Source organism: Klebsiella michiganensis (genome assembly GCA_000963575.1).
Taxonomy (GTDB): Bacteria; Pseudomonadota; Gammaproteobacteria; order Enterobacterales; family Enterobacteriaceae; genus Cedecea; species Cedecea michiganensis_A.
Genome location: CP011077.1, coordinates 1,901,354 through 1,959,024, shown reverse-complemented (window position 1 = coordinate 1,959,024; position 57,671 = coordinate 1,901,354). Strand labels below are relative to the sequence as shown.

Here is a 57,671-nt window from a genome sequence, read left to right as displayed (position 1 = left end):
TCCCTGAAGGAACTGCAAAGAATGTGCGACACGCTTTCGCACCATCACGATCCGGCGGCGCGGGAACTGGCGGGGATTATCTGGCGGCTTTACTGCTCGCTGTCCCAGCTGGAACAGGCACCGCCTGCCGGCACGCTGGCAGGCGGTCAGTAACGATTAAGGCACGTCGTAGCCGAGCGCGGCCTTACGAATGCGGAACCACTGCTGGCGAGTCATATTCAGAGACAGCGAGTGAATGGCAGAGCGCACGCGTTCGATTTTGCCGGAACCAATGATCGGCAGCAGCGAGGACGGCAGACGCATCACCCAGGCGTAAACTACCTGCTCGATGGTGTCGGCCCCGAGTTCTTCCGCCACTTTCTGCAGTTCGGCGCGCAGCGGCTGGAATTCATCGTCGTTAAACAGACGGCCGCCGCCAAGGCATGACCAGGCCATCGGGCGAATGCGGAGCTGCTGGAGCTGATCCAGCGTGCCGTCCAGCAGCAGCGGCTGGTGCACCGGCGAAAGCTCAACCTGGTTTGTTGCCAGGGTAAACGGCAGACGAGACTGCAGCAGCGAGAACTGAGCCGGGGTAAAGTTAGACACGCCGAAATGGCGAACTTTGCCGCTGTGATGCAGCGCGGTGAAAGCTTCTGCCACTTCGTCGGCGTCCATCAGCGGGTCCGGGCGGTGGATCAGCAGTAAATCCAGGTAATCGGTGGCCAGTTTTTTCAGCGAGCTTTCTGCGCTGCTGATGATGTAGTCGCGATCGGTAATGTAGTGGCCAAGGGCATTTTCTGGCTTAGCGGTGGTGGCAATCCCGCACTTGGTGACAATCTCCATTTTGCTGCGCAGATGCGGCACCAGGCGCATGGCCTCGCCGAAGGCCGCTTCACAGGCGTACCCCCCGTAAATGTCAGCGTGATCCGCCGTGGTGATCCCCAGCTCAACGTGCTCTTCAATAAAGCTCGCCAGCTCGCGCGGGGACATGTTCCATTCCATCAAACGCCAGTAGCCCATCACCAGACGTGAAAACTCCGGGCCCTGCGGGGCAATCGTAATACGCTGTACCATAAAAAATAACCTCAAAAAGGGAAAAAACTGCCCCGAGTATAACGGCGGTAAATGATTAAAACAGTGAGGGCTGCTCAGGTTCTTCAGGAGAATTTGGCTTGTTTGCTCGTAACTTGCGCAATAAGCGCTGGCGGCAGAGGCGCAATACGTCCTGCTTTTGGGCGTCGCTCATTTGCTGCCACTGGAAGCGTTCGTCCCGGCTGCGCATGCAGCCACGGCAGAAGCCGCGTTCATCCGACTGGCAGATCCCGCGGCAGGGGCTTTGAATGGGGAAGAATTCTAGCTGTTCAGACACTAACCCGCCTCATTAATGACTTTGCATCAATTGAAGCCTGACTCTGCCCCGGATGCAAGCGGGACGGCTAAAAAATCGCCCCTCAGCGAAAACCGTCTTAAAATTAAGGTTCAGCTAATCTTCTCTCTCTACGCTAGCGAATATTCTGTTTTGTATTCACGGCTTATATGAATTTCCTAAAAAAGTTACAGTGTAACGATGCGCAATTTAACCTCTGTTGTGCCTTTTTCTTTACGCTGATCAATTCTCTGTTTATCCACCGCAGCTGGCAGTTGATTGCCCCGGACTCCTTCCATAGCTGGTTGTTTGCAGCTTCGGTGCCGGTGGTGCTGTTCTGCGCCTGGCTGACGATTTTCAGCGTGGTGAACTTGCCGTGGCTGCGCAAACCTGTGCTGGTGCTGCTGGTTATCGGCTGCGCTGCCAGCAACTATTTTATGTTCACCTACGGGGCCGTCATCGATAAAAACATTATGGTGAACGTGTTTGAAACTAACTCCCAGGAAGCCACCGCGCTGGTTACGCCTCAGTTGGTTAGCTGGCTGGCCCTGCTGGGTATCATCCCCGCCCTTTTGCTTTCTCTGGTGAAGGTTCAGCCGGCGCGCTGGTGGCATACCGTGCTGACTCGTCTGGTCAGCATTCTGGCCGGGCTGCTGGTGATAATCCTCGTCGCCGCCGTGTTTTACAAAGACTACGCTTCGCTGTTCCGCAATAACAAAGGTGTGGTGAAAATGGTAACGCCGGCAAACTACATCAGCGCCCTGAGCCGCTACAGCAAAGAGCGCTGGTTCGCCGGGGACCAGACGCTGATAAAAATTGGCGAGGATGCGCAAAGAGGCCCGTTAATTAAGCAGCAGGCCAGGAAAACCCTGGTGGTGCTGGTGGTCGGTGAAGCGTCAAGAGCCGAGAACTACTCGCTGGGTGGCTATCCCCGTGAAACAAACCCCCAGATGAAAAAACAGGGAGTGATCTACTTCCAGAAGGCTTCGTCCTGCGGAACGGAAACCGCAGTTTCTGTGCCCTGCATGTTCTCAGACATGCCGCGGAAAACCTACGATGCCGATCTCGCCCGGCATCAGGAAGGCCTGCTGGATGTGCTGGCACACGGCGGCGTGAACGTGCTGTGGCGGGATAACGACGGCGGCTGCAAAGGCGCCTGTGACCGTATTCCCCATACCGATATGACACAGTGGCAGCTGGACGTGTACTGCACAGACGGCGCCTGTATTGACGATGTCCTGCTCCACCGCCTGGACAACGTGATTGACGGCCTGCAGCGGGATACCGTCCTTGTGCTGCATTTGATGGGTAGCCACGGGCCGGCCTACTACCAGCGTTATCCGGCCGCTTTCCGCCGCTTCACGCCAACCTGCGACAGCAACCAGATTCAGGACTGCGACCGGCAGGCGCTAATAAACACCTACGACAATACCATCCTGCACACCGACGATGTGCTGAGCCGCCTTATCGACAAGCTAAAACAGCATCAGGCTAAGCTGAACACGGCGCTGGTTTACCTGGCAGATCACGGTGAATCTCTCGGGGAAAGCGGGATTTATCTGCACGGCACGCCGTATATGCTTGCGCCTTCGCAGCAGACACATATTCCGCTGCTGTTTTGGCTGTCAGAGGATTACCAGCGAAACTTTGCGCTGGACCGCGAATGCCTGGCGCACAAAGCCGCCAGTGATGCGGTGTCCCAGGACAATTTGTTTTCCACGCTGCTGGGCATGATGAATATTCATAGCTCGGTTTATCAAAAGGATACGGATATTCTTGCCGACTGTCGCAAGGGGTAATGAGATGGCGGCCACAAAAAATTGGCCGCGCCCTCTTGCATTAGACCGACTGGTCTACTACATTTGGCCACATGAATCGACATCCTGACCACGACACTCGCGAACATCTTCTCACCATTGGTGAGCGGCTGTGCCTTGCCCGGGGCTTTACCGGCATGGGATTAAGCGAATTGTTACGCACCGCAGAAGTGCCCAAAGGCTCTTTCTACCACTACTTCCGCTCTAAAGAAGCGTTTGGCGTGGCGATGCTTGAGCGCTATTACCAGGCCTCCAATCTGCGTGTGGCGGAACAGTTTTCGCACGGTGAAGGCAATTATCGCCAACGCCTGCTGAAGTGGTACCAGGATATGCTGAGCTACTTCTGCCAGAGCGGGAACCTGAGCAACTGCCTGATCGTGAAGCTTTCAGCAGAAGTCTGTGACCTTTCGGAAGATATGCGTGGCGCGCTGAATAACGGCGGGTCGCAGCTCATCTCCCGGCTCGCGGATGCGCTGGAAAGAGGCCGCAGCGAAAAAAGCCTGAGTTTTGAAGGAGACCCGCTTGAACAGGCCATGGTGCTGTACTCCCTGTGGTTAGGGGCCAGCCTGCAGGCAAAAATTTCCCGCAGCGCGCAGCCGCTTGAAAGCGCGTTAGCGCACGTACGAACCCTATTGGCAGAACCTGTCGCCTGACAGGTTTTTTATTTACTAAATTACTAGACGACCGGTCTACTTGAGGAAACACCATGTCAGCAGATAAACTGTTTACGCCACTCAAAGTTGGCGCGATTACCGTACCAAACCGTATTTTTATGGCTCCGCTGACGCGCCTGCGCAGTATTGAGCCAGGCGATATCCCAACCCCGCTGATGGGTGAGTATTACCGCCAGCGCGCCAGCGCCGGGCTTATCATCAGCGAGGCAACCCAGATGTCCGCTCAGGCTAAAGGGTATGCCGGCGCGCCGGGCCTGCATAGCGAAGAGCAAATCGCCGCGTGGAAAAAAATCACCGCGGGCGTGCACGCTGAAAAAGGCCACATGGCCGTGCAGCTGTGGCACACCGGCCGTATCTCCCACTTTACTCTTCAGCCTGGCCAACAGGCTCCGGTCGCGCCTTCCGCGCTGATTGCCGGAACGCGCACCTCGCTGCGTGACGAAAACGGCAATGCCGTTCGCGAAGATACTTCGATGCCACGCGCGCTGGAACTGAGTGAAATCCCGGGCATCGTGGACGACTTCCGCAAAGCGATTGGTAACGCTCGCGATGCAGGTTTTGACCTGGTTGAGCTGCACTCTGCCCACGGCTACCTGCTGCACCAGTTCCTGTCTCCTTCTTCTAACCACCGCACCGACGAATACGGCGGCAGCCGCGAAAACCGCGCTCGCCTGGTGCTGGAAGTGGTTGATGCCGGGATCAAAGAATGGGGTGCCGATCGCATCGGGATCCGCGTGTCTCCTATTGGCTCGTTCCAGAACGTCGACAACGGCCCGAACGAAGAAGCCGATGCGCTCTACCTGATTGAAGAATTGGGCAAACGCGGTATTGCTTATCTGCATATGTCCGAGCCTGACTGGGCCGGTGGCGAACCGTACACCGAAGCATTCCGTGCCAAAGTCCGTGAGCGCTTCAGCGGCGTGATCGTTGGCGCTGGCGCTTATACCCCGGAGAAAGCGGAAGACCTGATCGGCAAAGGCCTGATCGACGCGGTTGCGTTTGGCCGTTCATTTATTGCTAACCCGGACCTGGTGGCCCGCCTGCATAAAAATGCCGAACTGAACCCGCAGCGTCCTGAGTCCTTCTACGGCGGTGGCGCGGAAGGCTATACCGACTACCCAACGCTGTAACTCCGCAGTACCTTTCATTGAAAGCGGCGCGCAAACGCCGCTATACTCAACGACTCCAGAAATAACTGTCTCATTCGACGAGGATTTTATGCGTCTACTTCATACCATGCTGCGCGTTGGCGACCTGCAACGCTCTATCGAGTTCTACACCAAAGTACTGGGCATGAAACTGCTGCGTACCAGTGAAAACACTGAGTACAAATACTCTCTTGCGTTTGTCGGCTATGGCGATGAAAGCGACACGGCGGTTATCGAGCTGACCTATAACTGGGGCGTGGACAGCTACGAGCTGGGCACCGCTTACGGCCACATCGCGCTGAGCGTTGATAACGCCGCCGACGCCTGCGAACGCATTCGCAACAATGGCGGGAACGTCACTCGTGAAGCTGGCCCGGTTAAAGGCGGCACCACCGTTATCGCTTTTGTTGAAGATCCGGACGGTTACAAAATCGAGCTGATCGAAGAAAAGCATGCGGGCAAAGGCCTGGGTAACTGATTTTTAAGAGATCGGCGTCAAACATGGGGCGTGTTGTGCGCCCCTTACTGCAACACTCCCCGAAATTTGCCATAATGCGCGCTGCATTTTCCCCGTATTAAGAGAATCTGATGTCAGACAACACGCAATTGCATGGCCTGTGCGACCGTTTTCGTGGTTTTTATCCGGTAGTTATCGATGTTGAAACCGCAGGTTTTAACGCAAAAACCGATGCGTTACTGGAAATCGCCGCCGTTACCCTGAAGATGGATGAAGACGGCTGGTTATCCCCCGATGAAACACTGCACTTCCATGTCGATCCGTTTGAGGGCGCAAACCTTCAGCCAGAAGCTCTGGCGTTCAACGGAATTGACCCGCATAACCCCCTGCGTGGTGCCGTCAGCGAATATGAAGCCCTGCACGCCATTTTCAAAACCGTGCGCAAAGGCATTAAAGACAGCGGCTGTAGCCGGGCGATTATGGTGGCGCACAACGCCACGTTTGACCACAGCTTTATGATGGCGGCGGCAGAGCGAGCCTCTTTGAAGCGCAATCCGTTCCATCCGTTTGTGACGTTTGATACCGCGGCCCTGAGTGGCCTCGCGCTGGGGCAAACCGTGTTGGCTAAAGCCTGCATCGCCGCTGGTCAGAAGTTTGACAGCTCCCAGGCCCACTCCGCCCTGTACGACACCGAGCAAACCGCGCTGCTGTTTTGCGAAATCGTCAACCGCTGGAAGCGCCTCGGCGGCTGGCCGCTGCCGTTGGCCAACGAGCCTGAATCTGAAGCATAAAAAAAGCGCCCGATGGGCGCTTTTTTTATGCTGGCGAGATTACTCTGCGCCTGGTTCTTCAGATTTGTGCTTCTCTGCGGTCTCTTTGATAAGCGCCTGCAGTTCGCCGCGTTGATACATCTCAATGATGATGTCGCAGCCGCCGACCAGCTCACCATCAACCCACAGCTGTGGGAACGTTGGCCAGTTAGCGTATTTTGGCAACTCGGCGCGGATATCCGGGTTCTGCAGAATATCCACATAGGCGAAGCGCTCGCCACAGGCAGAAAGTGCCTGAACAGCCTGAGCGGAGAAGCCGCAGCTCGGCAGCTTCGGGGAACCTTTCATATAGAGAAGAATCGGGTTCTCAGCGATCTGGCGTTGAATTTTTTCAATAGTGCTCATTGTCTTGCTTCCTCAAACCTTGATACGGCAATAGCCTGCCATTGTAGCCAGTTGCACCCTGCGTAGAAAACACCATTTTTACCAGGGTTTATCTTCCGTCCCAGGCGTGCAAACATGCTTTAAGAATAACACTTTTACGGCGCGCGAAAATGAGCAATTTGCTTCATTCGAGATCAATTAAACAGCTTATAACCTCTGGGAATGATTAATTTTTTAGCTATAGCTTCCACTTTTGGCCGTTAAATAGTATTTGCCTATTAACATTATCGGCTTTTATGCATTAGAATCGTCGGGTTTCGCAAAAATCATACGCAGGCATGATGGTTAGCATCTTGCCTTCATTTATCAGGGGATTGACGAGTGGCGCGGATAACTAAAATCTCTATCACGCTATGTGCTCTGCTATTTGCTTTGCCCTATACACCTTTGGCGCAGGCGTCTGAGCACGTCCGCCACCCTGTTGCACAAAGAGGCCAGACGGCGAAAACAACAACGGGTAAAAGCAACAAAGGCAAAGAGAAAGCAAAACCTAAGGTCAGCACAGCCTCCACAAAGAAGTCCGGTAAAAAAAATGCCTCATCGGCAAAAGCCAAAGTGGCAAAGCACACTACCTCAGGCAAAAGCAGTACCCTCGCTAAAACCAGCAGCAAAAAAACCTCTCAGAAATTAGCCATACAGCCAACCGTTTCCAGCCTCGCCTACACTGAAAAGTGCACCCATCGTAAAGGGCATAAAAAGCAGTGCGTTAAGGTGAAGTCTGAAAAAAATCTGACCATTGCGCAGGCCCATAAAGTCCGGGTACAGAAAGCGCAAAAAACGGCAATGAACAAACTGATGGGGCAAATTGGTAAACCGTATCGCTGGGGCGGCACTTCCCCTCGCACCGGTTTCGACTGCAGCGGGCTGATTTATTACGCTTATAAAGATCTGGTGAACATCCGTATTCCTCGCACCGCCAATGAGATGTATCACCTGCGTGATGCCTCTTCCGTTGACCGCAGCGAGCTGGAAAGCGGCGATCTGGTCTTCTTCCGCACCCAGGGCCGCGGGACCGCCGATCACGTTGGTGTTTACGTTGGCAACGGGAAGTTTATTCAGTCCCCTCGCAGCGGACGCGATATTCAGATCACCTCCCTGAGCGAAGATTACTGGCAGCGCCACTACGTGGGTGCCCGCCGGGTGATGACGCCAAAAACCATTCGTTGATCCTGCCAGCGCCCTCTCGGGGCATTCAGACTGGTTAACATGTTAACAGCCCGGCAGTGGGCTGTTAACAGCTGCTGACCCAGAGGGAAAAGCGTGGTTTTTCCCTCTGGATGGTTATCAGCCGAAAATCAATGAATGATTTCCCCTGTCTATTGTCACGCCTCATCTCGTATTTTTAATATCGCTGGTAGCGTGTCCACTGTCTGACGGTTCGGCAACGGCCTGTTTTATTTTGTTGTTTCATTTCGCTTTTTCACTCACCTCTAATTTGCTAACCTTATAACCACACAAATTGTAGTTATATTGTGAAACAAAATAACAAGGAGTGAAGCAATGTCGTTCGAACTACCCACCCTGCCCTATGCCAAAGATGCGCTGGCGCCGCATATCTCAGCCGAAACACTCGAATACCACTACGGCAAACACCACCAGACCTACGTCACTAACCTGAACAACCTGATTAAAAGCAGCCCATTTGAGGGCAAAACGCTGGAAGAGATCGTGCGGACGTCCGACGGGGCTATCTTCAATAACGCAGCCCAGGTCTGGAACCATACTTTTTACTGGCACTGCCTGGCGCCGAATGCCGGTGGGGAGCCAACAGGCGAAGTACTGGCCGCCATCAATCATGCTTTTGGCAGCGTTGAAGCCTTTAAAAAGCAGTTCACCGAAGCGGCAATCAAAAACTTTGGCTCCGGCTGGACCTGGCTTGTGAAGAACAGCGATGGCAGCCTGGCTATCGTTTCTACTTCTAACGCAGGAACTCCGCTCACAACCGGGGCAAAACCGCTGTTGACCGTGGACGTCTGGGAACATGCTTACTACATCGACTACCGCAACGCGCGCCCGGTTTATCTCGACCATTTCTGGGCGCTGGTTAACTGGAACTTTGTTGCGCAAAACCTGGTAGGCTGATGTTTAGGGGTTAGTCACGAAGAGGGAAAACTACGCTTTTTCTTCTTTAATATGATAAGAGAAGGGCCGCTTTTCGCGGCCCTTTGTAAATCAGTGCAGAACGGCGGTTAGCGCCCCGGCAACAATCAGACTCAGTACGATAACCGTAGTCACCACGGAAAACTTCAGATCGGTACTCATCGTAAGCTCCTTTTATTTCCCTACAAAGTGTATGTGGGGTGATTTTCCCACAATTAGCGATAAAAATCCTGCTGGATTTGCACAGATATCGGTTTTCCCTCTTCCACTTTGCCCCGGGATAAGCCAAAATCCTTCGCTAATTTACCGCGTATCGCCCGGCAACGCCCTCCTCCCGCTGTATGTCGCATCCCCGACAGGCCTGCAACCAACGTGTTGCCCCAGGAGTTAGCGAAGGCAAACGTTTAACACATGAGTTATCAGGAGTTTACGATATGGTCTGGAGTGACATCTAATGGCAACGATTAAGGACGTAGCGAAGCGCGCAAACGTTTCCACTACCACTGTGTCACATGTCATTAACAAGACCCGTTTTGTGGCGGAAGAGACGCGCAACGCCGTCTGGGCGGCCATCAAAGAGCTGCACTATTCGCCGAGCGCCGTGGCGCGCAGCCTGAAGGTCAACCACACCAAATCTATCGGCCTGCTCGCCACCTCAAGCGAAGCCCCTTATTTCGCGGAGATTATTGAATCCGTTGAGAACAGCTGTTTCGCTAAGGGCTACACCCTGATTCTGGGCAACGCGCACAATAACTATGAAAAGCAGCGCGCTTACCTGTCCATGATGGCGCAAAAACGCGTGGACGGGCTGCTGGTCATGTGTTCCGAATACCCCGACACGCTGCTTTCAACCCTGGAAGAGTACCGCCACATTCCGATGGTGGTCATGGACTGGGGCGAAGCCCGCGCTGATTTTACCGACTCTGTCGTCGACAATGCCTTCCACGGCGGCTACCTCGCGGGCCGCTACCTGATTGAGCGTGGTCATCGCGATATCGGGGCTATCCCGGGCCAGCTGGAACGTAATACCGGCGGCGGCCGCCATGCGGGGTTCCTGAAAGCGCTGGAGGAAGCCAATATTAAAGTGCCTGATAACTGGGTGGTTCAGGGCGACTTCGAACCGGAGTCCGGTTACCGCGCCATGCAGCAGTTGCTTAACCAGCCGCATCGCCCTACCGCCGTTTTCTGCGGCGGCGATATTATGGCGATGGGTGCGATTTGCGCCGCAGACGAAATGGGGCTGCGCGTACCGCAGGACATTTCTATCATCGGCTACGATAACGTGCGCAACGCCCGCTACTTCTCACCGGCGCTGACCACTATTCACCAGCCGAAAGAGCGCCTGGGGGAAACGGCCTTCAACATGCTGCTCGACCGTATCATTAATAAGCGCGAAGAGTCGCAGACGATTGAAGTCCATCCGCGTTTGATTGAGCGCCGCTCGGTGGCCGACGGTCCGTTCCGCGATTACCGCCGCTAAACCTCTTCAGGGGCCGGGAATGCGTTACCCGGCTCCTGCAGCCACTCCTGATTCATCGTCTCACTGTCGCCTAAATAGTCCAGCAGCCAGCTCAGCGCGGGCGAGGCATCATCCTGCCGCCACGTCAGGCAGCAGGCCGCGTCCGGGAACGGGTTTTCAAGCCGCAGCGCTTTCCAGTCGCCCTTTACCAGCCACGGCCTGGCAATGTGCGTCGGCACCATACCAATGCATAATCCTGCCGTCAGGCAATCCGCCCCCGACGCCCAGTCCGGCACCACCACGCGGCGCTGGTTGTCCAGCAACCAGGTAATCCTCTTGGGTAGCGACCGGGACGTATCTTCCAGCACAAGGGATGGCCAGGGGCGAATGTCGTCATCCAGAATGATACCGGCCTGTTGCGCAAGCGGATGGCTGGCAGAGACCACGCAGCACCAGCTCAGGGTGCCCATGTCCCTGAACGCGTAGCGCCCCCCGACCGGGATTGCCTGCGTTGCGCCAATCGCGGCCTCAACCCGCCCGTCCGCCAGGGCATCCCACACGCCGTTGAACACTTCCTGGGAGACCCGCAATTCGATATCCGGAAAATGACGATAAAAATCCAGCACCAGCTGGCGGGTTCGCTCAGGTTTAACGATATTGTCTACCGCAATCGACAGGTGCCCTCGCCAGCCGTTGGCTATCTGCTGGCACTGCTGACGCGTTGTCATCATTTTTTTGATAACAGACCGACCTTCTTTGAGAAAAAACGCCCCGGCGGCGGTCAACTCAACGTCCCTGTGACGCCGTTCAAACAGCGGCACGGCCAGCCACTCCTCAAGCTGGCGCACCGTGTAGCTGATGGCAGAAGGCACGCGGTGAAGCTCCTGGGCCGCACCGCTAAAGCTGCCGTTTCGAGCCACGGCGTCAACCACTTCCAGTGAATATTCAGACCACATTTTTCTGCCTGCAAAAAATTTGAATGCAATTTGCAAATATTAGCGTTTCACAAGCGGTTTTGCACTCCGTAGACTCCAGCCCCGTTAACCTGCCATCAAAATCAAGAGTGAAATATGCAACCATCAAAGGGATTTCTTATCTGGCTCGCGGGGCTGAGCGTGCTGGGCTTCCTGGCCACCGACATGTACCTGCCTGCCTTCGCCGCCATTCAACAAGATCTGGGCACCACCGCCTCCGCGGTTAGCGCCAGCCTGAGCCTGTTCCTCGCCGGCTTTGCTTTTGCCCAGCTGATGTGGGGCCCACTTTCCGACCGCTTCGGGCGTAAACCTGTGCTGTTGATTGGCCTGGCCATGTTTGCCGTCGGCTGTATCGGGATGCTTTGGGTGCAGGATGCCACCACGCTGCTGGTGTTACGCTTTATTCAGGCCGTGGGCGTCTGTTCCGCGGCGGTTAGCTGGCAGGCACTGGTGACCGACTATTATCCCGCCAACCGCGCCGGCCGCATTTTTGCCACCATCATGCCGCTGGTCGGACTTTCTCCGGCGCTGGCCCCGCTGCTCGGCAGCTGGCTACTGAATCATTTTGAATGGCAGGCCATTTTCGCCGTGCTGTTCGCCGTCGCTTTGCTGCTGATGATCCCCACCCTGCGCCTCAAGCCCCGGACTCAGCACCACGAGCAAACCGAAGACAATAAGGTCAGCTTCTTCTCTTTATTACGCTCCCGCGTTTACGGCGGCAACGTACTGATTTACGCCGCCTGCTCCGCCAGCTTTTTCGCATGGCTCACCGGCTCGCCGTTTATTCTGAATGATATGGGCTACAGCCCCGCGGCGATTGGCCTGAGCTACATGCCGCAGACGGTCGCTTTCCTGGTGGGCGGCTATGGCTGCCGCAGCGCGCTGCAAAAGTGGAGTGGCAAACAGCTGCTGCCGTGGCTGCTGGCCCTGTATGCCCTGAGCGTGGTTGCAACCTGGGGCGTGGCAGTCAGCGGCCATGCTAACCTGACGCTGCTGCTTATTCCGTTCTGTGTGATGGCCGCGGCGAACGGCGCCATCTACCCCATCGTGGTTGCCTCAGCCCTGCTGCCTTTCCCACAGGCAACCGGGAAAGCCGCAGCGCTGCAAAATACCCTGCAGCTTGGGCTTTGCTTCCTGGCCAGCCTGATGGTCTCCTGGCTGGTGACAACCCCGCTGCTGACCACCACCAGCGTGATGCTGGCGACAATCCTGCTTGCTGGCCTGGGCTATGCCCTGCAGCACACGGTCCGCCGTGAAGCGCAGAACAAGAGCCACAGCGAACTGTCACGCGCACAGTAACCTGCATGATAATGTGAATATTGTGTGATTAGCTTGCTAACAATATTCCATTGAACCATCATTTAAACGGGCTTATAGTAATTGCGGTTCTACTATAAGCCTTATCAATTTTATTTTTGCGGGAGCCGGAGCGCTTCCGTTTTTCCATGGATGGCCTTTCAGTAAGGGAGAATCCCCCCTTTCTCTGTTCTACGTCGGATATCAGGCACGCGGAATTTTCCGTGAGAGTTCTCACAAGCCGTGAATAGCGTCTACGCTGTTTTAAGGTTCTGATCACAACAAGGTGATGGAGAAGCTATGAGTTCATCGTGTATAGAAGAAGTGAGCGTACGAGATAACGAATGGTATCGTATCGCAAATGAAATGCTAAGCCGGGCAGGCATCACCCTCAACGGCCCAAACCCCTTTGATATTCAGGTCAAAAACCCAGACTTTTTTAAACGCGTTCTGCAGGAAGGTTCTCTCGGCCTTGGCGAAAGCTATATGGACGGCTGGTGGGAATGCGAACGGCTGGATATCTTTTTCACCAAAGTCCTGCGCGCCGGGCTGGAAAACCAACTGCCCCACCACTTCAAAGATACCCTGCGCATTGCGGCAGCAAGGCTGGTTAACCTGCAGTCTAAGAAACGCGCCTGGATAGTGGGTAAAGAGCATTACGATCTTGGCAACGATCTGTTCAGCCGGATGCTGGATAAGCACATGCAATACTCCTGCGGTTACTGGAAAGAAGCGACAAATCTCAGCGACGCGCAGGATGCCAAGCTCAAAATGATCTGCGAAAAATTGCAGCTAAAACCCGGTATGAAGCTGCTGGATATCGGCTGCGGCTGGGGCGGTCTGGCCGAGTTTGCCGCACGCAATTATGGTGTATCCGTCTTTGGCGTGACTATCTCCGCGGAACAACAAAAAATGGCGCAGGAGCGCTGCAAAGGTCTGGATGTCACCATCCTTTTGCAGGACTACCGCGACCTGAACGAACAATTTGACCGCATTGTTTCCGTCGGGATGTTTGAACACGTCGGACCCAAAAATTATGCCACCTACTTTGACGTTGCCGACCGCAACCTCAAGCCGGATGGCATTTTCCTGCTGCACACAATAGGTTCTAAAAAGACCGACAATAATGTCGATCCGTGGATTAACAAGTACATTTTCCCTAACGGTTGCCTGCCGTCGGTGCGGCAGATTGCCGATGCCAGCGAGCCACATTTCGTGATGGAAGACTGGCACAATTTCGGCGCCGACTATGACAAAACGCTGATGGCCTGGTACGAGCGTTTTCTGGCGGCCTGGTCTGAAATTGAAGACAACTATTCTGAGCGCTTTAAAAGAATGTTTAGCTACTACCTGAATGCCTGCGCCGGGGCTTTCCGGGCGCGAGACATTCAGCTCTGGCAGGTGGTTTTCAGCCGGGGCATTGAACACGGGCTGCGCGTACCTCGTTAAAAACAAACCCGGTGAATGCCGGGTTTTTTCATTTCCAATTGTCTCTCCTTGCGCATCAATGTGATTTACCTCACAGGTTTGGCCCTGCCTAAGCGTAGCGGCTTGATCTGCTTAACAGATATCATTTCCTGCGATAGAAACCGGTTTCATCAATCACAGACAATCATGGCATTAGCTGCATCAATGATTGCCTGCCGGAGATGGCAGGTCAGACCGTGAGGACAACGATGAAATACGCATTTCCTGAGCATTTCTGGTGGGGCAGCGCAGCCTCAGGCCCACAAACCGAGGGCGAAGCGCTGAATTTTGGCAAGTCTGAAACCATCTGGGACAGATGGTTCGCCGAGCAACCTAACCGTTTCCACCACGGCGTCGGGCCGCAAAACACCTCAACCTTTTATCAGCGCTGGAAGCAGGACATCGCGCTGCTGAAAAAGCTCAACCACAATACTTTCCGCACCTCGATTTCCTGGGCCCGTTTGATCCCTGACGGCACAGGCGAAGTAAATCCGCTGGCGGTTGAGTTCTACAATCGGGTGATTGACGAGCTGTTAGCTCAGGGCATTAAGCCGTTTATCAATCTGTATCACTTTGATATGCCGATGGTCATGCAGGAAAAAGGCGGGTGGGAAAGCCGTGAAGTGGTTGACGCCTACGCAGCCTACGCCAGGACCTGTTTCGAGTTGTTTGGCGACCGCGTGAAGCACTGGTTTACCTTCAACGAGCCGGTTGTGCCGGTTGAATGCGGCTACCTGTATGACTACCACTACCCTAACGTGGTGGACTTCAACCGCGCGGTGACGGTCGCTTACCATACCATGCTCGCCCATGCGAAAGCGGTAAAGGCTTACCATGCCCGCAACGATGACGGCCAGATTGGCATCATTCTTAATCTGACGCCGTCTTACCCTCGCTCACAAAACCCGGCCGACGTCAAAGCGGCAAACCTGGCCGACCTGATGTTTAACCGGAGCTTCCTCGACCCGGCGCTGCGCGGTGAATATCCCGCGGAACTGGTCGCATTCCTGAAAGAACACGGTAAGCTGCCTGCCTGCCAGCCTGAAGACAAAGCCCTGCTCGCCGCAGGCGTCGTAGACCTGCTGGGGATTAACTACTACCAGCCGCGACGCATTAAGTGCCGCGATACGCTGGTTAACCCGGAAAGTCCATTTATGCCGGAGTGGTTCTTTGAGTCCTACGAAATGCCGGGCCGCAAAATGAACCCGTACCGTGGGTGGGAAATTTACGAGCGTGGGATCTACGATATTCTCACCAATCTGCGTGAGAATTACGGCAACCCGGCCTGCTATATTTCTGAAAACGGTATGGGCGTTGAAAACGAGCAGCGCTTTATCGACCACGGCCAAATTAACGATGATTACCGGATTGATTTCGTCCGCGATCACCTGAAGTGGCTGCATAAGGGCATCAGCGAGGGCAGCAACTGCCTTGGTTACCATATGTGGACCTTTATCGATAACTGGTCATGGTGCAACGCCTATAAAAACCGCTATGGTTTTGTGTCGCTGGATCTTAATACCCAGCAGCGCACGATTAAGAAAAGCGGCGAGTGGTTTATGAAAACTGCGGCCGAAAACGGGTTTAACGAAGAAAATTAAGAAAAAGAAACGGGGCCAAATGGCCCCGTTTGCTGTTGCTGACCTGGCGGAAAAAAGCGTGATTTTTTCCTCCAGGTGTTTATCAGCCGAAAATCAATGAATTGATTTTCCTTATTTTTTAACGAACCCTCTGGTATTCCTTCTCTCGCCAGAGTTTTTCAATCGTCTGAAGCGGGGCCAAATGGCCCCGTTTGTTATCAATCAAAAACGTTTATTCGCCGTCAGGGATCGCCGCCGCCATGGCAGCTTCGCGGCTAGCCAGCACACGCTCAACGGTGTCAACTATCGCCTGCGTCTGCGGGTCAATTTCAATGTTCACACGCTGGCCCAGCTTTTTAGCACCGAGCGTAGTACGCTCAAGCGTTTCAGGGATCAGGTGCACACAAAAACGCGTCGCGGTCACCTCGCCCACCGTCAAACTAATCCCGTCGATGCCGACATAGCCTTTATAAAGGATATATTTCATCAGGGTTTTATCCTGAATCTTAAACCAGATCTGGCGGTTATTTTCTGAGGTCAGAATCTTTGAAATTTCGGCCGTGGTCATAATATGACCCGACATCAAATGCCCGCCAATTTCGTCGTTAAATTTAGCTGCGCGCTCAACGTTCACGCTGTCGCCCACGTTTAGTTCACCGAGGTTGGTGATGCGCAAGGTCTCTTTCATTAAATCAAAGCTGACGCGATTGCCGTCGATTGCCGTTACGGTCAGGCAGCAACCGTTATGCGCCACCGAGGCCCCGGTTTCGAGATCTGGCAGCATTTCAGTTGGCATATCAATAACGTGAGTGCGGAAATTCGGTTTCTCATCAATGGAAACCAGGGTCGCCGTGCCCTGCACAATACCTGTAAACATCTAAAAACTCCTGGCAATTCGCAGACGGTTAACTACCGCCATTAACAGACATTTTCGCACTTTAGCAGTTGGAAAATCAGCTTGCCAGTGCGGGGCGTGCGCTGGCTCTATTTTTGACTGGCGTATAAATAAACTCCCGCTACAATAGACTGGCTATTTCCCCAGTTCATCTTCTTGCTGCCTGTTTTGGCGGCTTTTTTAGTCTCTCATACATATAAAAATAATCAGGTGTAAACATGCAGAAGTACCTCACCGAAGCTCGCCAGCTCCTTGCCCTGGCGATACCTGTCATCGTCGCGCAGGTAGCTCAAACTGCAATGGGATTCGTCGATACCGTGATGGCCGGCGGCTACAGCGCTACCGACATGGCCGCCGTGGCTATCGGCACCTCTATCTGGCTCCCCGCCATTCTGTTTGGCCACGGGCTGCTACTGGCCTTAACGCCAACCGTTGCGCAACTTAACGGTTCAGCCCGGCGCGACCGCATCGCGCACCAGGTTCGCCAGGGATTCTGGCTGGCGGGTATGGTTTCCGTGCTGGTGATGGTGGTGCTGTGGAACGCAGGTCATATTATTCACGCGATGCACAATATCGATCCTGAGCTGGCGGATAAAGCCGTCCGCTATCTCCGCGCGCTGCTGTGGGGTGCGCCGGGCTACCTGTTCTTCCAGGTGGGCCGTAACCAGTGCGAAGGGCTGGCTAAAACCAAACCGGGTATGGTGATGGGTTTTATCGGCCTGCTGGTGAATATTCCGGTTAACTACATCTTTATTTATGGCCATTTTGGTATGCCCGAACTGGGCGGCGTGGGCTGTGGCGTCGCGACGGCGGCGGTGTACTGGGTAATGTTTTTCAGCATGCTGTCCTACATCCGGAGAGCTCGCTCAATGCGCGACATTAAAAACCAGGACAGCTTCAGTAAGCCGGACTGGGCGGTGGTCAAACGCCTGAGCCAGCTTGGGCTGCCGATTGCCCTGGCGCTTTTCTTCGAAGTCACGCTGTTTGCCGTGGTCGCCCTGCTGGTTTCCCCCCTGGGCATCACCGACGTTGCCGGGCACCAGATTGCCCTCAACTTCAGCTCGTTGATGTTTGTACTGCCGCTTTCTTTGGGGGCTGCGGTGACCATTCGCGTGGGCTTCCGTCTTGGCCAGGGCTCGACCCTGGACGCACAGATTGCCGCCCGCACCGGCGTTGGCGTGGCGATTTGTCTCGCCATGTGCACGGCGCTGTTTACCGTCATTTTCCGGGAACACATCGCGCTGCTGTATAACGACAACCCGGCGGTTGTGGCGCTGGCAGCACACCTTATGCTGCTGGCGGCGATTTACCAGATCTCCGACTCCATCCAGGTGATTGGCAGCGGCGTTCTGCGTGGCTATAAAGATACGCGCTCGATCTTCTTTATTACCTTTATCGCCTACTGGGTACTCGGCCTGCCAAGCGGCTATATTCTGGGGTTAACCGACTGGGTCGTCGAACCGATGGGCCCGGCCGGGTTCTGGATCGGTTTTATTATCGGCCTGACCTCCGCCGCGATTATGATGATGTTGCGTATGCGCTGGCTGCAGCGTCAGCCGTCCGCGACCATCCTTCAGCGGGCTGCACGTTAATTAAACATCAGTAGCCGCATCAGCGGCTACTTTCTCCCCATTCTGCGCAGATGCTCGGCAATCGCGTGAAATCTGGAATAAAATTGCGAGTTTCCCCTTGCAAGCCCCGAGGTGTATCGCTAATATTCGTCCCCGCTGTCGCCAAGACAACAATGCGTTCATAGCTCAGTTGGTTAGAGCACCACCTTGACATGGTGGGGGTCGTTGGTTCGAGTCCAATTGAACGCACCATTCTCAAATATATCAGTGCGTCCGTAGCTCAGTTGGTTAGAGCACCACCTTGACATGGTGGGGGTCGGTGGTTCGAGTCCACTCGGACGCACCATATTTGCTAAAAGAATGCCCTTCTTCTCCATTTGCTTTTCTTCAACCTGATAAATTCCCGCACTGTTTTTTGCACCTAATGCTGTAGCGAAAAAAACGTCATTTTTAGCGTTTTGAGCGTCAGGCGGTGTTTTGGGATGCGAAAGCCGGAAAGGTTGCATATCATAAAGCGAGTTATTCACTAAACCACGACAGGTGACTTATGGAAATCGATCTCGATAATCTGGTGTTTTCCGGGTTAGATGAAGCCGAAGCGCGCAACGCCGAGCGCCAGGAAGACGCAGACAAAAAGGCTCAGGCCGTTGTGGCCGATGATGACTGCGGCGACGCCTGCAAAATCTGATAAAAAAACCGGCTTATTCAGCCGGTTTTTTTATGCTACGCCGTTCTTCTCACGGCAATGCATTTCACTTCTACCAGCAGCCCCGGGTGGGCCAGTTCAGACACGCCGATACAGGTCCAGGCGCAGTGCCCTCTTGGGAATACAGCGTCTTTCACCTCGCGAAAAACATCCATGTGTTCCTTCATGTTGACGTGGTAGGTCGTCATCTCCACGACATCTTCAAAGCGGCAGCCCGCTGCCTGCAGAACCAGACGCAGGTTTTCCCAACAGGCCATAAATTGTGCCTTTGGGTCAGCGATCGCCTGTAAATCGGGCGTCCGCCCCACTTGCCCGGCGCAATAAACAGTGTTTCCCGCCACCACCGCAGGCGCATACCCTGCCCGCTCAGCCAAAGCCTGCATGGCCGACGGCACGATAATTTCTCTGTCCGACACGACTGTTTCTCCCAATTATTTACCGGCGCGCACGCCGGCAGTTGAATGATTTTTATCTCACCCGATGTCGATCGGGTTTAGCGCATCTTCAAGAAATCTTATCGCGTTTCTCAAGGCCTGGTCTGCCTCCGGTAATATTCCGGCAAACAAATGCCAGACGTGGAACATTTCCGGCCAAACTTCCAGCGTGGTGCGAACCCGGCTTTCGCTCATGTGGGACGCAAGGCGAATAGCATCGCTCAGCATCACCTCATTTTCGCCAATCTGTATCAAGGTCGGAGAAAGCCCGTGTACATCGGCAAAGACCGGAGATACATCCGGATGCGTGGGCAGCTCTCCGGCCAGAAAACTTCGGGCCAGTTGGTTCAGGAACGCCACGCTACATAGAGGATCCAGCCCATCGCGAACCGATGCAGATGCGCCGCTGTGCGTTAAGTTAGCCCACGGCGAAATAGCCACTGCGGCAGCGGGTAAGGCAAGACCCGCATTACGAGCTTTACGCATCAGCGTGACAACCATCGCGCCACCGGCAGAATCCCCCGAGATCATCAGCGAGCGCGGGTTTGCGCCCTGCTCAAGCAAGGTGCGGTAGGCCTGGAATACATCATCGATCGGCGTCGGGAACGGAAACTCCGGCGCCTGGCGATAATCAACCACATACACTTTAGCTTTCAGCGCACGGGCATAACGCCCGGTCAACCCCCGGTAGGCTTCAACCCCACCGTGAACGTAGCCCCCACCGTGGATATACAGCATGATCCGGCCGTCAATAACATCCTCCGGCGTGACCGACATAGCGCGAACGCCACCCAGGCCGACATCGGCAAAGGCTATGCCTTCTCCGGCCGGGAACAGCTTATCAAGCTGCTGGACGTAGTCCGCCCGAACATCTTTCCAGTCTGTATCAGACTGGCCATACACCTTCTGCACAACCGGTTCAGCGGCTTTTATCCAGCCGGCCAGGGCGGCCTGCGCGTTATCAGGAAGCATTTCGTTCTCCATTGTCTACTTTGATTAAACAAAAAAGATTATGCTTAATCATTTGACGAAATAGGTTCTCCAATGCCAATCCGCTCAGGCGCTAAAAACCATTCCGAACTCGATCTAGGCGGCCTGCGTATTTTCGTGGCCATCGCAGAAGGCGGGAGCTTTGTCGCCGGCGGCAAAGCCCTCGGATTAACCCGTTCAGCCGCCGGTAAAGCAATTGCACGCCTTGAGGCACAGCTGGAAACACGGCTATTTAACCGGACAACGCGGCGCGTCGCCCTGACCCGCGACGGCTACGGTTTTTATGAACGCTGTGTTCAGATTTTGCAGGATATTGAAGACGCAGAAGCCAGCGTGCGGCAGAATTTTTCCAGCCCCAGCGGAGTGCTCCGGCTCAGCGTGCCGGAAACATGGGGCAAAGTCGTGCTGTTGCCTTTTCTGAAGCACATCATGGCCGCCTGGCCGGGGCTTAATATTGAAGTCAGTTTCACCGACCGCGTGGTGGACCTGGTGACGGAGGGGTTCGACCTTAGCATCCGACTGGGTGACTTACCGAAAGATTCACAACTTGTTGCGCGCCCCGTGCAGCGTATCCGCCCTCATCTGTTTGCTTCGCCGGCCTATCTTGCAGAAACAGGCACTCCGGCTGTACCGGCAGACCTTCCCCTGCATCAGCGACTGGTTTACGGCCTGAGCCCGCAAACCGCAGACTGGACGCTGTTTACGATCAGCAATGAAAGCGTGGTGATTGAAGGGCACAGCAGGATCCGCTTCGACAGCGGAGAAGCCATTTGTGCCGCCGCCGTTGAAGGCTTAGGCATTGCTTTTCTGCCCGCGTTTCTCGTTGCCCAATATGTCGCAGAGGGCAAACTGGTGCCGGTGCTGCCTGAATTATGCGGCACGCCTCTGAGTGTCAACGTGGTGTACCCTAATCGAAAACATCTGGCGGCTAAAGTCAGGCTGTTTATCGACCGCCTGGTGGAGTACCTGGACTATTAACAACATCCCGCGGGGTAATTTTGGGGATTACCGCCCCGGGGCCTGCGATGCTAATCCGGTGAACAAAGCCAGCAGTTCCCGGGGCGCATCGGCCGCAAACCCCATGGCAAAATTCGCGGCGGACTCCTGCTGAAAGTGCACGGTTCGCGCAGCCATCGCCTCCTGGTATTGCCTGAAGGCGACGGCGAGACTGGCGGGTTGAGCAATAATCGCCTGAGCGAGATCGACCGCATCCGCCATGGCCAGATTCACTCCCTCCCCGGCAAAAGGCGACATGACATGCGCGGCATCGCCAATCAGGGTCACATTCCCCTCTGCCGACCAAAATTCTCCGGTGGGTAATACACCAACAGGCCTGGCAATCAGTGGCCCTTCACTTTTCGCCAGCATCTCGCGATAGCATTCCCCCCAGCCTCTGAAGCATTCCACCAGTTCATCGCGAGTAAAGGCTCCGCGCGATTGCGCTTCCGGCACAGGAATTGCGGCATAGGCTGAAATCTTGTCGCCGGGTTCACAGTGCGCCATGATGCCCCGGCCTTTACTCAGAGCGAACAACGAGCCATTGCCCACCAGCGCTTTCACCGCTGGATATTGCTGGCTTACGTTCCGGTAGCGCAGTTCAACAAAGGTAATCCCGGAATAAAGCGGCTTCTGTGCCGTTAACAACGGCCTGACTTTCGACCAGGCGCCGTCGGCCCCCACCAAAGCCTCGCCAACGTGCGTGCTCCCGTCCCCCAGCGTGAGATGAAATCCCGTGCCCTGTGGTTCGATGGACGTGACCCGACTGTTCCAGCGGATGATCCCGGCAGGCAATGCCTCTACCACCAGTCTGCGCAGCGCCCCCCGGTCAATTTCCGGACGGGAGCCATCGCCTTCATCCTGATACAGGACATGCCCCTTTTCATCGCGCATCAGGGTAGCATCCGCCCCCGGTAGCACCAGCGCCATTGCGGCTTCAAATAAGCCCGCAGCGCGAAGTGCAGGTTTACCCGTGCCTTCATTCAGGTTGAGCATTCCCCCCTGATGACGAGAATCCAGAGACGCATCGGCTTCAAGAACGCAAACCGCGATGCCCGCGCGATGCAGCATATAAGCCAGCAGCGGCCCGGCCACGCCAGCGCCAATAATGGTAATCATGAACATGCCCCTGAACATCGGTGAGAAAACGGTTTTATCAGCCTCCAGATTGAAAAGCCAGCCAGAACAAGCAATAAAGAGCTCAAACATTCATCAGACAGTATAAACAGGGCTTGTCAACGTTCGCATCGCCCGTCATAATGTTGTCACTTCTTGCTTTAGAAGCTAAAACAGTAATTAATTCAACTTGTTATTGTTTTGTCTTTCATATTCAGTGCGTTCATAGCTCAGTTGGTTAGAGCACCACCTTGACATGGTGGGGGTCGTTGGTTCGAGTCCAATTGAACGCACCATTCATTCTTATTTTCATCATCTCTTAAAACTCTCAAACATCTGGCAACGCCCTGATAACAACTCGCTGTAAAACTGTGCACTCCGTCGCTGAATCAACGGTTTTGATTCCTTTTCCAGCCAGATTTATCTATACTACGCCCGTTCTTAACTTGAATGGTTTCAGCTCATTGGACTCCTTTTTTATACAACAACATTGTCTAACGCCTTCCCCTGCTGAACCACAAGCACACTTTCCTCTGCACGCTTTATTTCTGTCACCTATCCTTACCAGGTGCCACTTTCAACACCACAGTATTCTTTTAAGCTCCGGTAGCCCTGCCTCCCGGAACCGAGTTTCAACAATCCTCCTCAACTTATAGATAAGACTGTCATGAAAAAGACTAAAATCGTTTGCACCATCGGTCCAAAAACCGAATCCGAAGAGATGCTGACAAAAATGCTCGACGCGGGCATGAACGTTATGCGTCTGAACTTCTCCCACGGTGACTATGAAGAACACGGTCAGCGCATCAAGAACCTGCGCAATGTCGTCGCTAAAACCGGTAAGAAAGCCGCTATCCTGCTGGACACCAAAGGGCCAGAAATCCGTACTATCAAGCTGGAAGGCGGTAACGACGTTTCCCTGAAAGCGGGCCAGACCTTTACATTCACTACCGACAAATCCGTTGTCGGCAACAGCGAAATTGTTGCAGTCACCTACGAAGGTTTCACCAATGACCTGACCGTTGGCAACACAGTCCTGGTTGACGATGGCCTGATCGGCATGGAAGTTACCGCCATCGAAGGCAACAAAGTTATCTGTAAAGTGCTGAACAACGGCGATCTCGGTGAGAACAAAGGCGTTAACCTGCCGGGCGTGTCCATCGCGCTGCCAGCGCTGGCTGAGAAAGACAAACAGGATCTGATCTTCGGCTGTGAGCAAGGCGTTGACTTCGTGGCAGCGTCCTTCATCCGTAAGCGTTCTGACGTGGTTGAAATCCGTGAGCACCTGAAAGCCCACGGCGGCGAGAAGATCCAGATCATCTCCAAAATCGAAAACCAGGAAGGCCTGAACAACTTCGACGAAATCCTCGAAGCCTCTGACGGCATCATGGTTGCTCGTGGCGACCTGGGCGTTGAAATCCCGGTTGAAGAAGTTATCTTCGCGCAGAAGATGATGATCGAGAAATGCGTTCGCGCACGCAAAGTGGTTATCACCGCAACCCAGATGCTCGACTCGATGATCAAAAACCCGCGCCCTACCCGTGCGGAAGCCGGTGACGTTGCTAACGCCATCATCGACGGCACCGACGCAGTTATGCTGTCCGGTGAGTCTGCAAAAGGTAAATACCCGCTGGAAGCTGTGACCATCATGGCAACCATCTGCGAGCGTACCGACCGCGTGATGACCAGCCGTCTGGACAACAACAACGACAGCCGTAAACTGCGCATCACCGAAGCCGTTTGCCGTGGTGCCGTTGAAACCGCCGAAAAACTGGAAGCACCGCTGATCGTGGTTGCAACCCAGGGTGGTAAATCCGCTAAAGCCGTGCGTAAGTACTTCCCGAACGCTACCATTCTGGCGCTGACCACCAACGAAGTGACCGCGCGTCAGCTGGTGCTGAGCAAAGGCGTTGTGCCGCAGATGGTGAAAGAAATCGCCTCCACCGACGACTTCTACCGTCTGGGTAAAGAAGTTGCTCTGGAAAGCGGCCTGGCACGTAAGGGCGACATCGTGGTGATGGTTTCCGGTGCACTGGTCCCAAGCGGCACCACTAACACCGCGTCAGTACATGTTCTGTAATTGACTTGTTAACAAGTTTAATTAACAAAAAAGCGCCTTAGGGCGCTTTTTTTATATCACTTGCTGGCAGATCTTAATAAAAATGCAAATCGGATTTTACTATTTAAGCTAACTCTTAATTAAGATGAATCCGATGAAATTCCCCTGTTTTCTCTCTTTTTTTTAACTTTCCGTCTCCGTTCGGTGCTTCTTTGAGCGAACGATCAAATTTAAGGGTATTCCCGACAAAAAATTATTCTCATCACAAAAAAGTTTGTGTAATACTTGTAACGCTACATGGAGATTAACTCAATCTAGAGGGTATTAATAATGAATCGTACTAAACTGGTACTGGGCGCGGTAATCCTGGCTTCTACTATGCTGGCAGGTTGTTCTTCTAACGCTAAAATCGATCAACTGTCTTCTGACGTTCAGACTCTGAACGCTAAAGTTGATCAGCTGAGCAACGACGTGAACGCAGTGCGTTCTGACGTTCAGGCTGCTAAAGACGACGCCGCTCGCGCTAACCAGCGTCTGGACAACCAGGCTCACTCTTACCGTAAGTAAGAGTCACTGGTATAAAATGGCGCACAATGTGCGCCATTTTTTTTGCCTGTCATTTACCCCCACCCGCTACTGCGTAGCGCTCGTGGCCTCTTCAGCATTCACCATTCCGTTACTGGCCGACTGCACCGCCGCCGTTGCCGCAGGCGTTTGACCCGCAGATACCACAACGGGATAACCTGCGCGTCTGTAGAGCGCCTTCTCCACTAACCCCTTCTCTACGCCGTTTGCGGCCCGGAACTCGCTAAACCCGGCGGGCAACACATAAGGCATGGTTTGCGTATTCTGCTGTTCATCCTGAGAAAGCGGCCGATGGACTTCAACGTAGCGAACGCCGTTTGGCTCGACAGAGAATTTAACCGGATCGTTAATCACCCGCACCGGCGTGCCGGTTCTCGCTTGCTCAAACAGCGCTTTAATGTCGGGGGCGTTCATCCTGATACAGCCCGAGCTGACGCGCAGCCCCACGCTGTCCGGCGCGCTGGTGCCGTGGATCAGGTATTCGCCGTTGCCGTAGGCCAGCCGCATGGCAAACCGGCCGAGCGGGTTATTCGGCCCGGCAGGCACGACAGGCGGCAGCTTGATCCCCTTCTCGAGGGAGCGCTGGCGAATACCGGCGGTTGGTGTCCAGGTTGGGTTCGGGATCTTTTGCCCAATCCTGGTGGTCATCAGCGGCGTCTCCAGCCCCTGCAGGCCAATGCCAATCGGGTAAACCTGTACGATGTTTTGGCCCGGAGGGAAGTAATACAGCCGCAGCTCAGCGAGATTCACCACAATGCCCTCGCGCGGCACGTCCGGTAGCAGAAGCTGGCTGGGGATGGTCAGCACCGTGCCTGGTTTAGGCACCGGCGCAATAGTGTTGTTAGCCTCCAGCAACAGCATCGCACCGGTGTCAAAACGTCGGGCAATGGCCTGCAGGTTACGATCCCCTTCCTGAACGGTATAAGTCTGGTTTTGACCAATCAGGCGGCTGCCTTCCGGCGGTAAGGGATAATCAAGGGCTAAAGCGGGCCGAATGGCGCTCAGGGCGCCGATAATGGCTAGTGTGAGTAAAGACGCGTATTTCATACTTTTTATTCCTGTAGTCGCGCTGGCGGGCACCAGCAGGCTGAAAGACAAGCGAGGCAGAAAACCGCCTCGCAAAACAGGACCATAGGTATGAGTAAGTTTAGCTAACTTAAATCAGATTGGAGGCTTGGTTGCGAATTGCGCGAATCATCGCTTCCAGCCCCTGAGAGCGGGACGGGGTCAGATGCTGAGTGAGCGCCATTTTTTCAAACCACGGGCGCACATCAAACGCCACGATATCCTGGGGCGTCATCTGCTGATAGAGAATAAACACGATGGCGATCAGCCCCTTAACAATAGCGGCATCGCTGTCGCCTTCAAGCGTAATTACGCCGTCGGGCTGCTGGTGCATAACTATCCATACCTGGCTTTGGCAGCCCTGGATAATATGCTCCGGCTGGTGCTTTTCCGCCGCCAGCTCGGGCAGGCGGCCGCCCAGTTCAATAATGTAGAGATACTTCTCTTCCCAGTTCGCACAGCGGCTGAAGTTTTTTAGCAGTTTGTCTTTATCCGGCAGCGTGGCCATGACCGTCTCCGTTATCCTAACAGGCTGTGGATACGCTGCAGGCCGGCGACCAGGCGATCCACTTCTTGTTCGGTATTGTACATGGCAAAAGAGGCCCGGCACATGGCCGGCACGCTGTAGAACGCCATCAGCGGCATGGCACAATGGTGCCCGGTGCGTACCGCAATCCCGTAGTTGTCGAGGAAGCTGCCGACGTCATAGGCATGGTGCTTACCGAGATTAAATGCCAGCACGCCACGGCGCTCTGCCGGGCCATATACGGTCAAATCAGGCACGGCCTGCAGCGCGTTTTGAGCATAATGCATCAGGGAACGCTCATATTCGCCAATCGCCTCCATGCCCAGCCCTTCAACGTAGCTCAGCGCGGCACCAAGGCCAATGATGCCAGCCGTGTTCGGCGTTCCGGCTTCAAAGCGCCACGGGGCTGCGGCGTAAGTCGTACCTGCGTTCAGGCTGACGGTAGCAATCATCGAGCCACCGCCTTCCCACGGCGGCATATCCTGCAGGATGCTTTCCCTCGCATACAACACGCCAATCCCCGTTGGGCCATAGATCTTGTGCCCGGAGAAAAGATAAAAATCGCAGTCCAGCGCCGTAACATCCGTGACGTGGTGCATCACGGCCTGAGCGCCGTCCACCAGCACTTTGACGCCCGACTTATGCGCGGTGGCAATCATCTCCTTCACCGGGTTTTCAGTGCCAAGCACGTTAGAAACGTGGGCAATCGCCAGCAGTTTCGTGCGGTCGTCAATTAGCGTCGGGAAGACATCAAGCTGCAGGGTGCCGTCCTGGTTTAGCGGGATAACGCGTAGCTCCGCGCCGGTACGCTCACACAGCATCTGCCACGGCACGATGTTCGCGTGGTGTTCCATGGCGCTGATGATGATGTTATCCCCGGCCTGCACGTTAGCGTTGCCCCAGCTGTTGGCCACGAGGTTTATCCCCTCGGTGGTGCCACGCACAAAGACAATTTCTTCCGGCTTAGCGGCGTTGATGAAACGTGCCGCCTGGCTGCGCACGTTTTCCATCAGCGTGGTCGCTTCCGCGCTCAGGGTATGAATGCCCCGGTGCACTGCGGCATAACCATGGCGATAAAACTCAAGCTCAGCGTCAATGACAACCTGAGGCTTCTGCGCGCTGGCCGCGCTGTCCAGGTAGGCCAGCGGCTGCCCGTTGACCTCACGGCTCAGAATGGGGAAATCCGCCCTGACCTGCTCAATAGAAAAACTCATGCCTCGCCCCCTGCAAAGCGCTGAGCGATACGCGCCAGCACCTGCTCTTTTAAGGCCTCGTCGCGAATACTTTCGGTAAGCTCTGCGGCAAAGGCGAAGATTATCATCTGCTGAGCAGCCTGTTCGCTGATGCCGCGAGAGCGCAGGTAGAACATCTGCTCGTCGTCAATCCGTCCAATGGTCGCGCCATGGCTGCACTTCACGTCATCGGCGTAGATTTCAAGCTGTGGCTTGGTGTCCACTTCCGCCAGACGGCCAAGCAACAGGTTGTTGTTGGTCATCTGCCCGTCGGTTTTGATCGCGTGCTGGGCAACTTTAATCATGCCGTTAAACACCGCCCGGCCTTTATCACGCACGATGGTTTTATGCAGCTGGCGGCTGTTGCAATAGCCCTTGTTGTGCTCAAGCCAGGTTCGGGTGTCGCACACTTCATTATTTACCGGCAGCGCCAGGCTGTTGATGTGCAGCTGGTTATTTTCGCCGTTAAGCTGCGTGCTGGTATTGTGGCGAAGCACCGCGGCCCCCAACAGGAAGCTGTTGCTGTTCACCGTTGAGTCCTGCTCAATCAGCAGATCGTTGTGCGCAAAGTGATAGCTGGCGGCATTTTCAAACGCCAGCTTGTAGTGGCTAAGCTGCGCGTTGGCCGCCACTTCGGCGGTAAACCGCGAGCCGGTAAAATGCGCCGCATCGTCAAGACTGACGAAGTGCTCAATCACCGTGGCCTGCGCGCCCTGCTCAAGGATCAGGTGGTGGCGGTAATGGGCGGTCGTCATCTCCTGCGCTGCGCTGCCGCGCGTGACGTGCATCAACAGCAGCGTTTTTTCAGGCTGCGTGTTACGCGCCACGCGGATATGCGTCACGGTCTCCGCCAAGCTTTCGGTCAGGTGCAGGAACACTTCGCCCTGAACCGGCGCGGGCAACGTCTGGCGGTTATCGTCAATGCTAATCACAAAGCCGCTGCCGGCGATGTCATCACTCAGTTCGGCGCTGAAACGCCCGTCAACAAACACCAGCCGCAGCGCGTCTACCGGCAGGGCGAGTTCGTCACGCTGTTGGGCACTTAAAGGCGACGAAGGCGCCAGTACAAACTGGTTGTTCAGCAACCCGTCGAGCGGCGTGTACTTCCAGTTTTCATGCTTGCGCGTCGGCAACCCGAGGCGCAGGAGCTGCTGCATGTGCTGCTGAGCCACCTGTGAGCGGCCGGTTCCCTGAGCCTCAAACAGATGATGCCACTGCTGGAGCGCATTGCCGTTACTGCTGTTCGGTAAGCCAGCCATAACCCTGCTCCTCCAGTTGTTTCACCAGGCTGAAATCGCCAGATTTAACGATGCGCCCCTGATACAGCACGTGAACAAAGTCCGGCTTGATGTAGTCGAGAATACGCTGGTAGTGAGTGACCACGATAAATGAACGTTTCCCGTCGCGCAGCGAGTTAACGCCCTCGGCCACAATCTTCAGGGCATCGATATCCAGCCCGGAGTCGGTTTCATCGAGGATGCACAGTTCCGGCTCCAGTACCGCCATTTGCAGGATGTCGTTGCGCTTTTTCTCACCGCCGGAGAAGCCGACGTTCACCGAGCGGGTCAGCAAATCTTCGGGCATTTGCAGCAGCTTGATTTTCTCTTCCATCAGGTCCTGAAAATCAAAGCGGTCCAGCGACTCGAGGCCACGGTATTCCCGCACCGCGTTCAGCGCGGTTTGCAGGAAGAACTGGTTGCTGACGCCGGGAATTTCCACCGGGTACTGAAAAGCCATAAAAATACCTTCGCCGGAGCGGTCTTCCGGCGACAGTTCCAGCAAATCTTTGCCCTTGAACTGAACTGAACCGCCGGTCACGGCATAGTCTTCGCGCCCGGCAAGCGTGGCGGATAAGGTACTTTTGCCGGAGCCGTTTGGCCCCATGATGGCGTGGACTTCGCCCGGCTTCACTTCGAGGTTTAAGCCACGCAGGATCTCTTTATCCTCAACGCTGACCTGTAAATCTTTAATGCTTAACATAGTTTTCCCTTAATCCTTAACCGACGCTGTGTTCGAGGCTGATGGCTAATAATTTTTGTGCTTCCACCGCGAATTCGAGCGGTAACTCTGAGAACACGTCTTTGCAGAACCCGTTGACGATCATCGAGATGGCGTCGTCTTCGCTGATGCCACGCTGCAGGCAGTAGAACAGCTGGTCTTCACCAATACGTGACGTGGTAGCTTCGTGCTCGAGCTGTGCCGTATTGTTGCGACACTCCACGTACGGGAAGGTGTGCGCCCCGCTGTCCGGCCCGATCAACATCGAGTCGCACTGGGTGAAGTTACGGGCGTTGGTTGCGGTCGGCATGATTTTCACCAGACCACGATAGCTGTTCTGGCTATGACCGGCGGAGATCCCTTTCGAAATGATCGTCGATTTGGTGTTCTTGCCGATGTGGATCATTTTGGTGCCGGTGTCCGCCTGCTGATGGCCGGAGGTCAACGCCACGGAGAAGAACTCGCCGATGGAGTTATCGCCACGCAGGATCACGCTTGGGTATTTCCAGGTGATGGCGGAGCCGGTTTCCGACTGCGTCCAGGACATCTTGCTGTTCTCACCTTCGCACAGGGCGCGTTTGGTGACGAAGTTCAGGATGCCGCCGGTGTTGTTATCCCCCGGGAACCAGTTTTGCACCGTGGAGTACTTCACTTCCGCATCGCGGTGGATAATGACCTCCACCACCGCGGCGTGCAGCTGATAGCTGTCGCGTACCGGCGCGGAGCAGCCTTCGATGTAGCTCACGTAGCTGCCTTCATCCGCCACTAAAATAGTGCGTTCGAACTGGCCTGTTTTTTCCGCGTTGATGCGAAAATAGGTGGACAGTTCCATCGGGCAACGTACGCCTTTCGGGATGTAGATAAAGGTGCCGTCGGAGGCAACCGCGGCGTTAAGCGCGGCAAAGAAGTTGTCGTTGGACGGCACGACGGTACCCAGATATTTTTTGACCAGCTCCGGGTAATCGTGAATCGCCTCGCCGAAGGAACAGAAGATAATACCCTGCTCGGAGAGTTTTTCACGGTAAGTGGTTGCCACAGAAACGGAGTCAAAAATAGCATCAACCGCCACTTCGCTACCTTCCCGCACCGGCACACCCAGTTGCTGAAACGCGTCTTCGACTTCGTTAGTCAGAAAGGCGTTAGGGGGCTGCTGCACCGCGCCGGGCTGTGAGGCACAGGTGTCGTCGCAGCTCCCGCATGAAGGCGCGGAATAATAGCTGTAATCCTGATAATTCAGTTTGTCGTAATTCGCTTTTAGCCAGTGAGGCTCTTCCATTTTTAACCAGGCATGGAAGGCGTTGAGACGAAACTCCAGCATCCATTCGGGTTCGTTACGACGGGCAGAAATCGCCCGAACCACCTCTTCATTTATGCCCTTCGCCAGTTGCTCAGTTTGCAGCTCAGTGAAGAAGCCCTCTTTATAATTGAGGTTGCCGGTCCAGGTTTTGACATCGTCAGTTGCTTCAGTATTACGAGACATAGTACCGCCTATACCCCAAAGCTTTCGCCACAGCCGCACTCGTGCTGCGCTTTCGGGTTATTAAATTTAAAGATCTGATTCAGGCCTTCACGCACGTAGTCCACTTCCGTGCCGTCGATAAAAGGCATGGCGGAGAGCGGCACCCACAGGCGCGCGCCGTCGAACTCATAGACCAGATCGTCCGGCTTCGGCTCGGTTACCGTGTCCAGCACGTAGCCAAAGCCCGCGCAGCCCGTCTGTTTGATGCTCAGGCGAATCCCCCTGAACTCGGGTTGTTTTGCGGCCAGGTCGCGAATATGCGCGCTGGCGGCCGGGGTCAGGGTCAGCCCTTGCCAGGCAAAATCATTGGGATCAAAGGAACCGGTTTGCACATCCATTCTTCACCTCATTATTCTCTGCGCCCGAAGGCCGATACCCTTATGTTAATGATAACAATTATCAATACAACGTTATGAAAACAGGGGTATTCGCGAAACGCTGGTTTTTTGGGCGTCTTTACTAAGGATAGACCGTCATGAAACTCTTGCAGATGGCGAAAAGAGCTGTTTAAGCCACTGGTGCAAAAGGAAATATCAAAGATGAAAAACGCCTGAGCCGGGCAAGGGAAAAGATGTATAGAAAATATCTATTTATGTGATTGGAAGCGCACTGAATGCGAAATTCACGCCGCTTAGTACCAGTAATTTTCAGACAATCGGCGGCGTAATTCCCTCTTCTGATTTATCAACTATCCTCCTGATAAAGAAAAGGGAGCTTAGCCTGATGCTGAAAATGATTATGGTCACCGCCCGCGATCGCGCGAGGCTGCAGGAAATTACCGGCGTTTTTCTCCGCTATGGATTGCAGGACATTGTGCGTTTGCTGGGCCTGTCCTCGCTGCATAACAAAATACGCGGCGGCAGCCAACATGATGCGTTACCGATGCCGCAACGCCTGTGTGCGGCGCTTGAAGAACTGGGCCCGACGTTCGTTAAGCTGGGGCAAATCCTCTCCACCCGCAGCGACCTGCTTGAACCCGCATGGACAGAAGCGCTTAGTCAGTTAAATTCAGGCGCCAGCCCGCTGCCCTGGTCACAGCTTGAACCGTGGGTAGTTGCGGCGCTCGGGGCTGCGCCAGCTGAGGTTTTCGCTGTGTTTGATGAAACCCCGCTCGCCAGCGGTTCGATAGCGCAAATTCACCGGGCCAAACTGAAAAACGGTGACGAGGTTATCGTCAAAATTCAGCGTCCCGCTATTGAGGCGACGATCAAGGCCGACCTGCGGTTGCTGCGTTATCTTGCGGAAAGCCTGGCCCAGCAGAGTGCGGCGCTCGCTCGCTTTCAGCCGGTGATGCTGGTGCGTTACCTTGAAAATGCGCTGAATCAGGAGCTGGATTTTTGCCATGAAGCGGCCAACGGGGAAAAGATTTATCAATTCTTCGCCGGCGCCGACGATGTCGTCATCCCGAAGATTTATTGGGACTGGTGTCACCCCACGCTAATGGTGCAGGCTTTTTTGCCCGGCGTTTCGCCGGTTGACGGCGCACAGCTTGCCGCCGCCGGGTTTGACGGCCCGCTGCTCGCACGTAAAGGTGCGACGGCGTTCATCAATATGCTTTTTGAACTGCGGACTTATCACGCGGATCCCCATCCCGGCAACGTCATGGCGCTGGCTGGCAACCGGGTCGGCTTTATTGATTTCGGCATGGTTGGAAGCCTGAGCCAGGAGCGGCGCGATGAGCTGTTATCGCTGATTTATGCCATCAGCGAACGTGACGCCAGCGGCATTGTCGATGCCCTTATCACATGGAGCGGCCAGGATGCGTTGGATCTTACTGAACTGGAGCTGGCGGCCAGCTATTTCCTGCAAAAACAGGGTAACCTCCCGCTGCAGCTGGGCAAAGCGCTGACCGACATGCTTTCCACCGCCCGAGAATTCCGCCTGGCGCTACCGCCCGATTTAGTGCTGTTATTTAAGGCGCTGATTACCGCGGACGGCGTATTGCTGAGAATGGATCCGCAGTTCGACATCATCCATATTCTTCGTCCGGTGATTAAAAAGGAGATGTTAAAACGCTATACCCGCCTCGGGAGCCGTAGACGCCTGCTAAAACTTGGCAACCGGCTTCTGGAAGGTGGCGATGTACTTCCACAGACTCTGCGCCTGGTGATGCAAAGGCTGCGCCACGGCAAATTGCACGCGGACATCAACGTGGAGAATATTAACCAGCTAGGAAAGTCGCTTGAACGTGCGGCCTCCACGCTGGCGCTGGCGATTGTTTTGGCCGCCCTGACTAGCGTGGTCACGCCGTGGCTGTTCGGGCTGAACTGGACGCTATTTGGCGTCCCATTTTTTCCCGTGCTCGGCCTGCTGTGCGCCGTCGCGGGAAGCACCTGGCTGGTTATCAGGTTATTGAGGCGATAAGGATGCAGTGCTAATGCGGCACCGGAAAGTTATCCCGATGCCGCATCGGCCACGTCAATGTACCGTGTGCTGCAGCACAGGATAGGTAAACAGCAATAAATGAGTGATATTCAACCCGACGTGAAACGCCACGGCAACCCACAGCCGCCCGCTCCACATCCACGCCAGGCCATAAATAAGCCCCGCCAGCGCGGCAAAAATAATCAGCAGCGGGCCACCGGCAAAATGAAGTCCGCCGAATATCGCGGCTGCAATAATCAGTGCCATGACCGGGGGCATAAAGCCGGATAAACGCTGCTGGAGATAGCCCCGGAATAGCGCTTCTTCCGCCAGAGAAACAAAGAAAATATTAGCGAACAGGAATGGCAACAGCCACTGCGGGAGATGCGGTTCAATCTTTAAGCCACCCAGCGCCACCGCCAGCAGCAATAATCCAGGAATCAAAGCAACCAGCAGGATCCACCCGGGTTTTGCGGGCTGATATTTCGGCTCGCTGACAAACAGCGATTTCATTACTACCAGCAGAATAAAGGGCACCAGCGCTTTGTCGAAGTTGTAATACATCGAGAAAGGCGCACTTTGCGGCCCGGCGCTAACCGCGTCCAGCACCTTTGGATTATGGAAACCGGGTATAACATGGATGGTCATCCCCACGGCAGCAGCCACCAGCAAAAACTCAAGCGCGTATCTGACCGGCTTGCTGTTGTCTGCTTTCAGATAAGCCAGCGCAAGAAGAGTAATTGCCGCGAGCGAAACCAGCGCCCGCCAGTCGAGTACGCCCTCAACGTCGCCCCACGCCACCGTCGCCAATAATAAACCGAGAGAAATCTTTTTATTAAATTGCAAAACCAATAAGGCCGCAGCCAGTAATATCCACATAGTTTGTCCTTAAGCTTATAAACATCCTGCGGCGGGCTTTGTAGCAAAATTAGTTGCGGATATATAGTTTTTTAAGAAAATTATAACGAGAAGAAACTAACGGCGGCGCTCCCACGTCCCTGCCGGCTGAACGTGGGGGTATTTTAGCCGTTGATTTACACCACCGCCGTGGTCAGGCGGGAAGTGCAGCACAGGTGGTCTTGCTGATCGTAGATATCAATTTGCCACACCTGATGACGACGCCCGGCGTGAACCGCACGGCAAACGCCGCGCACAATACCTTCTCGCGCCGAACGGATGTGGTTGGCATTCACCTCCAGACCAACCACCTTCTGGTCGCCTTCGGTGCACAGATAGCCTGCCACTGAACCCAGCGTTTCCGCCAGCACCACCGACGCGCCGCCGTGCAGCAGGCCAAACGGCTGCCGGGTGCGCTCATCCACTGGCATGGTGGCCTCAATTTCGTTGTCATCAAAACGCGTAAATTCAATACCTACATGGCCAACCATATTGTTCGCACCCATTTTATTGAGCGCGGCAAGCGTGGCTTCACGTCGCCAAATCATCCGATAATCTCCAGAAGAGCCTGTAATGGATGCCGCACGCCGTTGCCCTCAACGCGCTTGACCTGGCTGCGGCAGGAGTAGCCGGTTGCCAGACAGCGGTTGCGCGGCAGGCGCTGCATCGCCTGATGCCAGGAGAGTTCATAGATGCCCAATGAATTGGCGAGATTCTTCACCTCGTGACCGTAAGTACCAGCCATGCCGCAACAGCCAACGCTCACGTTCTCGAGTTTCGCGCCAAAACGAGCAAAAATACCGGCCCACTGATTCGGTGCCGCCGGCAACGCCGCCACTTCGGTACAGTGGCCAAAGAGGTACCATGCTTCTCCCCCGGCGCCCTGTACTTCCCGTTCTTTCAGCACAGTCTGGAGCCATTCGTGCACCAGCTGGACCTGAAAATCACCGCGTTCTTCGCCTAATGTCTGTTTATATTCATCGCGGTAGCACAGGACCAGCGCCGGATCGACGCCGACCATCGGCATACCCAGTTTCGCAATGCGATTCAGGAACTCAGACGTTTTGCTCGCCGTACGCGCAAAACGCTGCAGGAAGCCTTTAATATGCTGGGCTTTACCGTTCGGCGAGAACGGAAGCACCACAGGTTCAAAGCCTAGCTTATCTGCAAGCTTAATAAAATCTGCCACCACCTGAGCATCGTAATAGCTGGTGAACGGGTCCTGCACCACCAGCACCGTTTTGGCTCTCTGTTCATCTGAATAACGCTCCAGCTGTTCCAGCGTGACGTTGGCAGAGCGGTGCCCGACCAGTTGCTGCTGCAGCGTCGGGGTGGACAGCATAGGCAAGTCGACCATGCCGATATGCCTGCGGGACAAACTCTGTACCCAGGGCTGGCTCATAAAGAAGTTAAAGGTTTTCGGCGCGCGCGCCATCAGCGGCGCATAGCTCTCCACCGAGGCCACAACGTGATCGCGCAGGGGACGCAGATAGCGCGTGTGATAAAGCTGCAGAAAGCGAGAGCGGAACTCCGGCACGTCGATTTTAATCGGGCACTGGGTGGAACAGGCTTTACAGGCCAGGCAGCCGGACATCGCCTCTTTCACTTCATGGGAAAAATCGTACTCGCCCTTGCTGGCGTGCCAGGAATTGCGGGTGCGCTCGATAAGGCCCCGCAGGCTGGCGCGCTGTTCCGGCAGCTGTTTCTCAAGCTGAAGCGGGTCAACGCCGCGTTCTGCAAGAAGGCGTAGCCATTCGCGGGTCAGCGTGGCCCGTCCTTTCGGAGAGTGGATGCGGTTGCTGGAGATCTTCATCGACGGGCACATCGGGCTTTTCACGTCGAAGTTAAAACACAGGCCATTGCCGTTGCACTCCATCGCGCCGCGCCAGGAAGTACGCACCGCAATCGGGATCTGCCGGTCAAACGTCCCGCGTTTTACGGCATCCACCTGCATCATCGGGTCGTCCACGCCCAGCGGCGGACAGATTTTTCCGGGGTTCAGCCGGTTAGCCGGGTCAAACGCGGCCTTAATGCGGCGCAGCTCTTCATACAGCGTTTCACCGAAGAAGGCCGGGCTATACTCGGCGCGGAACCCTTTGCCGTGCTCGCCCCATAGCAGGCCGCCGTATTTTGCCGTCAGCGCCACCACGTCGTCGGAGATGCTTTTCATCAGCATTTCTTGCTGTGGGTCGCACATATCCAGCGCGGGGCGGACGTGCAATACGCCCGCATCAACGTGACCAAACATCCCGTAACTCAGGTTGTGGCTGTCCAGCAGGGCGCGGAATTCAACGATGTAGTCCGCCAGATGCTGCGGAGGCACGCAGGTATCTTCGGCAAACGGAATGGGTTTAGCCTGCCCTTTGGCGTTGCCCAGCAGGCCAACGGCTTTTTTACGCATGCCGTAGATTTTTTCGATACCGGCCAGCTCATCACAGACCTGCCAGCCAATCACCCCGCCCTCGCCGGCGGCCATCAAAGCATCAAGGCGAGCACATAGTTCGGTCACCTGGCCATCGATAAGGGCCTGGTCATCCCCGGCAAACTCAACGATGTTCAGCCCCAGCATCTCTTTGTCCGGCACGTCGGTGATCAATTCGCTGACCGAGTGCCAGACGATATCTTCCCGCGCCAGGTTAAGCACTTTGGAGTCGACGGTTTCCACCGACAGCGCCCGAGCATCCACCATAAAGGGCGCGTTACGCAGGGCGGAATCGAAGGAGTCATACTTGACGTTCACCAGGCGGCGCACCTTCGGCAAACGGGTGATATCCAGCTTCGCCTCGGTGATAAACGCCAGCGTCCCCTCGGAGCCGGTAAGAATGCGGGTTAAATCGAACTTGCTCAGATCGTCATTAAAAACGTGGCGAAGATCATACCCCGTGAGGAAGCGGTTCAGTTTGGGGAATTTATCGATAATCAGCTCACGCTGCTCGCGGCAGCGTTCAAGCACGGTGCGGTAGATTTTCCCGCTCGATGTCTCCTCGCGGCCCAGCTCTTCGGCAAGCCCGGTTGCCATCTGGTGCGTGTCCAGAATTTCACCGTCCATCAGTACGGCGCGCACGCCCAGCACATGATCCGAGGTTTTACCGTACACCAGCGACCCCTGCCCGGAGGCGTCAGTGTTGATCATCCCTCCCAGCGTGGCGCGGTTACTGGTCGATAGTTCCGGGGCAAAGAAGTAGCCGTGCGGCTTCAGGAACTGGTTGAGCTGATCTTTAATAACGCCTGCTTCTACCCGCACCCAACCTTGCTCCGGGTTGATTTCGATAATGCGATTCATGTAGCGGGACATGTCCACCACGATGCCACCGTTCAGCGACTGACCGTTGGTGCCGGTGCCGCCGCCGCGCGGAGTAAACACCAGGGATTTAAAGCGCTCTTCGGACGCCACTCGGGTAATTAGCGTAACGTCGGCGGTTGAACGCGGGAAAAGCACCGCATCCGGCAGCAGTTGGTAAATACTGTTGTCGGTCGCCATGGTCAGGCGGTCTGCGTAGCTGGTGGCGGTATCGCCGGTAAAGCCCTGTTGCTCCAGTGATGCTAAATAGCTGAGCACCAGCTGAACGACGCCAGGTGCCTGAGAAATTTGTGGGATCATTGACGGGTCGACCCTGTGTTGCTTAGTAAGAGTTATCGTTTGCGTGTCTGTTTTGTTTTTATCATATTCCGTCGCGATTTGCGGCTGTTATTTCAGATAACGCGAAGCGAAATGCGCCTGTCAAAAATCGAGGAAATACATCATCATTAAATTATCGCCATGCGAATTTAGCGCTGGCGCTTTTTATTGAGGTGATTACTCCTATGATCAAAGTCAGTCAGCCAAAGGATCTACTGCAGATCCTGCTGTCCGTGCTGTTTATTTCGGTGATGATTCTCGCCTGTCTGTGGATAGTGCGCCCGTTTGTTTTAGGCTTCGCCTGGGCCGGGACAATCGTCATTGCAACCTGGCCGCTGCTCATCAAATTGCAAAAGCTGCTGTGGGGCAAACGTTCTCTTGCTGTGCTGGTGATGACGCTGCTCCTGCTGATGCTGTTTGTGATCCCTATCGCCATGCTGGTTAACAGCCTGGTGGACAACAGCGGCCCGGTGATCAACTGGGCGACCAAAGGGCATATGGCATTGCCTACCTTCGAGTGGTTGCACAGTATTCCGCTTATTGGCGATAAACTTTACAGCGGCTGGAACACGCTGGTGAGCAGCGGCGGCAGCGCGATTATGGAAAAGGTCCGACCCTATATCGGCACCACCACCAGTTGGTTCCTTGGTCAGGCCGTTCACATTGGTACTCTGCTGGTGCATCTTGGCCTGATGCTGCTGTTCAGCGTGCTGCTTTATGCTAAAGGCGAAACCTTGGGTAACGGCATTCGCCACTTCGCCTTTCGCTTAGCAGACAAGCGTGGTGATGCCGCCGTGCTGCTGGCCGGCCAGGCCATTCGCGCTGTTGCTCTGGGCGTTGTTGTCACCGCCCTCGCTCAGGGCGTGCTGGGCGGTATTGGCCTGGCGGTGTCCGGTATTCCTTACGCCGCGCTGCTCACGGTGCTGATGGTGCTTAGCTGCCTGATTCAGCTTGGTCCGCTGGTAATTCTGGTGCCCGCCATTATCTGGCTGTACTGGAGCGGCGATACCACCTGGGGGACTGTACTGCTGGTGTGGAGCTGTGTCGTTGGCACCATGGATAACGTGATTCGCCCGGTACTCATTCGCATGGGCGCAGACTTGCCGATGATCCTGATCCTTTCCGGCGTTATCGGCGGGCTGATTGCCTTCGGGATGATTGGCCTGTTTATCGGCCCCGTGCTGCTGGCGGTTTCTTACCGCCTGATTTCGGTCTGGATGCACGAGGCGCCAGCCCCTCAGGACGATCCGCAAGAGGTAGTCGAACTGCTTGAGGAGCAGGAGACGCTGAATGTGAAGAAATAAGGCCGCGGGAGGGTTGGTGGTGTTTATATTCACACAAACTCTCTGTGCCACTACCGGAAACAGTGAACGTGTCAGGGGGCATTACGCCATGCCCCCCAACACACCCGGCGAGCTCATCGCCGCTGAAGCGGGAAACCCACCGGCTATCCCCTAAATATTGGGGGCGATGAGAACCTGACAAAATACTTCCCCTCACCCCGGCCCTCTCCCCAAAGAGGCGAAGGGGAACACACGCCACGAGAGTTTTTTATTCCCTCTTCCTCCGGGGGAGGGTTAGGGTGAGGGAAAGCCGCGACGCTGGGGTTGAAGTTGGTCCCGGGTTTAAAGCGAGACCCTGTTCCGGCTTAAACCGCCCCGCTTTCTCTCCGGCTAACCAGGGCCCGGACCTCGGGAACGCAACTCAGCCTACCCACGACCGGGAGATAAACCGGAGGTCTGCCCCTTCAGCGGTCGTTTTTTTGGCCGGGAGTCAAGGTTCTTAGGGGAGTGACGGTGATTCTCCTGAAACGTTCACCGGGACGGGAGCTGCATATGCTGCATATGAAGCGGTACCTGGGGTGAACGGGGCCTGATCCGGCTAGCGTAATGTGACCGGGCAAACGCATGCGCCTAAAACAGTGACTTAACGCAAATGATTAATAACTCTAATCAATAACGCGCTTTTCCCTCGCTATTCCAGCCATTGAAGTCCCTGTTCCGGGCTATGCTGTCCCAAGTTATTTACCTTTTGTTAACGATTGAGACGAATCTGAGTGACGCCACTTAGCGAGATGCCTACTATTTAACTCACGGTTATGAATCAACACGTTGATTTATAAACATCGAAATCCCCTGAGTGAAACAACGAATTGCTGTGTGTAGTCTTTGCCCATCTTGATGATGGGCTTTTTTTTATTCTGATTTCGCAAAGTGATTGATAAGCGCACCATGCAGAACCAGCGGGGCAACGCTCAGGTGGCTTTGCCCTTCTACCAGCGTAAAATCGACTCGGCGCGGGGCTCTGGCTATCAGGGCATTAGCCATTTCACGATTGCCGTCAACCATTGCCCTCTGCCCGCGATGCTTTAACAGCGTGGCGCGTTTCTCTGCCGGCAACCTGACCTCTTGCGGCTGCAGCGACTGCTCATATCCCCCGACCGAAATCGAGAGCTGACTTTGCACCTCGTCAGGCTGCCAGTTTTGCGCCATTCGCAACAGATAGCGGTCATTCCACCAGACCGAAGGGCTTGAGGCGTAATAATGCTGGAAAGCACCAGGGGAGGTCATAAACAGCCAGGCGGTGAACAGGCCGCCATAGGAATGGCCAAACAGCGCCTGCCGCTGTGGATTTATTTTCCAGTGCTGTGCCACCCAGGGCCTGAGTTCGGCATCAATAAACCGCCAGAACTTCTGCGCCTCGCCGGATGCGCCGGGCGGGTAAGTGCCCCCCGCCGGATTAGACTCCAGCGCTACTTTATCCACCGCAGGGCGATAATCCCGCTCCCGGCGGCTATTGCCCGGGTAGTCGATAGCCACCACCACGCCCGGCGTTAACGGGCAACGCTCACAGGTCAAACGCTGCATCAGCGACACCGCGTCGGGGAAGACGGACTCGCCATCCAGAAGATAAATCACCGGCCAGCCTTCTGCCGGGGCTTCACCTTCTGGCCAGGAAACCATAATTTTATATTCACCGTTTTCCGGCGAATGCAGGCTGTGCACCAGCGTATTCGCAAGTGTGTAGGGCTTATCCTGAACCACTGCGGCCCCCGACGGGGCAGCGAGTGCGATAAGCGCCATAAGCAGATAGCGCAAAAGTTCTCCTTAACAGCGATAGCTGACGGTTACCAACGGGGTACGTCCCATGTCGGAGAGGCAGATCCCCCCTCTCCTGTTACGTTTTGTAGTAAGCTCCACGAACCGCAATATTATTGCAAATCAATCTCATTTACATTAGCGTGTAAACACTTTTTTATCAGCAATGATGGCCTCGATGAGAGCCGCGTGGAGCGCATAAATGTTGGGGCTATGTTCAGCGTCGGCAATGGCCGCGACCTGTACTTTTACCGGCAGTCTGGGTGAGCAGGATGGGAAGTTCGACGCCAGCGGCGAAATCTGTTTCGGGCTTCCGGCGCTGGGGGAAAACTACGCCAACGTCCGGTTGAGCGGCGTGACAGACGCCAGCCTGGTGGACAGCCAAGGCAGGCTCTGGCGTTCGCTGGTGGAAAACGGGCCGGTGGACGGTAAACATAATCCACTTTTTGCCCTCCCCATCGGCCAGCCCTCCACGTTAGTGCTTCGCGGTGAACCCGGCAGGCGCTGGCAGTTCCGCTGGCAAATTCGTGAAACCGTCCCACTAAAACGGAACGACGAGCAATCCCCGGAAAGCCCGGCGCTGCTGGCGCTTGAGCAGGCCTTAATTTATGGCGCCAGCACCGAGGCCTTTTGGCAGGAGAGGCGCGAACAGGGAACGCCGCTGATCGAACCTATTGATGCCAGCCGCAAGCGCGTGACGTTCCTGTGGCGTGGCGCACAGGGCAATGTATTTGTGCTCGGTTCACCCGCTGGCGACCATGACCCGATGTTCCGCCTCGGGCAGTCCGATGTCTGGTACCGCAGCTATGTGGTGCCGGCTGATACGCTTATGCAGTACAAACTTGCTCCCGACGTTCCCCTTGTGGAAGGCACCGCGCGCGATCAGCGCCGGGCAATTCTGGTGTCGGCCCAGACCGACCCGCTCAACCCGCAATTCAGCCCCGCCGGGAAGGGCGACCGTTGGAATCGCTTCTCACTTTTAGACCTCTCCACCCACCGCTATTTTACCCCCGAGGCAACCACCGAGCCGATTCGGCAGGGCTCTCTGGTCCGCTATCAGCTAGAAAGCCAGAAGCTGGCAAACCGTCGGGAAGTGACCGTCTACCGTCCACGCGGGACGCAGCCTGCCCGCTGGACGTTAATGTTGTTCGATGGCCGTGTGTATCAGGACCGTTATCACCTCGCCAATGTGCTGAATGGCCTGATAGCCCGCCATGCTCTGCCGCCGGTTAACGCCGTATTTATCGACAGCCTCGACGATGAGCGACGCGAAAAAGAGCTGCCGCCCAATCCCGATCTCGCTGATTTTATGGCTGAAGAGCTGGTGCCCTGGCTGCGCCGTCAGGGCATAACCACCCCGGCACAAAAAACCATCCTGGCGGGCTCAAGCTACGGCGGGTTAGCCTCAGCCTGGGTAGCCCTCCGTCATCCTGAAACGTTTGGCAACGTACTGAGTTTATCCGGCTCCTGGTGGTGGGCGCCCGAAGGTGAAGCGCCAGGCTGGTTAACCCGGCAGTTTGGGGCCTCCCCGCGCCTGCCGGTGCGTTTCTGGCTACAGGCAGGACGCTTTGAAAACAAAGGCGCTGACGGCGGCATTTACCGTAATACGCAACAGCTTGAGGCCGTGCTGCGTGAAAAGGGCTATGAGGTGAGCTTTAACCCCTGGTCGAGCGGGCATGATTACGCCGCCTGGTGCGAGGCTATTATTATCGGTGTGAAGGCACTGATTAAGCGGGGATAAGTTCGCCCGGTGGCCTGCCCCGGACAACGCAGGCAGGCACCGGGTCGGATTCCCTCTCCTTGTTAAAGAGAGGGGTAAACGTTACTTGTTCAGCTCGGCAAGGCTCAGCCAGGTTTGCACCACGGTGTCCGGGTTCAGGGACAGACTGTCAATCCCCTCTTCCATCAGCCAGGCGGCAAAGTCTTCGTGGTCGGACGGCCCCTGGCCGCAGATGCCCACGTATTTACCCTGTTTCTTCGCCGCTTTGATAGCCATCGACAGCAGCGCTTTCACCGCGTCGTTACGTTCGTCAAACAGTTCGGAAACCACGCCAGAGTCGCGATCCAGGCCCAGCGCAAGCTGCGTCATGTCGTTCGAACCGATGGAGAAACCGTCAAAGTATTGCAGGAACTCGTCCGCCAGCAGGGCGTTGGACGGGATCTCGCACATCATGATGATCTTCAGCCCGTTCTCGCCGCGCTTCAGGCCCTGACGCTCCAGCTCCTCAACCACCGCTTTTGCCTGGGCGACGGTACGCACAAACGGCACCATCACTTCGACGTTAGTCAGGCCCATTTCGTTGCGCACGCGCTTCATGGCCGCACATTCCAGCGCGAAGCAGTCGCGGAAGCTGTCTGCCACATAGCGACCGGCACCGCGGAAGCCCAGCATTGGGTTCTCTTCTTCCGGCTCATAACGCTCGCCGCCCACCAGGTTGGCGTATTCGTTAGATTTGAAGTCAGACAGACGCACGATCACCCGCTTCGGCCAGAACGCCGCGCCCAGGGTCGCAATTCCTTCGGTCAAACGGCCAACGTAGAACTCAACCGGATCGTCATAGCCTTTCATCATCGTGCGGATTTCCGCCTGCAGCGCGGGCTCCTGCTGGTCGAACTCCAGCAGCGCGCGCGGGTGCACGCCAATCATACGGTTGATGATAAATTCCAGACGCGCCAGGCCAACGCCTTCGTTCGGCAGGCAGGCGAAGTCAAATGCACGATCCGGGTTGCCGACGTTCATCATGATTTTCAGCGGCAGATCCGGCATGGCATCAACCGTGGAGCTTTTCACTGTGAAGTCGAGGATCTCCGCGTAAACGTAGCCGGTGTCGCCTTCGGCGCAGGAGACGGTGACGTTCTGGCCGTCTTTCATGCGCTCGGTGGCATCGCCGCAGCCCACAACGGCTGGAATGCCCAGCTCACGGGCGATGATTGCCGCGTGGCAGGTACGCCCGCCGCGGTTGGTGACAATCGCCGCGGCTTTTTTCATGATCGGTTCCCAGTCGGGGTCGGTCATATCGGTGACCAGCACGTCACCCGGCTGAATGCGGTTCATTTCGCTGATGTTGTGGATCACTTTTACCGGGCCTGCGCCGATACGGTGACCAATCGCGCGGCCTTCCGCCACGATCTGCCCCTGCGCGTGCAGCTGGTAGCGTTCCATCACCTGGCCCTGGGAACGTACGGTTTCCGGACGAGCCTGAACGATGAACAGCTTGCCGGTGTGGCCATCTTTGGCCCACTCGATGTCCATCGGGCGGCCATAATGTTTTTCAATCTGTACCGCTTGCTTAGCCAGTTCCTGGATCTCTTCCTGGGTAATACAGAAACGGTCCCGGTCGGCTTCCGGCACGTCTTCAATCCGTACCTGCTTGCCGTGTTCCTGCGTTGGGGCGTAAACCATGCGGATTTTTTTCGAGCCCATGGTACGGCGAACGATGGCCGGATTGCCCGCTTCAAGCGTTGGCTTGTGCACGTAGAATTCATCCGGGTTCACTGCGCCCTGCACCACCATTTCACCCAGGCCCCACGCGGCGGTGATAAATACCACCTGATCGAAACCGGATTCGGTATCGATGGAGAACATTACCCCGGAAGAAGCGAGGTCAGAGCGCACCATGCGCTGAACGCCAGCGGAGAGCGCCACGCCGCGGTGATCGTAGCCCTGATGCACGCGATAGGAAATGGCGCGGTCGTTAAACAGCGAGGCGAAAACGTGTTTCACCGCCACCAGCACGGCATCAAAGCCCTGTACGTTGAGGAAAGTTTCTTGTTGCCCGGCAAAGGAAGCGTCCGGCATGTCTTCCGCAGTAGCAGAAGAGCGCACGGCGAAGGAGGCTTCTGCATCATCGGAGGAAAGCGTTTGGTACGCTTCACGGATGGCATGCTCCAGCTCAGGCTGGAAAGGCGTATCAATAATCCACTGGCGAATTTGCGCCCCGGCTTTCGCCAGTTCGCTCACATCGTCAATGTCGGTTTTATCCAGCAGCTCGTAAATACGCTGGTTCACGCCGCTCTGGTCGAGAAACAGGTTAAACGCTTCGGCGGTGGTGGCAAAACCGTTCGGGACGGAAACACCCATCCCCGAAAGATTGGTAATCATTTCACCCAGGGAGGCATTTTTGCCTCCGACCCTGTCTACATCATTCATGCCGAGTTGGTTATACCAAAGCACCAGCGGTGACGAGCCGTTATTGGACATCGAAACAATCCTTTTTTAAATGAATGGGTACAAGAAACACCAGACTTCGTATTTAGCTTTGCATATTCTGAGGGGGGAATGAAACCAGTGAATCGTTCAAGCAAAATAAAATATGACATTTTCGGATAGATCCGCTCACTTCATAAACCATTGATTATCATATAATCCCTACAGTAATAGAGGTTATAGTATTGATTTGAATATATTTCCGGTGGTTTATTAAATTTAAAAACGCTATTTCACTTTTTAAATTAAGATTAACGCTACTCGGAATCCCTTGTTTTACTTTATGCTTTAGGGAACCGACTCCTCGCTCAGGAATAAAAATGGATAATTTAGTCGATCGTCAGGTATTTTGTATTTCCGATGGCACCGCAATTACCGCTGAGGTACTTGGTCACGCGGTCATGTCACAATTTCCGGTATCTATCAACAGTATTACACTGCCGTTTGTTGAGAATGAAAGCCGTGCAAAAGCGGTAAAAGAGCAGATTGACGCTATTTACCAGCAAACCGGGGTGCGCCCGCTGGTATTTTATTCCATCGTATTGCCCAATATCCGCGACATCATTATGCAGAGCGAAGGTTTCTGTCAGGACATCGTGCAAACGCTAGTTGCCCCGTTGCAACAGGAGCTAAAGCTGGATCCAACGCCCGTGGCCCACAGAACTCACGGCCTTAACCCCGGCAACCTGACGAAATACGATGCCCGTATTGCCGCCATTGACTACACGCTGGCGCACGATGACGGCATTTCGATGCGCAATCTCGATCAGGCGCAGGTGATTTTGTTGGGCGTCTCCCGCTGTGGAAAAACGCCGACCAGTCTTTACCTCGCGATGCAATTTGGCATTCGCGCCGCGAACTACCCTTTTATTGCCGATGACATGGACAACATTCAGTTACCAGCCGTGCTTAAACCACTGCAGCACAAGCTATTTGGCCTGACCATCAACCCTGAACGCCTGGCCGCGATTCGTGAAGAGCGGCGCGAAAACAGCCGCTATGCCTCTCTCCGCCAGTGCCGTCTGGAAGTCGCCGAAGTGGAAGCCCTGTTCCGTAAAAACCAAATCCGCTACCTCAACAGTACCAACTATTCTGTGGAAGAGATGGCGACCAAAATCCTCGACATCATGGGGCTGAATCGCCGCATGTACTAAGAAACTAGTACAAAAGACCAGGCGTGTATGCTAGGGTGTACAGACTGCGGTGGGGTAATCCCTTTACTAAAGCGGGCGGAATGTTGAAATCGGTCAGCTTTGGTTTATTGTGATCCCCATCACTTCCCGGTAAATCTGCCGCAGAGAAGACAAAATTTCTGAGACACCCAATGAACAAAACAGATGAATTGCGAACCGCGCGCATCGATAGCCTGGTCACACCTGCTGAGCTAACCGAGCGCTTCCCGGTTTCCGCTGAGGTTGCACAGCACGTTACCGCCGCACGCCGCCGGATAGAAAAGATCCTCACCGGTGAAGACAAGCGCCTGCTGGTTATCGTCGGCCCTTGCTCGATCCACGATCTTGATGCCGCCATGGATTATGCTCGCCGCCTTAAAACGCTGCGTGAAAAACATCAGGATCGCCTTGAGATCGTGATGCGAACCTACTTCGAAAAACCCCGCACCGTCGTCGGCTGGAAAGGGCTCATCTCCGACCCTGACCTGAACGGCAGTTATCGCATTAATTACGGTCTGGAACAGGCCCGCCGCCTGCTGCTGCAGGTCAATGAGCTGGGCGTGCCGACCGCAACAGAATTCCTGGATATGGTAACCGGGCAGTATATCGCTGACCTGATTAGCTGGGGCGCAATTGGCGCACGCACGACCGAAAGCCAGATCCACCGTGAGATGGCTTCCGCACTCTCCTGTCCGGTTGGCTTTAAAAATGGCACGGATGGCAATACCCGCATTGCGGTGGATGCCATTCGCGCCGCGCGTGCGAGCCACATGTTCCTCTCCCCGGATAAGCAAGGGCAGATGACCATTTACCAGACCAGCGGCAACCCTTACGGGCATATTATTATGCGCGGCGGTAAACAGCCGAATTACCACGCGGAAGACATTGCCGCAGCCTGCGATACGCTAAGCGCATTCGACCTGCCTGAACATCTGGTGGTTGATTTCAGCCACGGTAACTGCCAGAAACAGCACCGCCGTCAGTTGGATGTCTGTGAAGATGTCTGCACGCAGATTCGCAACGGCTCCCGGGCGATTGCCGGGATCATGGCAGAAAGCTTCCTGAAAGAAGGGACTCAGCAAATTGTCGCCGACCAGCCGCTCAATTACGGTCAGTCGATCACCGATCCTTGCCTTAACTGGGAAGATACGGAAACTTTGGTCGCCATGCTGGCCCAGGCAACTGACAGACGCTTCTGATCTTACTTTCCGGCGGGAACTCAAGAACCCGCCGGATATCATAGCGTTAGATTTCACGACAACGCCTCCGCAGAGAAATTCCCTGCTTCACAAAATTATTACAAATAATGCTTGCTGCTGATTCGGCTTTTTCTGATAATGATTCTCATTGTTACATTGATTGTCATTTGTAAACAGAGTGAAGCGTATGGATAAACCATTCACCCCCGCCCGCCCGCAGCCCACGACAGAGCCTCGTCAGGTTGACAGCAAAACGCTGCTCGGTGTCGATGGCCGCGTTGTTATCGTCCATGAAGGGCAGCAATATCTGTTACGCCAGACTCAGGCCGGGAAACTGATCCTGACCAAATAAATTAAACAAACCGTTCCCCAAATCAAAAAGGGGAAATTAGCCAGCCACCCAGGTCATCCCCAGGCAGCCAGCGCTTTCGTTATTCCTTATGGAGAGTTGCGCTATGCCTTGCACAAACACAGCAGGTTTTCGTCTGTCTGTACTTACATTAGCCGTTTTTACTGCCCTGCCCGCTTTCGCTAAAGACGAGCAAATGACGGTGGTTGCCACCGGTAACCAACGCAGTACTTTCGAAGCCCCGATGATGGTCAGCGTTATCGACGCGAATTCGCCAGAGAGCCAGACGTCCACCTCCGCCGCTGACATGCTGCGTAAAGTCCCGGGGATCACCATCGACGGCACCGGGCGCACCAACGGTCAGGACATCAATATGCGCGGTTACGACCGTCGTGGCGTGCTGACCCTGGTGGACGGCATTCGTCAGGGCACCGACACCGGCCACCTGAACAGTACTTTCCTCGATCCCGTGCTGATTAAACGTATCGAAGTGGTACGTGGCCCGGCGGCTCTGCTGTACGGCAGCGGCGCGCTGGGCGGCGTTATTTCCTATGAAACCGCCGACGCAGCCGATCTGTTATTTGACGGGCAAAACAGCGGCTTCCGCGTATTCGGCACCGGTGGCACCGGCGACCACAGCATTGGTATGGGTGCCAGCGCCTTTGGCCGCATCGATAATCTGGACGGCGTTGTTGCCTGGTCCAGCCGCGATCGCGGTAATCTGCGCCAGAGCAACGGCGAAACCGCGCCTAATGACGAAAACATTGGCAATCTGCTGACCAAAGGCACCTGGTATATCGATTCGGCTCAGTCGCTGTCCGGCTCCCTGCGTTACTACAATAACAATGCCCAGGAACCGAAAAACCCACAGACGCCGGATGCCTCAGCCTCCAGTAACCCAATGACCAAGCGCTCCACCATTCAGCGCGACGCACAGCTGAAATACCACCTCGGCCCGAAGGACAACGACTGGCTGAACGCTACCGCGACGGCCTACTGGTCTGAAGCCCGTATCAATGCCGAAACCCCGAATCAGGGCGGTGAATTCCGTAAACAGACGACCAAGGGCGGCAAGCTCGAAAACCGTACCCATCTGTTTAACGACAGCTTCGCGGCTAACCTGCTGACCTACGGCGGCGAATATTACCGTCAGGAGCAGGCTCCAGGCGGCCTGACGACCGGTTTCCCGCAGGCGAAAATCAACTTTGGTTCCGGCTGGCTGCAGGATGAAATCACCCTGCGCGATCTGCCAATTTCTATTCTGGCCGGGACACGCTACGACAACTACAGCGGCAGCAGCCAGGGCTACAAGGATGTGGATGCCGACAAGTGGTCATCACGCGGTGCCATTTCCGTCACCCCTACCGACTGGCTGATGCTGTTTGGTTCCTATGCGCAGGCGTTCCGTGCGCCAACCATGGGCGAGATGTATAACGACTCTAAACACTTTACTATTCCGCGCCTCGGCACCAACTACTGGGTACCAAACCCGAACCTGCGTCCGGAAACCAACGAAACGCAAGAATACGGCTTCGGTCTGCGCTTCGATAATCTGGCGATGGCTAACGATGGTCTGGAGTTCAAGGCCAGCTACTTCGACACCAAAGCCAAAGATTACATTTCTACCGCGGTCGATATGCGCAAAATGACGACCATGTCCTATAACGTGCCGAAAGCCAAAATTTGGGGCTGGGACGTGACCGCGAAGTACACCGCCGATCTGTTCAGCCTGGATACCGCCTATAACCGCACCCGCGGTAAAGATGAAGGTACCGGCGAGTACATCTCCAGCCTGAACCCGGACACCGTCACCACCACCCTTGACATTCCGGTGGCGCACAGCGGCTTCTCCGTGGGCTGGGTCGGCACCTTCGCCGAACGTTCCACCCATATCAGCAGCGCCTATGCACAGCAGCCGGGCTACGCGGTCAGCGATTTTTATGTCAGCTATAAAGGGCAACAGCAGCTGCGCGGTTTAACCACCACGCTGGTGTTTGGCAACGCCTTCGATAAAGAGTACTGGTCACCGCAGGGTCTCCCGCAGGATGGCCGTAACGGTAAAATTTTCGTGAGCTATCAATGGTAAAGGAGTTATTCATGAGTCAGCGTTACGACAGCTGGATCCAGCTTAAGCAAGAACACCCGAAAAAATATGCCCGGGATATCGCCAAACTGATGCAAATCAGTGAAGCAGAACTGACCCATGCCCGCGTCGGGCATGACGCATGGCGCCTGAATGGCGATGTGAAAGAGATCTTCGCCGCGCTGGAAGCCGTGGGTGAAACGAAGTGCATCTGCCGCAACGAATATGCCGTTCACGAGCAGGTAGGCCGCTTTGAGAACCAGCACCTTAACGGCCACGCCGGCCTGGTGCTGAATCCACGCGCGCTGGATCTGCGCCTGTTCCTGAACCAGTGGGCGAGCGTGTTCCACGTTCGTGAAGAGACCGCCCGCGGCGAACGCCAGAGCATCCAATTCTTTGACCATCAAGGGGACGCGCTGCTGAAGGTGTACACCACCGACAACACCAATGTTGAAGCCTGGAGTCAGGTTCTGACCCGCTTCATCCACACCGACAACCCGGCGCTGGCGATAAAAGCCGTTGAAGAAGCGGTGATGACGCCAACCGTTGAAGCCGACAAAGTGGACGCAGAATGGCGCGCGATGACCGACGTTCACCAGTTCTTCCAGTTGTTGAAACGCCACCAGCTGACTCGCCAGCAGGCTTTCCGCCTGGTGAAAGACGATCTGGCATGTCGCGTTGATAACGAAGCACTGTCCCAGTTGCTGAACCAGGCGAAAGAAGACGGCAATGAGATAATGATCTTCGTCGGCAACCGCGGCTGCGTGCAGATTTTCACCGGTGAAATCCGCAAAATTGTACCGATGGAAAACTGGATCAACATCTTCAACCCAGAATTCACCCTGCATCTGATGGGCGACACTATCGCCGAAAGCTGGGTGACCCGTAAGCCGACCGCCGACGGCCATGTGACCAGCCTCGAGCTGTTTGCCGCCGACGGGACGCAAATTGCCCAGCTGTATGGCCAGCGTACCGAAGGCCAGCCGGAGCAAGAACAGTGGCGTCTGCAAATTGAAGCCCTGATCGGCAAAGGGTTAGCGGCATGAAACGCCTGCTACTCGCCATCCTCGCCCTGCCGTTAATGGCAGGTGCGGCCGAGCGCGTGGTAACCATCGGTGGCGATGTCACCGAGATTGCCTGGGCTCTGGGTGCGGGTCAGGATGTGGTGGCTCGTGATAGCACGAGCCTTCATCCCGATGCCGTGAAAAAATTGCCGGATGTGGGCTATCTGCGCCAGCTTAATGCCGAGGGTATTCTGGCCATGCGCCCGACGCTGGTTCTGGCCAGCGCTCAGGCTCAGCCGTCCATGGCGCTGAAGCAGATTGAAGCCAGCAAAGTGAAGGTTGTGACTGTCCCGGCGGAAAATAATCTGGAGGGCATTGATGCCAAAGTGGCCGCTGTGGCTAACGCGCTGGGTAAAACGGCGGAAGGCGATACCCTACGCAAAACGCTCCGCGACCAGCTAGCCGCGATCCCCGCAAAGCCGTTGGGCAAAAAGGTACTGTTCATTATGAGCCACGGCGGCATGACCACAATGGCTGCCGGGCAGGAAACCGCCGCTGATGCCGCGATTCATGCCGCCGGGCTGGACAACGCCATGCAGGGCTTCAAGCGCTACCAGCCGCTGTCCCAGGAAGGCGTGATCGCCAGCAAACCTGACCTGATCCTGGTCACCACTGACGGGGTAAAAACCCTCGGTGGGGAAGCCAAAGTCTGGGCATTACCAGGGCTTGCGCAGACGCCAGCAGGGAAAAATAAACAGCTGATGGTCGTCGATGATATGGCGCTGCTCGGCTTTGGGATTGATACCCCGCGGACGATCCTCGCCCTGCGTAAAAAAGCGGAGCAACTGCCTTGATACGCCGAACTTTGCCTCACCATGCCCTGTGTTTGATGGGGCTGGTTCTGCTGGCAATGGCGTTTATCGCCGCTAATCTCGGCGCCATACGGCTGTCCGTGGCCGTGCTGTGGCAGGCGCATGACGACACGTTGCGCGACATCTGGCTCAATATCCGCCTGCCGCGGGTGCTGCTGGCGATGCTGATTGGCGGTGCTCTGGCGCTGTCGGGATGCGTGATGCAGGGGTTGTTCCGCAACCCGCTTGCCGACCCCGGTCTGCTTGGGATAAGCAGCGGGGCCGCGCTGGCAGTAGGTCTGTCTATTGTCATGCCGCTGGCTCTGCCGGCGGTTTTAGCGCTCTATGCTCCCATGCTGGCGGCATTTGTCGGCAGCCTCGCCGTTACGCTGGCAATTTTCCTGCTTAGCCGCAAGGGCACCAACAGCTTGTCTCGCTTGCTGCTGGTGGGTATCGCCATCAATGCGCTGTGCGGCGCGGCGGTTGGCGTGCTGTCGTGGATAAGCAATGACACTCAGCTGCGCCAGCTTTCTCTGTGGGGAATGGGAAGCCTCGGCCAGGCGCAGTGGTCAACGTTACTCGCCACCGCGTCGCTTATTCTTCCCGCAAGTCTGGGTATCTGGCTGCTTTCAAAGCGTCTTAACTTGCTCCAGCTCGGCGACGAAGAGGCGCATTACCTGGGTGTGGATGTAAAAACCACCCAGCGCCATCTGCTGATCCTGAGTGCATTACTGGTTGCCGCCGCGGTGGCCATTAGCGGCGTTATCGGCTTCGTTGGCCTGGTAGTCCCGCATCTGATACGCATGTGGCTTGGATCCGATCATCGCTGGCTGGTGCCCGGCTCGGTGCTGGCCGGCGCTATGCTGCTGCTGTTAGCCGATACGATGGCGCGAACCATTGTCGCACCAGCAGAAATGCCGGTAGGCCTGTTAACCAGCCTGATAGGCGGCCCCTGGTTCCTGGCGATGATCTTTCACAGCAAGGAGAGCGCGAGATGAATGACGTTCTGTCCACGCACGATATTTCGCTGAAGCTGGGTCACCGTTATCTGATTGATAGCGTGAATGTCAGCCTGAAACCGGGTGAAGTCGTGGCGCTAATTGGCCCAAACGGCGCGGGCAAATCCACGCTGTTACGCCTGTTAACCGGATTTCAGCAACCTGACAGCGGGCACATTGCCCTGGCGGGTCATCATTTGAATCAGTGGTCCAACGAAGCGCTTTCCCGCAAACGGGCGGTGATGCGCCAGCAAAGCAGCATGGCGTTTAGCTGGACGGTAGAAGACGTGATTGCGATGGGCCGCGCGCCCTGGCCGCAAGAGTCAACGCCCAGCGTTGTGGCGGAAGTCATGGCGCTGACCGGGTGCGATGAGCTTAGCGGCAGAGACTTTTGCCGCTTATCAGGCGGCGAGCAGCAGCGGGTGCAGCTTGCCCGGGCGCTGGCACAACTCTGGTGCGACGGGCAACCTCAGGGCTGGCTGTTTCTTGATGAGCCTACGTCAGCGCTGGATCTCTACCACCAGCAGCATGTGCTGCGCCTGCTGCGTCGCCTGGCGCAAATGGGAACGCTGTCGGTGTGCGTAGTGCTGCACGATTTAAATCTGGCGGCACTCTGGGCCGACCGAATTGTGCTGTTGCATAAAGGCAGGCTGGTGGCGGACGGAACGCCAGATGAAGTGCTGGAAGAGAAAACTTTACAGGGCTGGTATCAGGCCGATCTGCGGGTGTTCCGACATCCGGAACACCCGGTACCTCAGGTAAGCCTGCGCCAGTGATCAGCTTGAACAGCTGACTTCCAGCCGTTTTCCCCAGTCAGGCGGACGCTGCGTCATATCGTCCCCGCGATCGGAGAACGGCTGGAGCAGCGCCTCGTGGAGTCTCGCCAGTTCACCAGTATCACCCTGCTCCGCGGCCTCAATTGCCCGCTGGGCCAGCCAGTTGCGTAATACCAGCGCCGGGTTCACCAGCTGCATTTTCTGTTGGCGTTCTGCGTCGCTCACCTGCTCGGCCTGAAGCCGCTCACGATAGCGCCCAAACCAGGCGTCAAAACTTGCCCTGTCGATAAACTCATCCCGCAGCGGTGACGCCGCGCTGAGCTGTTCCGTCACGCTAAGCATACGGAAGGTACGAGTGTAATCGCTGCCTTCTTTACTCATCAGGGCGAAGAGTTCACTCAGGATTTGATTGTCGGCCTGCTGTTCGGTGCAGAGCCCCAGTTTGACCCGCATCCGCTGGCCAAAAGCACGCATGATAGCCGGCTGATAGCCATCCAGAATAGCATTCAGCTTATCGGCTGTAATAAACGGAGACAGCGTCTGCGCGAGGCGCTGCAGGTTCCAGAGCCCTACCGCAGGCTGGTTGTCGAATGCATACCGGCCCTGATAGTCGGAATGGTTGCAGATAAACCCGGGCTGGTAGTCGTCAAGGAAGCCATATGGGCCATAGTCCATGGTCAGACCAAGAATCGACATGTTGTCGGTGTTCATCACCCCGTGGGCAAAGCCCACCGTTTGCCAGCTGGCAATTAGCGCGGCGGTACGCGCCACCACATCGCTGAACCACAGCTCATAGCGATCGTCGAGCCCTTGCAAATGCGGCCAGTGGTGACGAATGGCGTAATCGGCAAGCTGCTGAACTTTTTCCGGCTCGCGGCGATAGTAAAAGTGCTCAAAATGCCCGAAGCGCAGATGGCTTTCGGACACCCGTAACAGCATAGCCCCCTGCTCAACCGTTTCACGCTGCACCGGTGTATCGCTGGTGATTATTGTCAATGCGCGCGTCGTCGGGATGCCTAAAGCATGCATGGCTTCGCTGGCAAGAAATTCCCGAATAGTAGAACGCAGCACGGCCCGGCCATCGCCCATACGTGAGTATGGCGTTAAGCCAGCGCCTTTGAGATGCCAGTCAACTTTACGCCCATCGGCCAGGGTCTGCTCTCCCAGCAAAATACCGCGCCCGTCTCCCAGTTGCCCGGCCCAGACGCCGAACTGGTGCCCGCTATAAACCTGGGCGAGCGGCTGCATGCCGGGCAGGAGCGTTTCACCACTCCAGATCCCTTGCTGAGGTGCGGCAAAAAACGAGGCGTTAATCCCCAGCTCATCAGCCAGCGGCTGGCTGTGATAAAGCAGCCGGGCATTTTTCAGCGGCGTTGGGGTTAATTCACTGTAGAACCCCGGCAGCTCATCGTGCCAAGTATTCAGAAAAGCTAAAGTATTGGTCATGGTTCCTCCGCCCGACAGTGTAGCCCCAGGAATGCATTTTAAACACGGTGGCGCAGCAGGGGCTTTAGTGAACCAGACCTTCATGAGGCGGGAAAAGTGATGCCAACTCCTCCGGCGGTACCAGCGGCCAGAGTTTACCCTGCATAGCAGCAAAGCCTAACCCCTGCACTTTAAGCCGGGCGCTGGCGGTATCTATCCCGGCTATCAGCAAGGCCTGACAAAACGGTGAAACCTGGCCAAGAATGGCAAGCATAAATGGCGAGAAAGTGCGGCCCGGAAGCTGTTTCTGAACAAAAAAACGGTCCAGAATCACATGCCGAAACAGGCCATCGAAAATAGATTTTGTGGTGGCATTTCCGGCACCAAAGTCAGCCAGGCCGAGTGAGAAACGCTCAGCCAGCCAGGCCAGCCTTAAATTCATTTTGCCGCTGTTTAAATCAGGAAAACTTTCGCTAATCATTAATTCAATAAACGGCAAAGCCTTTAGCCGGGTATATAAATCCTGGTTGTTAATTAGTGCGTCAATAATAGTTTCATTAATATGAACCCAGACAACCAGTTCACTGGTGATAAAGAAATTCTGATGTTCTTCTATTAGCGTTAATTTTTCTCTAAACAGCTCGAGGTGTTGTTCCGGAGCAAGATGAGGAATTAACAATTCGGTAGGAATACGTACTGGCGCGCTGGCACCCTCGAAGTTTGCGACAATTTCAACCCCCAAAATGCTGTCGTCCGGCCTGACGGCAGGGCGATAGTAGAGGTGAGAACAATAAACACTATCAAGTGAAACAATCATTTTGCCAGCCCTGTGGATTTCTGGTTGGACGGCAGAGAGATACGGCGCCAATCCGAAAATAGTCGGATAGCAGCTGTCGCTGTGAATTTCACACTCATCCCTGAAACGTTTAAGCTTTATCTTTTAATAACTTTTAGCTTATCCTGGATATCCGTACATAGCCAGTTTTTAACGTAAGTTGCGCACGGAATCCCGGGTTATGATACAAGGTAAAAAAGATTCATTCTCACAGTGCTCATTCAATAATTTACGCGTTGCGTAGCGGGCCATATCCCCTATTGGGAAATAAACGCTGGTTAACGCGGGGCGAACAAATGCCGCGCGATCGCCACTGTCATAACAAATAAGGGATATATCCAGAGGAATGCGTAACCCCCGCTCGGTAATGGCCAGCATCGCCCCAACGGCCATCTCCTCGTTACAGCAATAAAGCGCGCTGATTTTATACTCGTCCAGCAAGGCCGAGGTTTGCCGGTAGCCGCTGGGCATATCGTATTCCCCTTCAACCACTGCGACCGGAGTTATCCCCTGCTCTTCCATAGCATCGAGAAAGCCCTGACGGCGCAAAAGGCTTGAGGCGCGCTGGGTTGGGCCATGCAAACAGGCGATCGCCAGATGACCGGCATCCAGCAAATAGCGGGTGGCCATATGGCTGGCAAGGCGGTGATCGAAAACGACGCAACGCGAACTTAGTGCAGGCACGTCCCGGTCGAGGACAATAAACCGGTTACCTCGTTCCGCCAGTTGAAGCAGGGTTTCATCAGCGATGGCTCGAACGTGGAGGATTAATCCATCGCAGCGCAGGTTGTAGAGCCGCTGAATGGCATTGCGCTCGTTCTCCTCTACGCCACGCCCCTGCGTGACCAGCAACTGCTTCCCGTTAGATTCCGCTTCGGTTTGCACGGTATCCATCAGCGAGCCGAAGAAGCCCCCGGTGTAGGATGTGGTTACCAGCCCAATGGAGTGGCTCTGGCTGGACGCAAGCGCTCTGGCAGCAGGATTGGGGGAATAGCCCAATTCGGCAATTGCGGCCTCTACCTTAATGCGGGTTTGCGATTTAACCTTAGTGTCGCCATTCACCACGCGGGATACGGTGGCGCGGGAGACGCCGGCGTGGGCTGCAACATCTTCGAGGGTGACCATGAAACAATCCTTAGCGGGAAAAGCACAATGCATCCCGATATTACCTGATATTGCAAACGGCGTTGACGTTGCCCGCAGATTTGCGGGAACGGTCACGATTTTCAGTCAAGAACAAAACAGGAAAGGCTATATGCGGCGGGCTTGCCAGAATTTTTTACGCCAATAGACGTTATCCAGAGAGGAACGCATCACGCCGCGGCTGGTAGACGCGTGAATAAAGGTGTTGTCGGTATCATAAATGCCAACGTGCAGTCCGCTTTCACCCGAACCGGTTTTGAAGAACACCAGGTCGCCCGGCAACAGGTCATCTTTATCGATTTTTGTGCCGATTTCTGCCTGCTCGCTGGTCATGCGCGGCAGCATAAGGTCGAACTTGTCGCGGAAGGTCATCAGCACGAAGCCGGAGCAGTCCACACCGCGCCTACTCATGCCGCCGTAGGTGTATG

Annotated in this window: 51 protein-coding genes and 3 tRNA genes (2 of these 54 running past the window's edge); 30 read left to right on the top strand and 24 right to left on the bottom strand. The window is 55.4% G+C overall.

Going from position 1 to position 57,671, the window contains the following annotated elements; translation table 11 throughout:
* Window positions 1–153: the 3' end of a fusaric acid resistance protein gene (locus tag VW41_09310; protein AJZ89220.1), read on the top strand. 1,869 nt of this gene lie to the left of the window's left edge; only the last 153 of its 2,022 coding nucleotides appear in the window; the start codon falls outside the window, past its left edge; it ends in the stop codon at window positions 151–153.
* 3 nt (window positions 154–156) lie between these two features.
* On the opposite strand, the gene VW41_09305 is transcribed toward VW41_09310, so the two are convergent.
* The gene (locus VW41_09305) at window positions 157–1,053 is read right to left on the bottom strand and encodes an oxidoreductase (GenBank protein ID AJZ89219.1); all 897 of its coding nucleotides are present in this window, start codon (window positions 1,051–1,053) and stop codon (window positions 157–159) included.
* Window positions 1,054–1,515: 462 nt separating this feature from the next.
* On the opposite strand from VW41_09305, the gene VW41_09300 reads away from it, so the two are divergent.
* The 5 genes from VW41_09300 to VW41_09280 all read left to right on the top strand — a co-directional run bounded on the left by VW41_09300 (window position 1,516) and on the right by VW41_09280 (window position 6,232).
* Window positions 1,516–3,144 carry a hydrolase gene (locus tag VW41_09300; protein AJZ89218.1) on the top strand — a complete coding sequence of 543 codons (1,629 nt, stop codon included), beginning with the start codon at window positions 1,516–1,518 and terminating at the stop codon, window positions 3,142–3,144.
* 71 nt (window positions 3,145–3,215) lie between these two features.
* Complete coding sequence (locus tag VW41_09295; protein AJZ89217.1) at window positions 3,216–3,815, top strand: transcriptional repressor NemR; 600 nt, start codon at window positions 3,216–3,218, stop codon at window positions 3,813–3,815.
* Between the two features lie 53 nt (window positions 3,816–3,868).
* A complete protein-coding gene (locus tag VW41_09290) occupies window positions 3,869–4,966 on the top strand; it encodes an N-ethylmaleimide reductase (GenBank protein AJZ89216.1) in 1,098 nt (365 codons plus the stop codon).
* An 88-nt stretch (window positions 4,967–5,054) separates the two neighbouring features.
* The gene (locus VW41_09285; protein AJZ89215.1) at window positions 5,055–5,462 is read left to right on the top strand and encodes a glyoxalase I; all 408 of its coding nucleotides are present in this window, start codon (window positions 5,055–5,057) and stop codon (window positions 5,460–5,462) included.
* 110 nt (window positions 5,463–5,572) lie between these two features.
* On the top strand, window positions 5,573–6,232 hold the full coding sequence (locus VW41_09280; GenBank protein ID AJZ89214.1) for a ribonuclease T: 660 nt from the start codon (window positions 5,573–5,575) through the stop codon (window positions 6,230–6,232).
* A gap of 39 nt (window positions 6,233–6,271) precedes the next feature.
* Here the strand turns inward: VW41_09280 and VW41_09275 are convergent, their stop codons facing one another.
* Window positions 6,272–6,616: a glutaredoxin gene (locus VW41_09275; GenBank protein ID AJZ89213.1), complete on the bottom strand. Its 345-nt coding sequence runs from the start codon at window positions 6,614–6,616 to the stop codon at window positions 6,272–6,274.
* A gap of 360 nt (window positions 6,617–6,976) precedes the next feature.
* Between VW41_09275 and VW41_09270 the strand changes: the two genes are divergently transcribed.
* Both VW41_09270 and VW41_09265 read left to right on the top strand, forming a co-directional pair.
* The gene (locus VW41_09270; GenBank protein AJZ89212.1) at window positions 6,977–7,822 is read left to right on the top strand and encodes an endopeptidase; all 846 of its coding nucleotides are present in this window, start codon (window positions 6,977–6,979) and stop codon (window positions 7,820–7,822) included.
* A 333-nt stretch (window positions 7,823–8,155) separates the two neighbouring features.
* Window positions 8,156–8,737 carry a superoxide dismutase gene (locus tag VW41_09265; protein AJZ89211.1) on the top strand — a complete coding sequence of 194 codons (582 nt, stop codon included), beginning with the start codon at window positions 8,156–8,158 and terminating at the stop codon, window positions 8,735–8,737.
* Window positions 8,738–8,827: 90 nt separating this feature from the next.
* Here the strand turns inward: VW41_09265 and VW41_09260 are convergent, their stop codons facing one another.
* Window positions 8,828–8,917 (bottom strand): membrane protein, encoded by a 90-nt coding sequence (locus tag VW41_09260; GenBank protein ID AJZ89210.1) that lies wholly within the window; start codon window positions 8,915–8,917, stop codon window positions 8,828–8,830.
* Between the two features lie 292 nt (window positions 8,918–9,209).
* Here VW41_09260 and VW41_09255 point away from each other — a divergent pair, with 292 nt between their 5' ends.
* Window positions 9,210–10,235, top strand: a complete 1,026-nt coding sequence (locus VW41_09255; protein ID AJZ89209.1) for a transcriptional regulator — start codon at window positions 9,210–9,212, stop codon at window positions 10,233–10,235.
* Here VW41_09255 and VW41_09250 read toward each other — a convergent pair.
* Window positions 10,232–11,170: a transcriptional regulator gene (locus VW41_09250; protein AJZ89208.1), complete on the bottom strand. Its 939-nt coding sequence runs from the start codon at window positions 11,168–11,170 to the stop codon at window positions 10,232–10,234. The genes VW41_09255 and VW41_09250 overlap by 4 nt on opposite strands.
* Window positions 11,171–11,284: 114 nt before the next feature.
* Here VW41_09250 and VW41_09245 point away from each other — a divergent pair, with 114 nt between their 5' ends.
* From VW41_09245 to VW41_09235, 3 genes are all read left to right on the top strand, one after another.
* Complete coding sequence (locus VW41_09245; GenBank protein ID AJZ89207.1) at window positions 11,285–12,487, top strand: transporter; 1,203 nt, start codon at window positions 11,285–11,287, stop codon at window positions 12,485–12,487.
* Between the two features lie 297 nt (window positions 12,488–12,784).
* Window positions 12,785–13,933, top strand: a complete 1,149-nt coding sequence (locus tag VW41_09240) for a cyclopropane fatty acyl phospholipid synthase (GenBank protein AJZ89206.1) — start codon at window positions 12,785–12,787, stop codon at window positions 13,931–13,933.
* A gap of 227 nt (window positions 13,934–14,160) precedes the next feature.
* Entirely contained in the window at window positions 14,161–15,552 is a 1,392-nt protein-coding gene (locus VW41_09235) for a 6-phospho-beta-glucosidase (protein ID AJZ89205.1), read from the top strand.
* 211 nt (window positions 15,553–15,763) lie between these two features.
* On the opposite strand, the gene VW41_09230 is transcribed toward VW41_09235, so the two are convergent.
* Window positions 15,764–16,408: a riboflavin synthase subunit alpha gene (locus tag VW41_09230; GenBank protein AJZ89204.1), complete on the bottom strand. Its 645-nt coding sequence runs from the start codon at window positions 16,406–16,408 to the stop codon at window positions 15,764–15,766.
* A gap of 236 nt (window positions 16,409–16,644) precedes the next feature.
* Here VW41_09230 and VW41_09225 point away from each other — a divergent pair, with 236 nt between their 5' ends.
* The 3 genes from VW41_09225 to VW41_09215 all read left to right on the top strand — a co-directional run bounded on the left by VW41_09225 (window position 16,645) and on the right by VW41_09215 (window position 18,343).
* Window positions 16,645–18,018, top strand: coding sequence for a multidrug transporter (locus VW41_09225; protein ID AJZ89203.1), 1,374 nt, complete (start codon window positions 16,645–16,647; stop codon window positions 18,016–18,018).
* Between the two features lie 154 nt (window positions 18,019–18,172).
* A tRNA-Val gene (locus tag VW41_09220) sits at window positions 18,173–18,249 on the top strand.
* A gap of 17 nt (window positions 18,250–18,266) precedes the next feature.
* A tRNA-Val gene (locus tag VW41_09215) sits at window positions 18,267–18,343 on the top strand.
* A 377-nt stretch (window positions 18,344–18,720) separates the two neighbouring features.
* Here VW41_09215 and VW41_09210 read toward each other — a convergent pair.
* Together VW41_09210 and VW41_09205 are read right to left on the bottom strand one after the other, a co-directional pair.
* Window positions 18,721–19,119, bottom strand: a complete 399-nt coding sequence (locus VW41_09210; protein AJZ89202.1) for an endoribonuclease L-PSP — start codon at window positions 19,117–19,119, stop codon at window positions 18,721–18,723.
* A gap of 57 nt (window positions 19,120–19,176) precedes the next feature.
* Window positions 19,177–20,109: an esterase gene (locus tag VW41_09205; protein ID AJZ89201.1), complete on the bottom strand. Its 933-nt coding sequence runs from the start codon at window positions 20,107–20,109 to the stop codon at window positions 19,177–19,179.
* Window positions 20,110–20,181: 72 nt separating this feature from the next.
* On the opposite strand from VW41_09205, the gene VW41_09200 reads away from it, so the two are divergent.
* Window positions 20,182–21,105, top strand: a complete 924-nt coding sequence (locus VW41_09200; protein ID AJZ89200.1) for a LysR family transcriptional regulator — start codon at window positions 20,182–20,184, stop codon at window positions 21,103–21,105.
* Window positions 21,106–21,132: 27 nt separating this feature from the next.
* Here the strand turns inward: VW41_09200 and VW41_09195 are convergent, their stop codons facing one another.
* Window positions 21,133–22,242, bottom strand: a complete 1,110-nt coding sequence (locus VW41_09195) for a hypothetical protein (protein AJZ91912.1) — start codon at window positions 22,240–22,242, stop codon at window positions 21,133–21,135.
* Between the two features lie 216 nt (window positions 22,243–22,458).
* Here VW41_09195 and VW41_09190 point away from each other — a divergent pair.
* The 3 genes from VW41_09190 (at window position 22,459) to VW41_09180 (ending at window position 24,865) form a co-directional block, all read left to right on the top strand.
* Window positions 22,459–22,535, top strand: a tRNA-Val gene (locus tag VW41_09190).
* A gap of 371 nt (window positions 22,536–22,906) precedes the next feature.
* On the top strand, window positions 22,907–24,319 hold the full coding sequence (locus VW41_09185; protein AJZ89199.1) for a pyruvate kinase: 1,413 nt from the start codon (window positions 22,907–22,909) through the stop codon (window positions 24,317–24,319).
* Between the two features lie 309 nt (window positions 24,320–24,628).
* Window positions 24,629–24,865 carry a murein lipoprotein gene (locus VW41_09180; protein ID AJZ89198.1) on the top strand — a complete coding sequence of 79 codons (237 nt, stop codon included), beginning with the start codon at window positions 24,629–24,631 and terminating at the stop codon, window positions 24,863–24,865.
* Between the two features lie 66 nt (window positions 24,866–24,931).
* On the opposite strand, the gene VW41_09175 is transcribed toward VW41_09180, so the two are convergent.
* From VW41_09175 to sufA, 7 genes are all read right to left on the bottom strand, one after another.
* Window positions 24,932–25,930, bottom strand: coding sequence for a murein L,D-transpeptidase (locus VW41_09175; protein ID AJZ89197.1), 999 nt, complete (start codon window positions 25,928–25,930; stop codon window positions 24,932–24,934).
* Between the two features lie 109 nt (window positions 25,931–26,039).
* Complete coding sequence (locus VW41_09170; protein AJZ89196.1) at window positions 26,040–26,456, bottom strand: cysteine desufuration protein SufE; 417 nt, start codon at window positions 26,454–26,456, stop codon at window positions 26,040–26,042.
* Window positions 26,457–26,467: 11 nt separating this feature from the next.
* The gene (locus VW41_09165; GenBank protein AJZ89195.1) at window positions 26,468–27,688 is read right to left on the bottom strand and encodes a cysteine sulfinate desulfinase; all 1,221 of its coding nucleotides are present in this window, start codon (window positions 27,686–27,688) and stop codon (window positions 26,468–26,470) included.
* Window positions 27,685–28,965 (bottom strand): cysteine desulfurase, encoded by a 1,281-nt coding sequence (locus VW41_09160; protein ID AJZ89194.1) that lies wholly within the window; start codon window positions 28,963–28,965, stop codon window positions 27,685–27,687. The genes VW41_09165 and VW41_09160 overlap by 4 nt, the downstream gene beginning before the upstream one ends.
* Complete coding sequence (gene sufC, locus VW41_09155; GenBank protein AJZ89193.1) at window positions 28,940–29,686, bottom strand: cysteine desulfurase; 747 nt, start codon at window positions 29,684–29,686, stop codon at window positions 28,940–28,942. Before sufC ends, VW41_09160 begins: the two co-directional genes overlap by 26 nt.
* 16 nt (window positions 29,687–29,702) lie before the next feature.
* Window positions 29,703–31,184 carry a cysteine desulfurase gene (locus VW41_09150; GenBank protein ID AJZ89192.1) on the bottom strand — a complete coding sequence of 494 codons (1,482 nt, stop codon included), beginning with the start codon at window positions 31,182–31,184 and terminating at the stop codon, window positions 29,703–29,705.
* Window positions 31,185–31,192: 8 nt separating this feature from the next.
* Window positions 31,193–31,561, bottom strand: a complete 369-nt coding sequence (gene sufA, locus VW41_09145; protein ID AJZ89191.1) for an iron-sulfur cluster assembly scaffold protein — start codon at window positions 31,559–31,561, stop codon at window positions 31,193–31,195.
* Between the two features lie 385 nt (window positions 31,562–31,946).
* On the opposite strand from sufA, the gene VW41_09140 reads away from it, so the two are divergent.
* Entirely contained in the window at window positions 31,947–33,587 is a 1,641-nt protein-coding gene (locus VW41_09140) for an ABC transporter (GenBank protein AJZ89190.1), read from the top strand.
* 54 nt (window positions 33,588–33,641) lie between these two features.
* On the opposite strand, the gene VW41_09135 is transcribed toward VW41_09140, so the two are convergent.
* The 3 genes from VW41_09135 to VW41_09125 all read right to left on the bottom strand — a co-directional run bounded on the left by VW41_09135 (window position 33,642) and on the right by VW41_09125 (window position 38,085).
* The gene (locus tag VW41_09135; protein ID AJZ89189.1) at window positions 33,642–34,466 is read right to left on the bottom strand and encodes a CAAX protease; all 825 of its coding nucleotides are present in this window, start codon (window positions 34,464–34,466) and stop codon (window positions 33,642–33,644) included.
* Between the two features lie 155 nt (window positions 34,467–34,621).
* A complete protein-coding gene (locus VW41_09130) occupies window positions 34,622–35,032 on the bottom strand; it encodes a thioesterase (GenBank protein ID AJZ89188.1) in 411 nt (136 codons plus the stop codon).
* Complete coding sequence (locus VW41_09125; protein AJZ89187.1) at window positions 35,029–38,085, bottom strand: membrane protein; 3,057 nt, start codon at window positions 38,083–38,085, stop codon at window positions 35,029–35,031. Before VW41_09125 ends, VW41_09130 begins: the two co-directional genes overlap by 4 nt.
* A 203-nt stretch (window positions 38,086–38,288) precedes the next feature.
* Here VW41_09125 and VW41_09120 point away from each other — a divergent pair, with 203 nt between their 5' ends.
* A complete protein-coding gene (locus tag VW41_09120) occupies window positions 38,289–39,407 on the top strand; it encodes a hypothetical protein (GenBank protein ID AJZ89186.1) in 1,119 nt (372 codons plus the stop codon).
* Window positions 39,408–40,298: 891 nt separating this feature from the next.
* On the opposite strand, the gene VW41_09115 is transcribed toward VW41_09120, so the two are convergent.
* The gene (locus VW41_09115; GenBank protein AJZ91911.1) at window positions 40,299–41,186 is read right to left on the bottom strand and encodes an esterase; all 888 of its coding nucleotides are present in this window, start codon (window positions 41,184–41,186) and stop codon (window positions 40,299–40,301) included.
* Window positions 41,187–41,403: 217 nt separating this feature from the next.
* On the opposite strand from VW41_09115, the gene VW41_09110 reads away from it, so the two are divergent.
* Window positions 41,404–42,942: an enterochelin esterase gene (locus VW41_09110; GenBank protein ID AJZ89185.1), complete on the top strand. Its 1,539-nt coding sequence runs from the start codon at window positions 41,404–41,406 to the stop codon at window positions 42,940–42,942.
* Window positions 42,943–43,023: 81 nt separating this feature from the next.
* Here the strand turns inward: VW41_09110 and VW41_09105 are convergent, their stop codons facing one another.
* The gene (locus VW41_09105) at window positions 43,024–45,402 is read right to left on the bottom strand and encodes a phosphoenolpyruvate synthase (GenBank protein AJZ89184.1); all 2,379 of its coding nucleotides are present in this window, start codon (window positions 45,400–45,402) and stop codon (window positions 43,024–43,026) included.
* Between the two features lie 326 nt (window positions 45,403–45,728).
* On the opposite strand from VW41_09105, the gene VW41_09100 reads away from it, so the two are divergent.
* From VW41_09100 to hmuV, 8 genes are all read left to right on the top strand, one after another.
* Entirely contained in the window at window positions 45,729–46,562 is an 834-nt protein-coding gene (locus VW41_09100; protein ID AJZ89183.1) for a PEP synthetase regulatory protein, read from the top strand.
* A 170-nt stretch (window positions 46,563–46,732) separates the two neighbouring features.
* The gene (locus VW41_09095; protein AJZ89182.1) at window positions 46,733–47,779 is read left to right on the top strand and encodes a phospho-2-dehydro-3-deoxyheptonate aldolase; all 1,047 of its coding nucleotides are present in this window, start codon (window positions 46,733–46,735) and stop codon (window positions 47,777–47,779) included.
* A 187-nt stretch (window positions 47,780–47,966) separates the two neighbouring features.
* Window positions 47,967–48,131, top strand: coding sequence for a hemin transporter HemP (locus VW41_09090; protein AJZ89181.1), 165 nt, complete (start codon window positions 47,967–47,969; stop codon window positions 48,129–48,131).
* A gap of 103 nt (window positions 48,132–48,234) precedes the next feature.
* Window positions 48,235–50,214, top strand: coding sequence for a ligand-gated channel protein (locus tag VW41_09085; protein AJZ89180.1), 1,980 nt, complete (start codon window positions 48,235–48,237; stop codon window positions 50,212–50,214).
* Between the two features lie 11 nt (window positions 50,215–50,225).
* Window positions 50,226–51,257, top strand: coding sequence for a hemin transporter (locus VW41_09080; protein ID AJZ89179.1), 1,032 nt, complete (start codon window positions 50,226–50,228; stop codon window positions 51,255–51,257).
* A complete protein-coding gene (locus tag VW41_09075; protein AJZ89178.1) occupies window positions 51,254–52,069 on the top strand; it encodes a hemin ABC transporter substrate-binding protein in 816 nt (271 codons plus the stop codon). Before VW41_09080 ends, VW41_09075 begins: the two co-directional genes overlap by 4 nt.
* Before the next feature lie 35 nt (window positions 52,070–52,104).
* Window positions 52,105–53,064 carry an iron ABC transporter gene (locus tag VW41_09070; protein AJZ89177.1) on the top strand — a complete coding sequence of 320 codons (960 nt, stop codon included), beginning with the start codon at window positions 52,105–52,107 and terminating at the stop codon, window positions 53,062–53,064.
* Window positions 53,061–53,840, top strand: coding sequence for a hemin importer ATP-binding subunit (hmuV, locus tag VW41_09065; GenBank protein AJZ89176.1), 780 nt, complete (start codon window positions 53,061–53,063; stop codon window positions 53,838–53,840). Before VW41_09070 ends, hmuV begins: the two co-directional genes overlap by 4 nt.
* Here hmuV and VW41_09060 read toward each other — a convergent pair whose 3' ends face one another.
* The 4 genes from VW41_09060 to VW41_09045 all read right to left on the bottom strand — a co-directional run.
* The gene (locus VW41_09060) at window positions 53,841–55,286 is read right to left on the bottom strand and encodes a hypothetical protein (GenBank protein AJZ89175.1); all 1,446 of its coding nucleotides are present in this window, start codon (window positions 55,284–55,286) and stop codon (window positions 53,841–53,843) included.
* Between the two features lie 64 nt (window positions 55,287–55,350).
* Window positions 55,351–56,082 carry a cyclic di-GMP regulator CdgR gene (locus tag VW41_09055; GenBank protein AJZ89174.1) on the bottom strand — a complete coding sequence of 244 codons (732 nt, stop codon included), beginning with the start codon at window positions 56,080–56,082 and terminating at the stop codon, window positions 55,351–55,353.
* Between the two features lie 168 nt (window positions 56,083–56,250).
* A complete protein-coding gene (locus VW41_09050) occupies window positions 56,251–57,225 on the bottom strand; it encodes a LacI family transcriptional regulator (GenBank protein ID AJZ89173.1) in 975 nt (324 codons plus the stop codon).
* A 126-nt stretch (window positions 57,226–57,351) separates the two neighbouring features.
* Window positions 57,352–57,671, bottom strand: the 3' portion of a protein-coding gene (locus VW41_09045) for an endopeptidase (protein AJZ89172.1). The gene runs 142 nt beyond the window's last position; 320 of the gene's 462 nt are visible here — the last part of the coding sequence; its start codon lies beyond the right edge, outside the window — the gene reads right to left on this strand; it ends in the stop codon at window positions 57,352–57,354.

Excerpts from the sequence above, each read along its gene's own strand:
- VW41_09195 (AJZ91912.1), bottom strand. The coding sequence starts at position 22,242 with ATGATTACCATTATTGGCGCTGGCGTGGCCGGGCCGCTGCTGGCTTAT.
- VW41_09280 (AJZ89214.1), top strand. The coding sequence starts at position 5,573 with ATGTCAGACAACACGCAATTGCATGGCCTGTGCGACCGTTTTCGTGGT.
- VW41_09265 (AJZ89211.1), top strand. The coding sequence starts at position 8,156 with ATGTCGTTCGAACTACCCACCCTGCCCTATGCCAAAGATGCGCTGGCG.
- VW41_09090 (AJZ89181.1), top strand. The coding sequence starts at position 47,967 with ATGGATAAACCATTCACCCCCGCCCGCCCGCAGCCCACGACAGAGCCT.
- VW41_09125 (AJZ89187.1), bottom strand. The coding sequence starts at position 38,085 with ATGATCCCACAAATTTCTCAGGCACCTGGCGTCGTTCAGCTGGTGCTC.
- VW41_09080 (AJZ89179.1), top strand. The coding sequence starts at position 50,226 with ATGAGTCAGCGTTACGACAGCTGGATCCAGCTTAAGCAAGAACACCCG.
- VW41_09170 (AJZ89196.1), bottom strand. The coding sequence starts at position 26,456 with ATGGCCACGCTGCCGGATAAAGACAAACTGCTAAAAAACTTCAGCCGC.
- VW41_09060 (AJZ89175.1), bottom strand. The coding sequence starts at position 55,286 with ATGACCAATACTTTAGCTTTTCTGAATACTTGGCACGATGAGCTGCCG.
- VW41_09110 (AJZ89185.1), top strand. The coding sequence starts at position 41,404 with ATGTTGGGGCTATGTTCAGCGTCGGCAATGGCCGCGACCTGTACTTTT.
- hmuV (AJZ89176.1), top strand. The coding sequence starts at position 53,061 with ATGAATGACGTTCTGTCCACGCACGATATTTCGCTGAAGCTGGGTCAC.
- VW41_09100 (AJZ89183.1), top strand. The coding sequence starts at position 45,729 with ATGGATAATTTAGTCGATCGTCAGGTATTTTGTATTTCCGATGGCACC.
- VW41_09185 (AJZ89199.1), top strand. The coding sequence starts at position 22,907 with ATGAAAAAGACTAAAATCGTTTGCACCATCGGTCCAAAAACCGAATCC.
- VW41_09115 (AJZ91911.1), bottom strand. The coding sequence starts at position 41,186 with ATGGCGCTTATCGCACTCGCTGCCCCGTCGGGGGCCGCAGTGGTTCAG.
- VW41_09205 (AJZ89201.1), bottom strand. The coding sequence starts at position 20,109 with ATGCTTCCTGATAACGCGCAGGCCGCCCTGGCCGGCTGGATAAAAGCC.
- VW41_09050 (AJZ89173.1), bottom strand. The coding sequence starts at position 57,225 with ATGGTCACCCTCGAAGATGTTGCAGCCCACGCCGGCGTCTCCCGCGCC.
- VW41_09255 (AJZ89209.1), top strand. The coding sequence starts at position 9,210 with ATGGCAACGATTAAGGACGTAGCGAAGCGCGCAAACGTTTCCACTACC.
- VW41_09200 (AJZ89200.1), top strand. The coding sequence starts at position 20,182 with ATGCCAATCCGCTCAGGCGCTAAAAACCATTCCGAACTCGATCTAGGC.
- VW41_09235 (AJZ89205.1), top strand. The coding sequence starts at position 14,161 with ATGAAATACGCATTTCCTGAGCATTTCTGGTGGGGCAGCGCAGCCTCA.
- VW41_09150 (AJZ89192.1), bottom strand. The coding sequence starts at position 31,184 with ATGTCTCGTAATACTGAAGCAACTGACGATGTCAAAACCTGGACCGGC.
- VW41_09240 (AJZ89206.1), top strand. The coding sequence starts at position 12,785 with ATGAGTTCATCGTGTATAGAAGAAGTGAGCGTACGAGATAACGAATGG.
- VW41_09095 (AJZ89182.1), top strand. The coding sequence starts at position 46,733 with ATGAACAAAACAGATGAATTGCGAACCGCGCGCATCGATAGCCTGGTC.
- sufC (AJZ89193.1), bottom strand. The coding sequence starts at position 29,686 with ATGTTAAGCATTAAAGATTTACAGGTCAGCGTTGAGGATAAAGAGATC.
- VW41_09275 (AJZ89213.1), bottom strand. The coding sequence starts at position 6,616 with ATGAGCACTATTGAAAAAATTCAACGCCAGATCGCTGAGAACCCGATT.
- VW41_09135 (AJZ89189.1), bottom strand. The coding sequence starts at position 34,466 with ATGTGGATATTACTGGCTGCGGCCTTATTGGTTTTGCAATTTAATAAA.
- VW41_09290 (AJZ89216.1), top strand. The coding sequence starts at position 3,869 with ATGTCAGCAGATAAACTGTTTACGCCACTCAAAGTTGGCGCGATTACC.
- VW41_09175 (AJZ89197.1), bottom strand. The coding sequence starts at position 25,930 with ATGAAATACGCGTCTTTACTCACACTAGCCATTATCGGCGCCCTGAGC.
- VW41_09245 (AJZ89207.1), top strand. The coding sequence starts at position 11,285 with ATGCAACCATCAAAGGGATTTCTTATCTGGCTCGCGGGGCTGAGCGTG.
- VW41_09225 (AJZ89203.1), top strand. The coding sequence starts at position 16,645 with ATGCAGAAGTACCTCACCGAAGCTCGCCAGCTCCTTGCCCTGGCGATA.
- VW41_09075 (AJZ89178.1), top strand. The coding sequence starts at position 51,254 with ATGAAACGCCTGCTACTCGCCATCCTCGCCCTGCCGTTAATGGCAGGT.
- VW41_09285 (AJZ89215.1), top strand. The coding sequence starts at position 5,055 with ATGCGTCTACTTCATACCATGCTGCGCGTTGGCGACCTGCAACGCTCT.
- VW41_09055 (AJZ89174.1), bottom strand. The coding sequence starts at position 56,082 with ATGATTGTTTCACTTGATAGTGTTTATTGTTCTCACCTCTACTATCGC.
- VW41_09180 (AJZ89198.1), top strand. The coding sequence starts at position 24,629 with ATGAATCGTACTAAACTGGTACTGGGCGCGGTAATCCTGGCTTCTACT.
- VW41_09305 (AJZ89219.1), bottom strand. The coding sequence starts at position 1,053 with ATGGTACAGCGTATTACGATTGCCCCGCAGGGCCCGGAGTTTTCACGT.
- VW41_09120 (AJZ89186.1), top strand. The coding sequence starts at position 38,289 with ATGATCAAAGTCAGTCAGCCAAAGGATCTACTGCAGATCCTGCTGTCC.
- VW41_09260 (AJZ89210.1), bottom strand. The coding sequence starts at position 8,917 with ATGAGTACCGATCTGAAGTTTTCCGTGGTGACTACGGTTATCGTACTG.
- VW41_09160 (AJZ89194.1), bottom strand. The coding sequence starts at position 28,965 with ATGGCTGGCTTACCGAACAGCAGTAACGGCAATGCGCTCCAGCAGTGG.
- VW41_09105 (AJZ89184.1), bottom strand. The coding sequence starts at position 45,402 with ATGTCCAATAACGGCTCGTCACCGCTGGTGCTTTGGTATAACCAACTC.
- VW41_09070 (AJZ89177.1), top strand. The coding sequence starts at position 52,105 with ATGGGGCTGGTTCTGCTGGCAATGGCGTTTATCGCCGCTAATCTCGGC.
- sufA (AJZ89191.1), bottom strand. The coding sequence starts at position 31,561 with ATGGATGTGCAAACCGGTTCCTTTGATCCCAATGATTTTGCCTGGCAA.
- VW41_09250 (AJZ89208.1), bottom strand. The coding sequence starts at position 11,170 with ATGTGGTCTGAATATTCACTGGAAGTGGTTGACGCCGTGGCTCGAAAC.
- VW41_09140 (AJZ89190.1), top strand. The coding sequence starts at position 31,947 with ATGCTGAAAATGATTATGGTCACCGCCCGCGATCGCGCGAGGCTGCAG.
- VW41_09300 (AJZ89218.1), top strand. The coding sequence starts at position 1,516 with ATGAATTTCCTAAAAAAGTTACAGTGTAACGATGCGCAATTTAACCTC.
- VW41_09295 (AJZ89217.1), top strand. The coding sequence starts at position 3,216 with ATGAATCGACATCCTGACCACGACACTCGCGAACATCTTCTCACCATT.
- VW41_09130 (AJZ89188.1), bottom strand. The coding sequence starts at position 35,032 with ATGATTTGGCGACGTGAAGCCACGCTTGCCGCGCTCAATAAAATGGGT.
- VW41_09230 (AJZ89204.1), bottom strand. The coding sequence starts at position 16,408 with ATGTTTACAGGTATTGTGCAGGGCACGGCGACCCTGGTTTCCATTGAT.
- VW41_09165 (AJZ89195.1), bottom strand. The coding sequence starts at position 27,688 with ATGAGTTTTTCTATTGAGCAGGTCAGGGCGGATTTCCCCATTCTGAGC.
- VW41_09085 (AJZ89180.1), top strand. The coding sequence starts at position 48,235 with ATGCCTTGCACAAACACAGCAGGTTTTCGTCTGTCTGTACTTACATTA.